The following is a 56721-nucleotide window of genomic DNA, read 5'->3' on the forward strand; positions in this document are numbered from 1 at the left end:
AATGGTTCTCGCTTTTGTGAATTGAACACCGATGCTGCGAAGCACAACGCGCGGCTCTGTTCCAAAGCGAGCTGCATCATACCGCCGGAGATGTCGATCCGGGCTTCACAATCTGGAGTCAGGCGCCTCCAGCGGGTCATCCATCCGAAGGCCCGCTCGACCGCCCGGGGCCGCGGCACGACCGTGAACCCCGGGTTCGGCGTCGGTTCGCCGGACCACCTCGACGGTGAAGTCGGCGATCGCGTCGCGGCCATCCCCCGAGACGAACGCGAACAGATCGGCGCGACTTTGGTGCAGAAGTCGGCCTGAAGGCGGGTTTTGCCCGGAAGCGATGGAGATCGGGTGGCCTTGCAGGAGGGCTCCAGCTCGCCAGCCTGACAACACCGGTCACGTCAGGAAGCTGTCAGATTTCGCCCACATACTGTCAGCAAGAGCCGCAATGCGCGGCATCAGCAAAATGACAGGCTGTGTTGGAGGAAACGATGAGCAGGACGTCGCAGACGGTCCGTCCCGCCCCTGTGGGTGCCGTTGGCGCCTCGGCCGATCCGGTGGCTGCCACTGTTCCGGCTGCCCCGCTGCTGGAGGTATCCGGCGTCACCTTGCAGTACAAGACCACGGATCATCTGGTGACCGCGACCTACCGGGTCGATTTCCAGGTCTTCAAATCCGACCGCTACGTCCTGCTTGGGCCCTCTGGCTGTGGAAAATCCACCCTGTTGAAAGCCATCGGCGGTTATCTGGAGCCGGTGGAGGGCGCCATCCGGCTGAACGGGCACGAAGTGACCAAGCCCGGTCCCGACCGCATGATGGTGTTCCAGGAATTCGACCAGCTGCTGCCCTGGAAGAGCGTGCGCGAGAATGTGCTGTTCGCGCTGACCACCAGCGGCCGTGCCAAGGGGGCGGAGGCGGCGGAGCGGACCGACCATTACATCAACAAGGTCGGTCTGGCGAAGTTCGCACACAGCTTCCCGCATACGCTGTCTGGCGGCATGAAGCAGCGCGTCGCCATCGCCCGCGGCATGGCGATGGAGCCCGACGTCCTGCTGATGGACGAGCCCTATGCCGCGCTCGACGCCCTGACCCGCCGCCGCATGCAGGACGAACTGCTGCGCCTGTGGGACGACACCAAATTCACCGTCCTGTTCGTGACCCACTCCATCGAGGAGGCGATCCGCGTCGGCACCCGCATCCTGCTGCTGTCGCCACATCCGGGACAGGTGAAGGCCGAACTGAACAGCATCCCGCCGGAGCAGCTCGGCACCGCCGCCCAGGCGGAGCTGGAAGCCCGCATCAACGACATGCTGTTCGTCCACTGAGGCCCGCCATGACCATGCAGTCCACCATGCAATCCATCCTCGTCGACCGTCCGGAGATCGTCCGCGACGTGTCCCGCTCGACCGTCATCGCCGATGTCGAAAAGCCCTTGAGCGCGTGGGAGCGGCTGTACCGCGTGCCGCTGCTGCGCAAGGGGCTGATCCTGCTGGCGCTCGCAGTGATCTGGGAGGTCTACGGCCGCTGGCTCGACAACCCGCTGCTGTTTCCGCCCTTCACGGCGATGCTGCAGGCCTTCGTCTCCGATCTCGGCAACGGCATCATCCCGGCGCGCACGCTGGTCTCGCTGCAGACGCTGGTGATCGGCTATGCCATGGGCATCCTGCTGGCGGCGCTGCTGACCACCGTCGCCATCGGCTCGCAGATCGGCACCGATTTGCTGGAGACGATGACTTCCATGCTGAACCCGCTGCCGGCCATCGCCCTGCTGCCGCTGGCGCTGATCTGGTTCGGGCTGGGTTCCGGCAGCGTGATCTTCGTGCTCGTCCATTCCGTGCTGTGGGCCATCGCGCTCAACACCCATGCCGGCTTCCGCTCCGTCTCCAACACGCTGCGCATGGTCGGCCGGAATTATGGGCTGAGCGGCCTGGGGCTGGTCCGCCACATCCTGATCCCGGCGGCCTTCCCGTCGATCCTGACCGGCCTGAAGGTGGGCTGGGCCTTTGCCTGGCGCACGCTGATCGCGGCGGAACTGGTGTTCGGCGTCAGCTCCGGCTCCGGCGGGCTCGGCTGGTACATCTTCGAGAACCGCAACCAGCTGGAAACGGCCAACGTCTTCGCCGGCCTGTTCACCGTGATCCTGATCGGTCTCGTCGTCGAGAACGGCGTCTTCGCCACCATCGAGCGGCGCACCATCCGCCGCTGGGGCATGCAGCACTGATCCCAACAGCAAGAATTCCTATGGGAGGACTCTTCATGACCGCATTCGCGACCCTGCGCCGGGCCGGCGTCCTGGCGACGGCGCTCGTCGCCCTGGCTTCGGGGGTGCTGGCGACCGGCCCGGCCCGCGCCGAAGCCCCGGAAGTCCACATCTCCAAGGGCTATGGCATCCTCTACCTGCCGATGATCGTCATGGAGCATGAAAAGCTCCTGGAGAAGCAGGCCAAGGCGGCCGGGCTCGGCGACGTCAAGGTCGGCTGGCTGGAGCTGGACGGCGGCAACGTCATCAACGACGCCATGATCTCCGGCAATCTGGACATCGCCGCCATCGGCGTGCCCGGCTTCCTGACGCTGTGGGCGAAGGTGAAGGGCAACACCAAGCTGGAGGTGTCGGGGCTGGCCGGGCTCAGCGCCACCTCGCTGTACCTCAACACCAACAACCCCACCATCAAGTCGCTGAAGGACTTCACCGCGAAGGACAAGATCGCCCTGCCGGGCATCAAGACCTCGCTGTCGGCGGTCGTGTTGCAGATGGCCGTCGCCAAGGAGTTCGGCGACGACAATTACGCCAAGCTCGATCCGATGACGGTCGGCCTGCCGCATCCGGAAGCCTACACGGCGCTCGTCTCGGGCAAGACCGAGGTGAACAGCCATCTCGGCTCGCCGCCCTATTCCTTCATGGAGCTGGAAAACCCGCAGGTGCATCGGGTGATGAACTCGGTCGACGTGCTCGGCAACATCTCGCTCGACCTCGTCTATGCGCCCAAGCGCTTCATCGACGCCAACCCGAAGCTGACCGCCGCCTTCCTCGCGGCGCTGGAGGAGGCCGACAAGCTGATCGTCGACGAGCCGGCACGCGCCGCGACGATCTATGTCCAGTCCGCCAAGGCCAAGCTGTCGGCCGAGGAGGTCGAACGGATGATCAAGGATCCGGACACCAAGTTCTCGACCACCCCCAACGGCGTCATGCAGTTCGCCAACTTCATGGGCCGCGTCGGCTCGATCAAGACCAGGCCGGCGAGCTGGCAGGATCTGTTCATCGCCAACGTCCATTCGCTGCCGGGAAGCTGACCGCCCGGCGGGTTCCGCATCGGCACGAACTGGCCCGGGTCGTCCCCGGGCCATTCTTTTGTTCCTGCCATCTGTTCGGCCTCACGGCTGATGCAGGAACGCCTTCCACTGCTGGAGGAAACGGGCGCGCTTCAGATGGTCCATGAAGACCAGCAGGGCGGGGCCGAGCCCGATCCGCTGCGTCGGGCCGCGCATCTCCTCCTGCAGATGGGTCGCCGACATCGGGCCGCCGACCGTCGGCTGGATCGAGTAGAAGGCGGTGCTGCCGGCGACCACCGACTGCCCGCGCTCCGACAGCAAATAATCGATGAAGCGCCCGGCCAATTCAGGAGCGCTCGCCCGCTGCGGGATGAGGGCGACGCGCGTCATGACCAGCGTGTAGTCGGACGGCAGGACGATCCCGATGTGGGCGCCATGGATCTGCCGCTCCCGCGCGTAGGAACCCAGCAGATTGTAGCCGATGTAGGTCTCGCCGCGCTCGATTGCGTCGACCATGTCCGATGTGCAGCACATCTGCCTGGCCTGATTTTCGCCGAGCGCGTCGGCGAGTTGCCAGAACTGGCTGGTCAGGACGGAGTCCTGCGTCGCGAACAGATAGCCGATGCCGCTCTCCTCGACATTGTAGGTCACCACCCGGCCGCGGTAACGCTCCTTGCGGTCGCGCAGCAGATGGATCAGATCCTCGCGGGAGCGCGGCACGTCCTCCGCAGGAACCAGATCGCGGTTGTAGACGATGGCCGCCGGTTCCTGGGTGAAGCCGAAGGCGGCGCTGCGCCAGTTCGCCCAGTCCGGAAGCGCCTGCGTCGCCGGGGAGCTGTAGCGGCGCGCGTGCCCGTCATTGACCAGCTTCACCTGCAGGCCGGAGGCGGAGCTGATGACGAGGTCCGGCACGTCGCCGGCGGCCCGCTTGACGACGGAATTGTACAGCTCGCCGGTGTTCATCTCCCGGAATTCGATGGTGACCGTCGGGTTCTCCCGCTGGAAATCCCGGATCAGCGGCTCGATCGCCGGCCGGTCGGTCGCCGCGTCGATGCGCAGGCGTTCGGTGCCGCCTGCGGGTGGCGGGCCTGAGGCTGCCGGATAAAGGACCGGCTCCAGCGCCCGGACCGGCCCGGCGACGCTCAGCGGCAAGGCCACCGCCAGCAGCAGGAGCAGGATCAGGGGAAGCAGGCGCCGCCCGGCCGGGACGCCGGTCGCGGCTCCCTCGCCGGGCTGGGCGGGAGCCGGGAATTCCAGCCGGACGACCAGCCCGCCGCCGGGGCGGTCGTGCAGCGACAGGGCCGCATGATGGGCCTCCGCCACCGCCGCGGCGATGGAAAGGCCGAGGCCGCTGCCGGCGATCCCCTTGGACTGCCGTCCGCGGTTGAAGCGCTCGAACACCTTGGATTTCTCCCCCTCCGGTATGCCGGGACCGCGGTCGGCGATCTCCACCAGCGGGCCGTAATCGCCGGTTCCCGGCCGCACGAGCACCTCGACGGGGTTGGCACCGCCGTATTTGACCGCATTGTCCAGCAGGTTGGTCAGGGCTTCCCGCAGGGTCACGGGGTCGCCGTGCAGCAGCGCGTCCCCCTCGGCCGGCTCGCGCGCCAGGGCGATGGGGGGCGCGTCGGGCCTGCCGGCCATCTGCTGGACGATCTGCCGGAGCAGCGCGTCCAGGTCCACCACCTGGGGCTGGACCGCCTCGGCGCGATGGACGACGGTCGCATGATTGAGCAGCTGTGTGGTCAGCTCGCTCGCCTCGACCGCATTGCGGTGGATGCGCTCGACGCGGTTCCGCAGCCGCTCGACATCCGCCTCGCGGCGCGCCAGTTCGGCCTGCGACCGCAGCGCCGCCAGGGGGGTGCGGATTCTGATGCGCCGCGTCGGCCAGGAAGGACTGGGTGGAATCCAGGTTGGCCTTGAAGCGGATCATCAGTTGGTTGATCGCGGCCAGCAGTTGCCCGACCTCGGTCGGCACCGGGGCGTCGATCGGGGAGAAATCCTGTGGAGGCCGGGCGCGGATCAGCGATTCAAGGAAGCCCAGGGGCACCAGCGCCTGACGGACGCCGAACCAGAGCAGAAGGGCGCCGACGACCACGGCGAAGGCGATGGGGGCGAAGGAGTTGGCGACCAGACGGGAGGCCAGCAGATCGCGCGCCTCGCGGGTCTGGGCGACCACCACCGTCACCCATCCCGACCGAGCCACGCCGCTGATGAAACGCCCTGTGACCGCGATCCGCACGGGGGCATCGCTGTAGACGGCGTTCTGGAACACCGGCGTGTCGTCGTGCACCGTGGCGCCGGGCAAATCCTCGTAGCCGGTGACGATCAGGCCGCCCGGCGCCATCACCTTGTAGAAGACGCGGTCGTGCCGGGCCGTGCCCAGAACGCTGAGCGAGGAATAGGGAAGATCGACCGTGATGGCGCCGTTCTCCACCCGCACGGCGTCGGCGATGGACAGGGCGGAGGCCGACAGGAGCTGGTCATAGGCGCTGTCCGCCGCCTCGCGCGCGTAAGTGCGAACGAACAGGAACAGGATCAGCGTTACGACGCCGAGAACCACGAACATCCGGGTCAGCAGGCGCCGCCGCAGCGAGCCTCCCGCCACGGCGCGACCCTCATTCGGCATTTTGCTTTTCACCCACATAGCCGACGCCGTGGACGGTGCGGATCACCACGGAGGCGCCCTCCAGCTTGCGCCGCAGCCGGGAAACCGACATCTCCACCGCGTTCGGGGTGACCGCCTGTTCCAGGTCGAAGAGCTGGTCGATGAGCGCGGTCCTGGTCAGCACGCGCCCCATGTTGCCAAGGAACAGCTCTAACAGCCTGAACTCCCGCGCGCTGAGGTCGAGGGGCCGGCCGTCGATGGAGACCGTCCGCCGCGCCGTGTCGAACGCCAGATTGCCGATGACGGTCTCAGACGAGGCCATCCCGTGCGACCGGCGCAGCAGGGCGCGGCACCGCGCCTCCAGTTCACGCAGGTCGAACGGCTTCACGATGTAATCGTCCGCGCCGAGATCGAGCATGTGGATCTTGGTGTCGATCTGCGACCGTGCCGTGGTGACCAGCACCGGCGTCCGATTCCCCCGGCGGCGCATCTGGCCCAGCAGTGCCTGCCCGTCCGGTCCCGGCAGCATCACGTCCAGTATAACCAGTTGATAGGTCTCGGTGCGGAGAAGATCCTCGGCCTGATGTCCGTCGGCCGCCCAATCGACGGCATGCCCGAGACCGCGCAGGCTGTCGACGACCGCGTCGGCCAAGTCCTCGGCATCCTCGATAACCAGTATGCGCATCGATGCTCTCTCACAAGCCGGGCACCGATCATACCGTGCGCGTCCGAAAGGAGCCATAAAGGGCTGACGCGGTTCGGCGGGAAGCGCCGGGCCTCCTCAGGCAAGCCCCAGCAGGCGGCGGGGGTTGCCGCCCAGGATCTCCGCGGGCACAGTCAAGTTGAGGCTGGCTCGCGGGAGTGCAGGTCGGTAAAGAGCAGCGATGACGATGTCCCGTGATCCCCGTTACGCCGGCTACCGGCATTGTCACGCCTACCTTGGCGGCGGCCGAGCGGTGAGGGTATGCTCCTCCGATGGCTCTGTTGCAAAGTTGGCCTGCACGCGGCGGAATGGCTGGACGCTGTTGGAAGCCAAGCCGTGTCGGACTTCAAGGGGCGCCACTTCGAGGGCGAGATCGTGCTCTGGGCGGTGCGCTGGTACTGCCGATATGGCATCAGCTATCGCGACATTGAGCAGATGATGGCCGAGCGCGGCGTTTCGGTCGATCACTCGACCATTTATCGCTGGGTCCAGAAGTACGCGCCGGAGATCGAGAAGCGGCTACGCTGGCAGTGGCGCTGCCCACGGTCAACCAGCTGGCGGGTCGACGAGACTGAACCGCACCGGGTTTCCTGGAGGCCCCATCATCTGAGAGAGTGGGGTCATCATGACGAAACAGGCATCACCCAACTACGTTCCTGAGGTCCGCGAGCGCGCGGTTCGGATGGTGTTCGAACACGAAGGCAAGCATGCCTCGCAGTGGGCGGCGATCAGCTCGACCGCGGCGAAGATCGGCTGCAATCCCAAGACGCTGCGGAACTGGGTTCGGCAGGCCGAGCGTGACCAGGGCAAGCGGCCCGGTCCGACGACGGCTGAGCAGGAGCGGATCAAGGCTCTGGAGCGCGAGAACCGCGAACTGCCTCAGGCGAACGAGATCTCAGCAGCAAGGCGTCGGCTTATTTCGCCCAGGCGGAACTCGACCGCCCGTTCAAGAAATGATCGCCTTCATCGACGAACACTGCGCTGTCCACGGGGTCGAGCCGATCTGCCGAGTGCTGTCGATCGCCCCGTCCACCCACTACGCCCATGCGGGAAACCCGGTGCGGTTCAGTCGTTATCGCGTGGTCGACCTGGAGGCGATCTCATCGGGCGATCACCAACGAGGCCCACCGGCGCAAATCGCAACTGTAATTTTAGGCCCTCTCTCCCCTGGGGAAAGTGAGGGGGCCGGCGCGCAAAGCGCGCCGCCAAGGGGCATGCTGCCCCTTGGCAATCCCCTGGCGCAGGCGTTCCGCCCGCGCTCCCCCTCACCCAACCCTCTCCCCGGGGGGAGAGGGCTTGTAGCTGCCCTGTCGCAGGGGTCCCTTCACGCCGGGATGGCGCCCCGCCCGAATAGCCCACCCCCCACAAACAGCCACCGCCACCCCGCCGCGATTGTTCGTCCCGGCTGAATTCTGTTCCCAGCCGCAGCGGCTTTATCCCACCCGGACGCTTGCACATTATCGCTCTTGCCGCATTGCAGGAGGGGCGCTGGTCGCCGGATCGGGATGGAACGTTCACGCACGTCGCTGACGGTGGAGGGTCGCAAGGTTCCGCTGTGCCTGTTCAGGCCGGCGGTTTCCGGGCCGCTGCCCGGACTGCTGTATTTCCATGGCGGCGGCTTCACCTCCGGCTCCGTCGAGGAGGTGGAGATCACAGCGACGGCGCTGGCGGAGAGCATTCCGGCGCTGGTGGTGGCGGTCGGTTATGCGCTGGCCCCCGCAAATCCCTTTCCCGCCGCCATCGAGGATGCCCATGCCGCCGCCGTTTGGCTGGCGGAGCGGGCCGGGCCGCTGGGCGTCGCCGGCCACGATGCCGGCGGGCATGTCGCGGTGTCGCTGACCCTGCTCGCCCGCGACCGCGGCGGGCCGGAGATCGCGGCGCAGGCGCTGTTCGGGCCGATGCTCGATCCCAGCCTCACGCGCGTCGGGGATGGCGAGAACAGCGTGACCGACTGCGCGCGCTGTTACCGCGCCTATCTGCCGGAGGCGGCGCTGCGGCTGCATCCCTATGCGGCTCCCTTGGAATCGCGCCGGCTCGGCCGGCTGCCGCCGATCCTGATCGCCACGGCGCAGAACGACGTGCTGCGGCCGGAGGCGGAAAGCTATGCCGCCCGGCTGATCGACGCCGGGGTGCCGACCGAGGTCACCCGCTTCGCCGGGGTCAGCCATGCCGGCCTCGCCCACCACCCGCCGGCGCTGGCCGCCGCGGCCGATTTCTTCCGGCGCCGCCTGACCGGCGCCCGTCTCCACCCTTCGAGCAACAGGTAAAGATCATGGCCCGCAAGACACTTTCCCTTCTGATCGCGGCCGGTGTTTCCGTGGCGGCGCTGACCGGCGCCGTCACCCTGCGAAGCCCGGCCGAAGCGCAAACCGCATCGCCCGCCCCGCCGCCGGCCGAGGTGGACGTCGCCACCGTGCTGGCCCGGCCGGTGACGGACTGGCAGTCCTATTCCGGCCGGCTGGAGGCGGTCGACCGCGTCGACATCCGGCCGCAGGTGCCGGGATCCATCGTCGCCGTGCATTTCCGCAACGGCGCCCTGGTGAAACAGGGCGACGTGCTGTTCACCATCGACCCCCGCCCCTATGAGGCGGAGGTGGCGCGGGCCGAGGCGCAGGTCGCGGCGGCGCAGGCGCGGGTGCGCTTCACCGTCGCCGACCTCGACCGCGCGCAGAAGCTGGTGCGCGACGACACCATCTCGCGCAGCACCATGGACCAGCGCGACAACGCCGCCCGGGAGGCGACCGCCAACCTGAAGGCGGCGCAGGCGGCGCTGGACATCGCGCGGCTCAATCTCGGCTACACGCGGGTGACGGCGCCGGTGTCGGGCCGGGTGTCGCGGGCGGAACGGACGGTCGGCAATGTGGTGGCCGCCGGTGCGGCCGCCGAGCCGCTGACAACGCTGGTGTCGGAATCGCCGATCTACGCCTCCTTCGACGTCGATGAGCAGACCTATCTGCGCCACATCGCGCCGATGCGCGATTCAGGGACGATCCCGGTCCGGCTCGGCCTTGCCAACGAGGAGGAGTATTCGCGGTCGGGCACGGTCGAGCATGTCGACAACCGGCTGGACAGCGTGTCCGGCACCATCCGCGTGCGCGCCCGCTTCGACAACGCCGACGGCACGCTGGTGCCGGGGCTCTATGCGCGGGTGAAGGTGGGGGGCACCAAACCCTATGACGCGCTGCTGGTCGACGACCGCGCCATCGGCACCGACCAGGACAAGAAGTTCGTCCTGGTGGTGACGGCGGAGAACAAGGTGGAATACCGGCCGGTGAAGCTCGGCGTCTTGCAGAACGGGCTGCGCGTGGTGACGGCGGGGCTGTCGGCCGGCGAGCAGGTGGTGGTCAACGGCATGCAGCACGCCCGGCCGGGCATGGCGGTGACGCCGAAGACGGTCGCCATGGGGACGGAGAAAACCCAGACGGCGGCCCGGTAAGACACGAACAAGTAGGGCATGCGCCTTTCCTAACCCTCCTCGCCCGGCCCTCTTCGGCTGGCGCGGGGAGGGATGGGGAGCGTGCACCCTGGGAGACCCCAGATGAACATCTCGAAATTCTTCATCGACAGGCCGATCTTTGCCGGCGTGCTGTCGGTGGCCCTGTTCCTGGCGGGGGCCATCGCGGTCTTCCGCCTGCCGATTTCCGAATATCCGGAGGTGGTGCCGCCATCCGTCGTGGTGCGCGCGCAGTTCCCCGGCGCCAACCCCAAGGTCATCGCCGAGACCGTCGCCTCTCCGCTGGAGGAGCAGATCAACGGCGTCGAAGGCATGCTCTACATGCAGTCGCAGGCCAACAGCGACGGCAACCTGGCGCTGACGGTGACCTTCAAGCTGGGCACCGACCCGGACAAGGCGCAGCAGCTGGTGCAGAACCGCGTGGCCCAGGCGATGCCGCGGCTGCCGGCCGACGTGCAGCGGCTGGGCGTCGCCACGGTGAAAAGCTCGCCGACGCTGACCATGGTCGTGCATCTGCTGTCGCCCAACGACCGCTATGACATGACGTACCTGCGCAACTACGCGGTGCTGAACGTCAAGGACCGACTGACCCGCATTTCCGGCGTCGGCGAGGTGCAGGTCTGGGGGGCGGGCGACTATGCCATGCGGGTGTGGCTCGACCCCGGCAAGGTGGCGCAGCGCGGGCTGACCGCGACCGACGTGGTCAATTCCATCCGCGAACAGAATGTCCAGGTGGCGGCCGGCGTGATCGGCGCCTCCCCCTCGCTGCCCGACGTGCCGATGCAGCTGTCGATCAACGCGCGCGGCCGGTTGAAGACCGCCGACGAGTTCGGCGACATCGTGCTGAAGACCGGCGGGGAGGGCGGCGTCACCCGCCTGCGCGACGTGGCGCGGGTGGAACTGGCCGCGGCACAGTATGGCCTGCGCTCGCTGCTCGACAACAAGCCGGCGGTGGCGCTCGGCATCACCCAGACGCCGGACGCCAACGCGCTCGCCATCTCCGACGAGGTGCGCAAGGTGATGGCGGAGCTGAAGGGCGACATGCCCGACGGCGTCGATTATTCCATCGTCTACGACCCGACGCAGTTCGTCCGCTCCTCCATCGAGGCGGTGGTGCACACGCTGCTGGAGGCGGTGGCGCTGGTCGTGCTGGTGGTGATCGTCTTCCTGCAAACCTGGCGGGCGTCGATCATCCCGCTGCTGGCGGTGCCGATCTCCATCGTCGGCACCTTCTCGCTGCTGCTGGCCTTCGGCTTCTCGATCAACGCGCTGTCGCTGTTCGGCATGGTGCTGGCCATCGGCATCGTCGTCGACGACGCCATCGTCGTGGTCGAGAATGTCGAGCGCAACATCGCGTCCGGCCTGTCGGCCCGCGACGCCACCATCCGCGCCATGCAGGAGGTCAGCGGCCCGATCATCGCCATCGCGCTGACGCTCGTCGCCGTCTTCGTGCCGCTGGCGGCGATGACCGGCCTGACCGGCGAGTTCTACAAGCAGTTCGCGATGACCATCGCGATCTCCACCGTGATCTCCGCCTTCAACTCGCTGACCCTGTCGCCGGCCCTGGCGGCGGTGCTGCTGCGCGGCCATGACGAGCCGCAGGACTGGCTGACCCGGGCGATGAACAAGGTGTTCGGCGGCTTCTTCCGGCTGTTCAACCGGGTGTTCCACCGGGCGTCGGAGGGCTACGGCCGCGGCGTCGGCGGGGTGGTGCGGCGCAAGGGCGTGATGCTGGCGGTCTATGCGCTGCTGATCGGCGCCACGGTGCTGCTCGGCCGCTCGGTACCGTCGGGCTTCGTGCCGATGCAGGACAAGGAGTATCTGATCAGCTTCGCCCAGCTTCCCAACGGCGCCTCGCTCGACCGGACGGAAGCGGTGATCCGCGAGATGACCGACATCGCGCTGAAGCGCCCCGGCGTGCAGAGCGCCGTCGCCTTCCCCGGCCTGTCGGTCAACGGCTTCACCAACTCGTCCAGCGCCGGCATCGTCTTCGTCACGCTGAAGCCCTTTGCCGAACGCAAGGATCCGTCGCTGTCGGCCGGCGCCATCGCCATGGATTTGCAGCAGCGCTATGCCGGGCTGAAGGAGGCCTTCGTCGCCATCTTCCCGCCGCCGCCGGTGATGGGGCTGGGGCAGCTGGGCGGCTTCAAGATGCAGCTGGAGGACCGCGGCAATCTGGGCTACGAGGCGCTGAGCGAGGCGGTGAACGCCTTCGTCAAGCGCGCGGCGCAGACGCCGGAGCTGGGGCCGACCTTCTCCGCCTACCAGATCAACGTGCCGCAGCTCGACGTCGATCTCGACCGGGTGAAGGCCAAGCAGCTGGGCGTGAATGTCGCCGACGTGTTCGACACCATGCAGATCTATCTGGGCTCGCTCTACGTCAACGACTTCAACGCCTTCGGCCGCGTCTACCAGGTGCGGGTGCAGGCCGACGCGCCCTTCCGCGACACCGCCGACGACATCGGCGTGCTGAAGACCCGCAACGCGGCGGGGACCATGGTGCCGCTGTCCTCGCTGGTCACGGTGCAGCCGGGCTACGGGCCGGAGATGGTGGTGCGCTACAACGGCTTCACCGCCGCCGACGTCAATGGCGGGCCGGCGCCCGGCTTCTCGTCGGGACAGGCGGAAGCGGCGGCGGAGCGCATCGCGGCCGAAGTGCTGCCGCGCGGCGTCAAGCTGGAATGGACCGACCTGACCTTCCAGAAGATCCTGGTCGGCAATGCGGGGCTGTGGGTGTTCCCGATCAGCGTGCTGCTGGTGTTCCTGGTGCTGGCGGCGCAGTACGAGAGCCTGACCCTGCCGCTCGCCATCCTGCTGATCGTGCCGATGAGCGTGCTGTCCGCCCTGTTCGGGGTGTGGCTGACCGGGGGCGACAACAACATCTTCACGCAGATCGGCTTCATGGTGCTGGTCGGGCTGTCGGCGAAGAACGCCATCCTGATCGTCGAGTTCGCCCGCGAGCTGGAGCATGAGGGACGCGGCGTGGTGCAGGCGGCCATCGAGGCCAGCCGGCTGCGGCTGCGGCCGATCCTGATGACCTCCATCGCCTTCATCATGGGCGTGGTGCCGCTGGTGACCTCCAGCGGGGCCGGTGCCGAGATGCGGCACGCCATGGGTGTGGCGGTGTTCGCCGGCATGATCGGCGTGACGCTGTTCGGTCTGGTGCTGACGCCGGTGTTCTACGTGCTGCTGCGCAAGCTGGCCGGAGCGGAGCGTCGGGTGGACGCGCCGGCGGAAGGCGGAGTGCCGCCGGCCGAGTGGAAGATGGGGTGAGATCTCCCTCTCCCGCCTGGGGCTACAGCATTCACACAACTCGGAACGCCATTAAGTTTTTGGAATAAAGGGAACTTTGCGTCATCCCCGCGAAGGCGGGGATCCAGGAAACTCCGCGATGAGGCTGCTGGAACGGCTGGATTCCCGCCTTCGCGGGAATGACGGCCGAGTAAAGGTTCTTATTCCAGTGGCTTACAGGCCCATGAGATTTGTGCATCCAGTAGCCCCCGGGAGTGAGGGGGATTCATTGCGGAGCGCCGGTGACAGTGCCGGCGCTCCGTTTTCTTTGAAAATCCTCGCTGTGCGTCCCCCTCACCCTAACCCTCTCCCCGGGGGGAGAGGGGATTTATCCGCTTCTCTCACTCATCCGGCAGCATGTTCTTCGGCAGGTTTTCGCGGAAGATCACTTCCGCCCGCGGGCTTTCCACCGCCTGCATGGGCGGCCGGCCGGCGCGCAGGTTGGTGAAGATGCCGACGCAGGCCGACAGGGTGTTGCGCGGGTCCTGGGTGATCACCGCGTCCAGCGCCCCGTCGATCAGCAGGCCGCGCGTCTCGGTGGTCAGGCCGTGGCCGATGAAGACCATCTCGCGCTCGCGTCGCGTCTCCTTCAGCGCGCGGGCCACGCCCTCCGCCCCGCCGCCGATGTTGTAGACCCCGGCAAGGTCGGGATGCAGGCCCAGCAGCATGCGGGTCTGGCGGTAGCTCTTCCCCTCGTCGTCATGGCCTTCGCGCAGGCCCACCACCTCGATGTCGGGGGCGATCTCCTTCAGGACATGGAGGAAGCCCATCTCGCGGTCCTCGTGCGCGCGGTAGCTGAGGCTGCCGGCGATCATCGCCACCTTGGCCGGGCGGTGTTTCAAAAAACGCGCGATCAGGTAGCCGGCGGTGCGGCCGGCCGCGCGGTTGTCCAGCCCGACATAGCCGGCGCGCCGGCAGTTCAGGATGTCGGAGATCAGCGTCACGCTCGGCACGTTGCGGTCGGCCAGCGCGTCCACCGCCTCGCGCACCGCCGGATGCTCCAGCGCCATGAAGGCGACGCCGTCGGCGCGACGGCCATGCTGGAACAGGCTGCGCGCCAGCAGTTCCGGATTGAAGCTCTTGATGAACTCCACCTGCGCCTTGACCCCGTGCGGGGCGAGCATGGCGTCGGCACGGCGGATCATCTCGCCCAGCCCGGTCAGGAAGCGGTTGTTGCCGGCGGGCAGCAGGAAGGACAGCCGCATCGGCTTCTGACCCGCCGCGGCATGGAGGTCGCCGTCGGGCAGATAGTCCAGCTCCGTCGCCGCCTTCAACACCCGCTGCACAGTGGCGGCGCGCACCCCCGGCCGGTTGTTCAGCACGCGGTCCACCGTGGCGGTGGACACGCCCGCCGCCTGGGCGATGTCGACCACCCGCGGCAGGCCGCGGACAGTTGCGCCGGCTTCCGGATCGTCCTTCACAGAGACCATCAAAAACCATCATCTTTGTCGTTTGACACTTATCGGCTCTAGACATACCGTCCATCCAACAATCATCAATTGACATCAGATCACATCAGAAACGCAAGGCCGGAAACAGCAACGTCGGCCGGTAATCCATGGGAGGTTTGAAATGACCAGTCTGAGCCGCCGCACGATGCTGAAGGCCATCGCCGCCACCCCCGCCGCCATTCCGGCGATCGGTGCCGCCGGCGCCGTGATCGGCATGCCGCACATCGCGCGCGCCGCCGAGTTCGAGCTGAAATACGGCAACAACCTGCCGCTGAGCCATCCGCTGAACGTCCGCGCCCAGCAGGCGGCGGAGCGGATCGCTAGAGAGTCGAACGGCAAGGTCGAGATCAAGATCTTCCCGAACAACCAGCTTGGCGGCGACACCGACATGCTGTCCCAGGTGCGCAGCGGCGGCCTGACCTTCTTCACGCCGTCGGCCCTGGTGATCGCCACGCTGGTTCCGGTCGCCGCGATCAACGCGGTCGGCTTCGCCTTCTCCGACTACGATCAGGTCTGGAAGGCGATGGACGGCAAGCTGGGCGCCCATGTCCGCGAGGCGATCTCCAAGGTCGGGCTCTATGCGTTCGACAAGATGTGGGACAACGGCTTCCGCCAGATGACCAGCGGCGACAAGGCGATCAATTCCGCCGCCGACATGAACGGGCTGAAGATCCGCGTTCCGGTCAGCCCGCTCAGCATCGCCATGTTCAAGGGGCTGGGCGCCGCCCCGGCCAGCCTGCAGTTCAGCGAGGTCTATTCGTCGCTGCAGACCCGGATCGTCGACGCGCAGGAGAACCCGCTGCCGATCATCCAGGTCGCCAAGCTGTACGAGGTGCAGAAGTTCTGCTCGCTGTCGAACCACATCTGGGACGGCTTCTGGTTCATCGCCAACGGCCGCGCCTGGAAGGGCCTGCCGGCGGACATGCAGACCATCGTCGCCAACGCCATCAACGACGCCGGCATGGCCCAGCGCGGCGACATCAAGGCGCTGAACCAGTCGGTCAAGGCCGATCTGGAATCGAAGGGGCTGACCTTCAACCAGCCCTCGCCCGACAGCTTCCGCGCCAAGCTGCGTGACGCCGGTTTCTACGGCGAATGGAAGGGCCGCTTCGGCGACGAGGCCTGGGGCCTGCTGGAAGAGGCGGTCGGCAAGCTCGCCTGACCGTCGCCCGCAGTCCATTCAGGTCTTCCCGCATGAAGGAACATCCCGCCATGTCCCACATGTCCGAGCCGGTCCACGGCTTCGCCGAGCCTCCCGGCACTCTGGGTGCCGGCGGCGGCGCCTCGCTGCTGCGCAGGATCGACCACGGCCTGTCCGTCGGGGTCGAGGTCGTGGCGGGCCTTCTGGTTCTGGTCGAGATCGTCGTCCTGCTGGCCGGCGTCACCGCCCGCTACCTGTTCCACACCCCGCTGGTGTGGTCGGACGAGCTGGCGTCGATCCTGTTCCTGTGGCTGTCGATGCTGGGTGCGGTGGTGGCGCTGCGCCGGGGCGAGCATATGCGGATGACCGGGCTGGTCAGCCGCGTCGGCCCGCAGGCGCGCAGCCTTTTGGAATGCATCGCCATCACCGCCCCCATCGCCTTCCTGACGCTGGTGCTCTACCACGCCGTCGATTACGCGATGGAGGAGCAGTTCATCACCACCCCGGCGATGGAGATTTCCAACGCCTGGAGGGCGTCCGCCCTGCCGGTCGGGCTGGGGCTGATGCTGGTGGCCGCGCTGTTCCGCCTGCTGCGCGTCGCCAAGCCCGTGACGGTGCTGGCGGCGGCGCTGGTGACCGGCGCCATCGTCGCCGGCTTCTGGGTCGCCGGGCCGATGCTGAAGCCGCTGGGGCAGTTGAACCTCATCATCTTCTTCGTCGGGCTGGTCGCCGCCAACGTCTTCGCCGGGGTGCCCATCGCCTTCTCCTTCGCGCTCGCCACCTTCTCCTATCTGGCGCTGACCACCTCGACGCCGCTGCTGGTGATGGTCGGCCGACTGGACGAGGGGATGAGCCACCTGATCCTGCTGGCGGTGCCGCTGTTCGTCTTCCTCGGCCTCTTGATCGAGATGACCGGCATGGCCCGCGCCATGATCCAGTTCCTCGCCAGCCTGCTCGGCCATGTGCGCGGCGGCCTGTCCTATGTGCTGATCGGCGCGATGTATCTGGTGTCGGGCATCTCCGGTTCGAAGATCGCCGACATGGCGGCCATCGCCCCGGTGCTGTTCCCGGAGATGAAGAAGCGCGGAGCCCCTCCGGGCGATCTGGTCGCGCTCCTGTCGGCGACCGGCGCGCAGACCGAGACCATCCCGCCCAGCATCGTGCTGATCACCATCGGCTCGGTCACCGGCGTGTCCATCGCCGCCCTGTTCACCGGCGGCATGCTGCCGGGCGTGGTGCTGGGCGCCTGCCTGTGCTTCGTGGTCTGGCGGCGCTACCGCACCGAGGATCTGAGCCACGTCGAGCGCACCGCCGGCCGCGAGATCGCCCGGCTCGCCATGGTGGCGCTGCCCGCCATCGCCCTGCCCTTCGTCATCCGCGCCGCGGTGGTCGAGGGCATCGCGACGGCGACCGAGGTGTCGACCATCGGCATCGCCTATTCCACCGTCGTCGGGCTGCTGATCTACCGCCAGTTCGACTGGCGGCGGCTGAAGCCGATGCTGATCGAGACGGCGTCGCTGACCGGGGCCATCATCTTCATCGTCGGCTGCGCCACCTCGATGGCCTGGGGCCTGACCCAGTCCGGCTTCTCGTCCGATCTGGCGCGCTTCATGGCCGGCATCCCCGGCGGCGCCTACGGCTTCCTCGCCATCTCCATCGTCGCCTTCATCATCCTGGGCAGCGTTCTGGAGGGCATCCCCGCCATCGTCCTGTTCGGACCGCTGCTTTTCCCCATCGCCCGCGCGGCCGGGGTGCACGAGGTCCACTATGCGATGGTCGTCATCTTCGCCATGGGCATCGGCCTGTTCGCCCCGCCCTTCGGCGTCGGTTACTACGGCGCCTGCGCCATCAGCAAGGTCAATCCCGACGACGGCCTGAAGCACATCTGGGGCTATGTCGGCGCCCTGCTGGTCGGGCTGGTGATCGTCGCCGCCATTCCCTGGATTTCGACCGGGTTCCTGGCCCGCTGACAAGCGGGTCTGGTTTCAGCGCCCGGTAAGGGCCACCGGTTTTATTCGATCCCCTCTTATCCGGAGTTCCCTCAATGAGCCGATTCTTCGGCCAGATCCGTCAGGCTGGCTACGTCGTGCGCGACATCGAAGCCGCCATGGACTATTGGAGCCGCACGCTCGGCATCGGCCCCTGGTTCTACAACGAGCGGGTTCCGATCCGGAACTACACCTACCGCGGCGAATCCTACGAGGTTCACAATTCGGTGGCGCTCGCCAACTCCGGCCCGTTGCAGATGGAGCTGATCCAGACCCGCAACGACGCGCCGTCGATGTACCGCGACTTCCTCCAGGCCGGGAACACCGGTTTGCAGCATGTCGCCTACTGGACCGAGGATTACGACGCCGATCTGGAGCGTCTGCTGGCGCAGGGCTTCAAGCCGGTGATGAGCGGCGAGGTCGGCGAGAAGGGCCGCTTCATCTATTTCGACACCGAATACCACCCCGGCACGGTGATCGAGCTGTCGGAGGTCGCCGGACCGAAGGGCAAGATGTTCGACCTGATCCGCGAGGCGTCGGTGGGCTGGGACGGCAGCGACCCGGTGCGGCCGTTCCCGGACCTGAGCAAGCTGTAAGGGGCGGCCATCATGCACGCCGACCGCATCGAAGCCACATACCTGATCGAAACCCCCCTCGCCCCGGCCAAGGTGGCCGAGGTGATGGCGGGGGAGCAGTCCTGCGGCACCTTCACCCGCGTCCATGGCGAGACCGACGATCTGCGGGCCCGCGCCCGCGCCATCGTCGAATCCGTCGAGAAGCTGGACGTCGCCGAGACCCCTGCCCTGCCCAACACCTGGCTGGAGCGGCAGCGCAATCCAGGGCCCTGGCAGCGGGCGCGCGTCACCATCTCCTTCCCGACCGCCAACATCGGCGCCAATCTGCCGACGCTGGCGGCGACGGTGGCGGGCAACCTCTATGACCTGGGCGAGGTGACGGGGCTGCGGCTGGAGAGCTTGCGCATCCCGCAGGCCTACCGCGCGCAGTTCGACCTGCCGCGCCACGGCGTCGCCGGCACAAGGCGGCTGACCGGGGTGGCGGACGGGCCGCTGGTCGGCTCGATCATCAAGCCGAATGTCGGGCTGTCGGCCGAAGAGACCGGCGCGCTGGTCGGCACGCTGTGCGCCGCCGGGCTGGACTTCATCAAGGACGACGAGATCTGCGCCGATCCGGCCCATGCGCCGCTGGCCCAGCGCATCCCGGCAGTGATGGACCGGGTGCGCCGCCACCAGGACCGCACCGGCAAGCATGTGATGGTCGCCTTCAACATCACCGACGAGACCGACGCCATGCGCCGCCACGCCGATCTGGTGGAGCGCGAGGGCGGGTCCTGCGTCATGGTCAGCCTGAACTGGTGCGGCTATTCCGCGGTGCAGACGCTGCGCCGGCACAGCGGGTTGGCGCTGCACGGCCACCGCAACGGCTTCGGCGCCCTGTCGCGCCATCCGCTGCTGGGCATCGGCTTCGACGCCTATCAGGCGCTGTGGCGGCTGGCCGGGGTGGACCACATGCATGTCCACGGGCTGAACGGCAAATTCGCCCAGCCCGACGCGGAGGTGATCGACGGGGCGCGGGCCTGTCTGGCGCCGCTGGCGGCGGATGCGGCGGACGGTTCCGACGCCGTGATGCCGGCCTTCTCCTCCGGGCAGTGGGCCGGCACGGTGCCGGTCACCTGGGAAGCGGTCGGCACGGCGGACCTGATGTTCATGTCCGGCGGCGGCATCATGGCCCATCCCGACGGGCCGGCGGCCGGCGTGCGGAGCATCCGGCAGGCCTGGGACGCCGTGCGGGCCGGGCGCACGCTGGATGACGCGGCGAAGGAGCAACCGGAGCTGCGGCGGTCGCTCGACTTCTTCGGAAAGAAGGGCTGAGGACGATGGCGGCGACTCCCCGACTGGGCTGGTACGGCGACGACTTCACCGGGGCGACCGACACGCTGGCAGCCTTGGCGAAGGCCGGGCAGCGGGCGCTGCTGTTCCTCGACGTGCCGGACGTCGCCCGGTTGGGGGAAGCCGGGCCGCTGGACGCCGTCGGCATCGCCGGGGCGGCGCGCAGCATGGCGCCGGACGCCATGCGGGCGGTGCTGGAGCCGGTCGGCCGCTTCTTCGCGGCACTCGGCGTGCCGGTGATGCATTACAAATGCTGCTCCACCTTCGACAGCGCAGCCCATGTCGGCAGCATCGGCGAGGCGGTGCGGACGCTCGCCCCGCATTTCCCGAACAGTTTCCGGCCGGTGGTGGGCGGCCAGCCGAACATCGGGCGCTATTGCCTGTTCAGCACCTTGTTCGCCGCGGCGGGCACCGGCGGGACGGTCCACCGCATCGACCGCCACCCGACGATGAGCGTCCATCCCGTCACCCCGATGGCGGAGGCCGACCTGCGCCGGCACCTCGCCGCACAGGGGCTGGAGGGGATGGCGGCGCTGCATCTCCCGGACTATGCACTGGGCGACGATGCGCTCGACCGGCTGATGGACCGGTTGCTGGCGGAACGGCCGTCGGCGATGCTGCTGGACGTGGCGCGCAGCGAGGATCTCGCCGCCATCGGCCGGCTGATCTGGGAGCGGGCCGAACGCAAGCCGTTGCTGGCGGTGGGGCCGAGCAGCGTGGCGCAGGCGCTGGTGGCGCATTGGAGCGTCGGTTCTTCCTACCGGATGGGGGAGGAGGTGCCGCTGGCTGCGGCGGACAGGCCGGTCTTCCTGATGGCGGGCAGCCTGTCGCCGGTGACGCGGCGGCAGATCGAGGCGGCGGGCTCCTACACGCGGATCCAGGCCGATGCGGCGGCACTGTGCGGCGATCCCGGCTATGCGGAAACGCTGTTGGGAGAGGTGGCGGCCTCGCTGGCGGCCGGACGCCACACGCTGGTGTGGACGGCACCGGCGGAATCCGGGACGGCGGACACCGCCCAGGCCGGGCGGGTCGCGGCGGCGACGGCGGATTTCGTCGCGGCGGTGCTGCGGCGGGTGGCTCTGCGCCGGGTCGGCATTGCCGGCGGCGATACCTCCAGCCTCGCGGTGCGGGCGCTGGGCTGCTGGGGCCTGTCCTACCGCTGCACGCTGGCGCCGGGCGTCACCGTCAGCCGCACCCATGCCGACGATCCGGCGGTCGATGGGCTGGAACTGATGCTGAAGGGCGGGCAGATGGGCGGCGAGGATCTGTTCGAACGCTTGCTGGGGTAAGCCCTGCTTCCCCTCTCCCCCCCGGGGAGAGGGTCGGGGTGAGGGGGATGCAGAGTGTGGATTTGGTGGGAGATTGCGGGTGCGCGATTCTTGAAGATTTTCGCCACGCGTCCCCCTCACCCTAACCCTCTCCCCGGGGGGAGAGGGGATCGGTCCGGGATTGCGTAGTCCTCACACGGCCGCGGTGACGACCACTTCGATCAGGATTTCCGGGGCGCCGAGATCGGCGACGCCGATGGTGGCGCGGGCCGGCAGGTCGTTGCCGTCCAGCCAGGACAGCCACGCGTCGTTCATCTCGTTCTTCAGGCTCATGTCGGTGATGAAGAGCTGGGCGGACAGCAGCTTGGTCTTGTCGCTGCCGGCCAGCGCCAGCACCTGGTCGAGCTTGCCGCAGATCTGCGTGACCTGGCCGCCCATGCCGACGCTGACGTCGTCGGCGATGATGCCGCCGAGATAGGCCGTGCCGTTGTTGACGACGACGCGGTGCATGATCTTGGTCTTCTCGATGCGCTTGATCACGGGGAACTGCTCCTTGGCTTTTAAAAAAGGACTCAGGGGGTGATGGAGAAATCGACGTAGCGGGCGGCGATGCGCGCCAGCGTGCCGTCCTGCACGACCGCGCGGATCGCCTCGTCGAAGGACTGCTTCAAGGCGGTGTCCTCCTTGCGCAGCCCGACGCCGATGCCGGGGCCGAACACCTCGGCGTCGATCACCGGCTGGCCGACCAGCTTGACCGACTTGCCGCCGTCGCCCTTCACCCAGTCGGACGCGGTGGCGCCGGTGGTGATGGCGGCGTCGAGCCGCCCGGCCTTCAGGTCGGCCAGCAGGTTGGAGGCGGTGTCGTAGGTCTTCAGCGTCGCGTCGCTGCCGAGATGCTTCTCGACATAACGGGAATGGGTGGTGGAGACCTGGGCGCCGATGGTCTTGCCGCGCAGGCTGGCCGGCGAGCCGTCGATGGCCGAGTTGGCCGGCGCCACGAAATAGGCCGGCACCACCATGTAGGGGGTGGAGAAGCCGATGGCCTTCGCCCGCTCCGGCGTGATGTTCATGGTCGCCATGATGGCGTCGTACTTCTTCGCCAGCAGGCCCGGAATGATGCCGTCCCAGTCCTGCGCCACGACGGTGCAGGGGCGCTTCATCCGCTCGCACAGGGCCTGCGCGAGGTCGACCTCCAGCCCCGCCACCTTGCCGTCGGGCTGGGTGAAGTTGAAGGGCGGATAGGCTCCTTCGGTGGCGATGCGGATCTCCTGCGCGGCGGCGACGCCGCCGGACGCAAGCAAGAGGAGGGCGGCAACGCCCGTGACGAGGCGCTTCATGGCAGGCTCCGGAAGTGGCGAAGGTGGGTTGGGTTAGAGGCCCGCGACGACCACGATCTCGACCAGGATCGACGGGTCGGCCAGGCGGGCCTCGACCGTCGCGCGGGCGGGCGGGTTGGCCTTGTCGACCCAGGCGTCCCAGGCGGCGTTCATCTCGGGGAAGGTGGCGATGTCGGCGAGATAGACCGTGGCGGTCAGGAGGTTGCTCTTCGACGTGCCGGCCTGGGCCAGCAGGGTGTCGATCTGGCGCAGCACGTCGCGGGTCTGCGCCTCGACCGTGGTGGAACCATCGTCGACGATCTGGCCGGCGAGATAGACGGTGTCCTTGTGGATGACCATGTCGCAGAGGCGCGGGGTCAGGTGGAAACGCTGGATCGTCACTGTTTCGATGCTCCAAAGGGTCAGGCGGCGAAGCGGCCGATGCTGAAAGGGGCGATGGGCAGGTCGGTGGACCCGCCCGTGATCAGGTCGGCGGTGATGCGCCCGACAATAGGGCCAAGCTGGAAGCCGTGCGCGGAGAAACCGAAGGAATGGTAGAGGCCCGGTTCGGTGCCGCTGGGGCCGATCACCGGGATCTGGTCCGGCATCCGCGCCTCGATCCCCGCCCAGGAGCGGACGATGGTGGCGCCGCGCATGCACGGGAACAGGTCCCACACCGTACGGGCGTTCACCGACACCTGCGAGAAGTCCAGCTCCGTCCGGTTCTCGTCGCGCACCGCCCGGCCGAGCAGACCGCCGCCGATCAGCACGGTGCCGTTGGGGAACTGCTTGAAGGACAGGGTGCGGCCGGTGGCGCCGACCACCGGCTTGATGAAGGGGGCGACGCGGGCGGTGATCATCAGCATCGGCGCGATCACCTCCAGCGGCACCGGCTCCCCCACCTGGGCGGCGATGCGGTCCGCCCAGGCGCCGGCAGCGTTCACCACCACTGGGGCCTCGAAGCGGACACCGTCGGCGGTTTCGACGGTCCACAGGCCACCCTGCCGGGTCAGCCGCGTCACCGCCCCGCCCTCCTGGAAACGGGCGCCGAGCGCGATGGCCTTGCGGCGGAAGGCGAAGGTGGTGCGGAAGGGGATCGCCGCCCCGTCGCCGCGCGACACCAGCGCGCCGACGCAATGGTCGGCGATGGCCGGCACCAGCGAGCGCAACTCGTCCTGCCCGACCACCTCCTCGTGGGTGAAGCCCAGCGCGTTGAGTTCGGCGACGCGGGCGTGCGAGGTCGCCAGCTCCGCCTCGCTCTCCGCCACCTTGATCTGGCCGTGGCTTTCGAAGCCGCAATCGTCGTCCACCAGATCCCGGATGCGGTGCCACAGCGCCATCGAGGCGACGGACAGCGGCACCTCGGCGACATGGCGGCCGAGCTGGCGCACGCCGCCCGCATTGACGCCGGAGGCGTGGCGGGCGACATGGTCCTTCTCCAGAACCAGGACGCGCACGCCGCGCATCGACAGGTGCAGCGCCGCGGAGCAGCCGTGGAGGCCGCCGCCGATGACGATGACGTCAGGACGGGTGGAGACGGTCGCGGTCATCGGGCGCCTCCGGTCAGTGCTTGAACACGGCGTCGATGTCGGCGTCGGTCTTCGGCAGGGCCGCCAGTTCGGCCAGCGTGATCGGCTTCACCGGCGGGCGCAGCCGGTAATAGCCGACCTCCGCCGGGGAGACGCCGCGCTCCGCCGCGATGACCTCGGTCACCGTCGGGCCGCAGAGCCGGCCCTGGCACGGACCCATGCCGCAGCGCAGGAAGCTCTTGGCCTGATTGGGACCGGAGCAGCCGAGCCGCACCGCCTCGCGCACCGCACCGGCGGTGATCTCCTCGCAGCGGCAGACGATGGTGTCGTCGGCCGGTGCGCGGAAGGCTTCCGCCGGGGTGTAGAGCGTGTCGAGGAAGGCGCGGCCGGTCAGCGCGCGGTCGAGCGCGGCGCGGAACGGAACGGCGGCCTGATCGCGCTGATCGCGCCCGATGCGGCCCAACCGGTGCAGGGCGTCGAGGGCGGCCAAGCGGCCGGCTTCCTCCGCCGCGCGGGCGCCGCCGATGCCGGCGCCGTCACCGGCCAGCGACACGCCTTCGACCGAGGTGGCGCCCCACTCGTCGGTGGTCGGACGCCAGCAGCGCTGCTGCTCGTCCCAGCGCTGGGCGCAGCCGGTGGCGTTGGCGAGGTTCAGGTTGGGAACGACGCCGTGATGCAGCAGGAGCGTGTCGGCGGGCAGCCGGTGCTCGGTGCCATTGCGGGTGTAGACGACGCTCTTCAGCGCGCTGTCCCCGCCGATGGCACCTTCCGCGCGCAGGGCGGTGACGTTGCCGATGACGGTCAGCTTGCGCCGCACCTCCAGCATCAGCTTCATGCCCTTGGCCCAATAGGGCGAGCGCAGGAAGCCGGGCAGCAGCGGCAGGGCGGCGCGCCAGTTCTCCTTCGGCGTGGTGTCGAGGATGGCGTCGATGCGGACGCCGGCCTGGAGATACTGCCAGGCCAGCAGCCAGAGCAGCGGGCCGCTGCCCGCCATCACCGTGGCGCCCGACGGCACGAGGCCGGAGGTCTTCAGCAGAACCTGCGCCGCACCGGCGCCCAGCACGCCCGGCAGGGTCCAGCCGGGGATCGGGAAGGGCCGCTCCAGGGCACCGGTCGCCAGGATGACGTGGCGCACGGTCAGCATCGCCGCCGAACCGTTGCGCGACAGGCCGATCTGGATCGGGCGGTGCCCGTCGCCCGCGTCCTCGCGCGGGCGGGCGACGCTCCACACGATGGTGCCCGGCCAGTGGACGGCACCGCTGTCGCGTAGCGGACCCAGCAGCTCGGCACCATGCCAGTAATCGGGGCCGAGCACCTTGCGGTCGCGAACCGGGGTTTCGGTGACGGCGCGGTAGATCTGGCCGCCCGGCTCCGCCTGCTCGTCGAGCAGGACGACCGACGCGCCCTTGGACGCGGCCAGCGCGGCGGCGGCGAGGCCGGCCGGACCGGAGCCGACGACGGCGATGTCGAAGTCGAACTTGGGGTTGGGGGCGCTCATCGCTCCACCTCGCGCTTGCCGTTCTGGGTTTCCACCGCCATGCCGGGGGCCACACGCACCTGACAGCCCTGGCGGTTGCCGGTGCCGTCGATGGTGACGAGGCAGTCGTAGCAGACGCCCATCATGCAGTAGGGACCGCGCGCCGCACCGCTCACGGCTGTGGTGCGGCAGGCGGTGACGCCGTTCGCCAGCAGGGCGGCGGTGACGCTGTCGCCTGCCCGCGCGCTGGCCGGACGGCCGTCGATGGTGAAGGAAACCGCCTGGGCAGCGGTCCCAATGGCGGTTTCGATCTCAGGCAGCCTGCGGAACATGGAACCTCCCGGCGCTGAAGGGCGTGAAGCTGTCGCCGAGGCCGCCGGCCGCGATCAGCGGCGCCAGCGTCAGCGCATGGTTGGCGGCAAGGGTGACGCCGCTGTGGCAGGTGGCGACGAAGGCGCCGGGCGCCGTCTTCGATTCCTCGTAGATCGGGAAGCCGTCCGGCGTCAGCACGCGCAGCGCCGCCCAGCTCCGCACCACGTTCAGCTTGCCCAGCAGTGGGAAGAAGCGGATGGCGCGCTGGGCGATGGCCGACGACACGCCGGGCTGGAGGGTGGTGTCGAAGCCGGCCTCCTCGAAGCTGTCGCCGATCATCACCCCGCCCTCGTCGGTCTGGCGGACATAGACGGTGGGATGGTGCAGGAAGGGGGCGGTCTTCTCGGTGACGATGACATGGCCGCGCTGCGGACGGACGGGGGCGGACAGCCCGACCATCGGCGCCAGCCGTGCGCTGTCATGGCCGGCGGCCAGCACGATCTTGCCGGCGCGGATTTCGCCGCCGGCAGTCGCCATGCGGAAGCCGCCGTCGCGATGCTCGATGCGCTCGACCCGGTGGTTGGGCCGGTACTCGACGCCCAGCAGGCCGATGCCCTTGTGCAGGGTGCGCAAGAGCCGCAGCGAGTTGCAATGGCCGTCCAGCGGGCAATAGGTGCCGCCGACCACGTCCGGCCCGATGAAGGGCAGTTCCTTGCGCAGCGTCTCGCGGTCCATCACCTCGTAGGGGTAGCGGATCATGTCGGGCTGGTTGTGCAGCCGCATCATGGTGTTGGCGCGGGCCTGCAAATCCTCTTCCGACAGCATCGGCATGAAGCCGCCGGGGCGGCGGTAGGCGACGTCCAGGCCGGTCTGCTCGCGCAGCAGGTCGGCGAAGCCGCTCCAGTCGTCGGAGGATTTCTTGGTCCAGCCGGCATATTCCGGCATGCCAAGGCCCTTGCCCTGCACCCAGACCAGGGCGAAATTGCCGCGCGACGGGCGCACGGCGATGTCGCCCTCGTCCAGCATGGCAACATTCTGGCCGGCACGGGCGAGACCCCAGGCCAGCGCCGATCCGACCAGCCCGCCGCCGATCACGGCGACGTCGTATTCTCCGCCCCGACTGGGCTGCGTCATCGTCTCCACTCCCGCCTTTTCAGTCCCGCTGACGGAATCGCACACTCCGTGCGCACCGGCCGCCGCCGTTATCGTATGACGCGCATCGCCGAATTCGGCACCCGTATACAGTGTCGAATATTTATCGATGCACCGTATATCTTTGAGATCGCGCCGGATCTGCCGGCGTTACACATGGATGTATTGCAAACTGCAGGGTTTTCTTTGCCGGGGCACCGCGGGATTCTGCCCAGCGATACCCGACCGTTCCCCCGAGTTCCCGTGATCCTTGCGACAGCATCGGCAGCCAACCTATAACTGTCAAATCAGATCGAAGGGGTGTTTCATGACTGAATGTTATGATTCGGTGAGGGGTGGTTGGTTTTTGGGGCTGCCTTTGCCGGTCATGTCCGTGAACGCCCTCTCCCGCCCCGGGAGAGGGAGGGGACCCGCCGAAGGCGGGGAGGGTGAGGGGTGGCCCAAGACTCAAGAACCGCATGGTTTCTTGGATCACCCCTCACCCTTCCCACCGCTACGCGGCGGGCCCCTTCCCTCTCCCGGGGCGGGAGAGGGAGCCATATGCGATCGCCTCGCTCCCCGGGGGGAGAGGGGATTAAGCCCGCGGTGCGAAGCGGGAGCGGCGCCATGATCAATCCGCGCCAGATCGAGGCCTTCCGCGCGGTGATGCTGACCGGCGGCATCACCGCGGCGGCGGAACTGCTGAACATCTCGCAGCCGGCGGTCAGCCGCCTGATCGGCGACCTGCAATATGCGCTGAAGCTGACCCTGTTCGAACGGCGCGGCCCCCGCATCGCGCCGACCAGCGAGGCGATCTCGCTGTATCAGGTGGTCGACCGCGCCTTCGTCGGGCTGGAACTGATCGAGCAGACGGCGCGCGACCTGACCGCGAGGCGCAGCGGGGCGCTGCGGGTGGCGGCGATGCCGGCGCTGGGGGTGGGGTTCCTGCCGCGCTATGTCGCGCGCTTCCTCAGCGACCGGCCGCGGGTGGACATCGCGCTGCGCGGCAGCACCTCGCCGATCATTCTCGACTGGGTGGCGACCGGCCAGTGCGAGTTGGGATTCGCCCACACCCCCATCGACCATGCGGCGGTGCTGACCGAGAAGATCCACGGGATTCCCGCCGTCGCCATCCTGCCGCCCGGCCATCCGCTGGCCGCCAGGGAGGTGCTGGAACCGAAGGATTTCGAGGGGGAGAGCTTCATTTCCACCAGCCCGCCGGCCCTGCTGCGCTCCCGCATCGACACCATCTTCGCCGATCATGACGTGTCGCGGCTGATGCGGGTGGAAACCCAGCTGACGATGAACGCCTGCGCCATGGTGGCGGCCGGCTACGGCATGTCGATCGTCGACCCCTTCACCGCCCAGGATTATGTCCCGCACGGGCTGGTCGTCCGCCCGTTCGAACCGCGCATCGGCTTCGACATCGCCATCCTGCGCTCCGCCCAGGTGCCGCTGTCGATGATCGCCGAGGACTTCCTGGCCGGCTTCCTGGAGGAGGCGACCCGCTTCCGCGACAGTTTTCTCGGGATCGGCGGCGGTGGAATCGCCGCTCAACTCGTTCGCAGCACGGAATTATAACATTTCCGGATGAATGATGGCGGGAATTCGATTTGACGGTTATGTGACTGCACCATCACCCTTGATCCATGTCCTGGCTGCGACCCTGCACGAAAAACAGCCCGCAAGAGGGCGGCCGGCAAGGTTACGGACGGTAAAAGCGGCGATCCGGCCTCGTGCAGACGATGCGGTCCGAAGATCAGCCCCAGATGAACCCCCAGGCCAGGAACAGGCTTCCATGGAACTGGGAACCCGATGAACAGGGACCCTGCCAACAGGGATCAAGGCTCTAGAGGAGAATGACGATGCGCTCGGTGATGTGCGGGTTGATGGCGACGGCGGCCCTGTGGTGCGGCATGGCCGCGGTGCAGACGGCCCAGGCCCAGGAAAAGACGCTCTATGTCGCCGCCTATGGCGGGTCGTTCGAGCAGACCATGCGCAAGGACATCATCCCGGCCTTCGAAAAGGCGATGGGCGTGAAGATCGAGTATGTCGCCGGCAACTCCACCGACAACCTCGCCAAGCTGCAGGCCCAGAGGGGCAACCAGCAGATCGACGTCGTCATCCTCGACGACGGCCCGATGTATCAGGCGGTGGCGCTGAACTTCTGCGCCGACCTGGAGAAGGCGCCGGTCTACGACCAGCTCTACGATCTGGCGAAGATGCCGTCGGGCAAGGCGATCAACTTCGGCGCGGTCGGCACCGGCATCCTCTACAACAAGGCCTGGTTCGACGAGAACAAGATCCCGGCTCCGACCTCGTGGAAGGATATCGAGGATCCGCGCTTCAAGAAGAAGCTGGCGATTCCGCCGATCAACAACAGCTACGGCCTGCACGCGCTGGTGATGATGGCCCGCCTGAACGGCGGCGGCGAGACCAACATCGAGCCGGGCTTCAAGGAGTTCAAGGACAAGATCAACCCGAACGTGCTGGCCTATGAGCCGTCGCCGGGCAAGATGACCGAGCTGTTCCAGAGCAACCAGGCCGTCATCGCCGTCTGGGGTTCGGGCCGCGCCAAGGCGCTGGCCGACACCGGCTTCCCCGCCACCTTCGTCTATCCCAAGGAAGGCGGCATCGTGCTGGGTTCCGCCGCCTGTCAGGTCGCCGGCAGCAAGAATGCGCCCGAAGCGCAGAAGTTCATCCAGCACATGCTGGGGGTCGAGGCGCAGACCGCTCTCGCCGTCAGCGCCGGCTTCGGCCCGGTGAACAAGACGGTCGAACTGCCCGCCGAGAAGCAGGCCGGCATCCCCTACGGTCCGGAACAGGTCGGCAAGCTGCTGGTGGTGGACTGGGACACCATCAACAAGAACCGCGAGATCTGGAACAAGCGCTGGACCCGCGAGATCGAGCGCTGAGGGTGTGACGCCCTCTCCCGTCCCGGGAGAGGGAGGGGACCCACGACGTGGGGAGGGTGAGGGGCTTTCCGGACATGGATTTCTGATCCTTGGATCACCCCTCACCCTTCCCGCCGCTTTGCGGCGGGCCCCTTCCCTCTCCCGGGGCGGGAGAGGGAGTTTAAGCGAGAGGGAGACGACGGCATGGCTTATCTGGTTCTCGACCAACTGACCAAGCGCTTCGGAAACTGGACGGCGGTCGACAACGTCTCGCTGACCGTTGAGAAGGGCGAGCTGATTTCGCTGCTGGGGCCGTCGGGCTGCGGCAAGACCACCACCTTGCAGATGATCGCCGGCTTCCTCGACGCCGACGGCGGGCGGGTGATGCTGGACGGCCAGGATTTGCTGGCGAAGAAGCCGAACGAGCGCGGGCTCGGCATCGTCTTCCAGAGCTATGCCCTGTTCCCGCATATGACCGCCGCGGAGAACGTCGCCTTCGGGCTGGAGATGCGCAAGATCGCTCGCGCCGACCGCGACCGCATGGTCGCCGACGCGCTGAAGCTGGTCGGGCTGGAGCAGTATGGCGACCGCCATCCACGCCGGATGTCGGGCGGCCAGCAGCAGCGCGTGGCGCTGGCGCGCGCGCTGGTGATCAAGCCGAGCCTGCTGCTGCTCGACGAGCCGCTGTCGAACCTGGACGCCAAGATGCGCGAGGAGATGCAGATCGAGCTGCGCCGCATCCAGCGCACCGTCGGCACCACCATGATCCTCGTCACCCACGACCAGTCGGAGGCGATGGCGCTGTCCGACCGCGTGGTGGTGATGAACAAGGGCCGCATCCAGCAGGTCGCCACCCCGCAGGACGCCTACGACCACCCGGCCAACGCCTTCGTCGCCAACTTCCTCGGCCGCACCAACCTGCTGCCGGGCATGGTCGGCGGCGGGTCGGCCGGGACCGTCATCACGGTGGCGGACAGCGTCTGGCCGGTGGCGCAGCCGATGGCGGCGGGTCCAGGGGCGCTGGCCGTGCGGCCAGAGAAGATCGGCTTCGTCGATGCGGGGGGCTTGAGCGGCACCGTGCTGGCCCGCGTCTTCCAGGGCACGCAGTGGCTGTTCGAGATCGAGACCGCCGCCGGCCGGCTGATGGTGATCCGCCAGCATGACGGCTCGCCCCTGCCGGCGGAGCGCGAGCGGGTGATGGTCGGCTGGCGGGCGGACGACATGTCGGTGATGCCCGCGGATCCGGATACGGTCTTCAATGCCCAGGAGGCGGCATGAGCATGGCGGCTTCCACCGATAACGCCACTGGCAGCCAAGTGCAGGCGAATGCCGCAAATCCCTCCACCCACGCACCGCCGCCGCGCCGGCCGCGCCGCTGGCCCTGGACGCCCTATCTGCTGAGCGCGCCGGGTCTGGCCCTGTTCGCGGTGCTGCTGCTGGTGCCGCTGGCGATGACCTTCCTGTTGTCGCTGAACAGCTTCAGCTTCTATGGCGGCATCGAGAATGTCTGGCAGCTCGGCAACTATGCCGACATCGCCGCCGACAGCTATTTCCACGAGGTCTTCCTGCGCACCTTCCGCATCGCCGCGGTGGTGACGATCCTCTGCGCGGTGTTCGGCGCGCCGGAGGCCTACATCCTGCGCCGGATGAAGTCGCCGTGGCGCGGGCTTTGCCTGCTGATCGTGCTGGGGCCGCTGCTGATCTCGGTGGTGTCGCGCACGCTGGGCTGGGCGCTGCTGTTCGGCTCGACCGGGCTGGTCAACCAGGGGCTGATGGCGCTGGGGCTGATCGCGACGCCCATCGAGTTCATGTACACGGAAACCGGCGTCGTCATCGCACTGACCCATGTGCTGGTGCCCTTCATGGTGCTGTCGGTGTGGGCCTCGCTCCAGCGGCTCGACCCGCAGGTGGAGAATGCGGCGCTGTCGCTGGGCGCCGGGCCGCTGACGGTGATGCGCCGGGTGGTGCTGCCGCAGATCGTGCCGGGCATCCTGTCGGGGTCGATCATCGTCTTCGCGCTGGCGGCCAGCGCCTTCGCCACCCCGGCGATCATCGGCGGACGGCGGCTGAAGGTGGCGGCGACTCTCGCCTATGACGAGTTCCTGAACACGCTGAACTGGCCGTTGGGCGCCACGGTGGCGGTGCTGCTGCTGATCGCCAACGTCGTCATCATCGTCGGCTGCAACCGGCTGGTCGAACGTCGCTACAAACAGGTGTTCGAATGAACCGCAACGGCCCGATCGCGCTGATCTTCCACGTCCTGTTCTTAGGCTTCCTGCTGGCGCCGATCCTGATCGTCTGCGCCGTCGCCTTCACCTCGCAGGGCTATCTGTCGCTGCCGACCGAGGGGCTGTCGCTGCGCTGGTTCCGCGCCATCGGCGACAATCCGGAATTCATCCGCGCCTTCAAGGACAGTTTGCTGCTGGGGGCGGTGTCGTCCACGCTCGCGATCCTGGTGGCGGTGCCGGCGGCGCTCGCCATCGCGCGCCATCAGTTCTTCGGACGCGAGGCGATCCAGGCGCTGTTCCTGTCGCCGCTGATGGTGCCGCACATCGTGCTCGGCATCGCCTTCCTGCGCTTCTTCACCATGATCGGGCTGGGCGGCACCTTCGCCGGGCTGGTGCTGAGCCATGTCATCATCATCCTGCCCTTCGCGCTGCGGCTGATCCTGGCGGCGTCGACCGGCATGGACCGGGCGGTGGAGAACGCCGCCGCGTCGCTCGGCGCATCGTCCTGGACCTGCTTCCGCCGGGTGACGCTGCCGCTGATCCTGCCGGGTGTCGCCAGCGGCTGGGTGCTGGCCTTCATCAACAGCTTCGACGAGGTGACGATGACCGTCTTCATCGCCTCGCCGGAGACCACCACCCTGCCCGTCCGCCTGTTCCTCTACATCCAGGACAACATCGACCCGCTGGTCGCCGCGGTGTCGGCGGTGCTGATCTTCCTGACGGTGGCGGCCATGCTGGTGCTCGACCGCGTCTATGGGCTGGAACGGTTGCTGGTCGGCAAGGGCCGCGACTGACACGGCAAAGCGTCTTCCGGTTTCCTCCCTGAACTGCCCCGCACCTCCCCGGTGCGGGGTATTTTTTTGGCCAAGCGGCAGGGGTCGGTTATGCCGATGGTTCAGAATGCAAATGATTCGTTTGCACCATTTTCGGTGTTGACCGCAGGGGGCATGCGGACGTACTTTTAACCAGCCGGTTAAAACATAGCGACCGCCACACAGGTCGCCCCGAGCCCGCCGGCCGGAGGAGACGCATGGAACCCCGCTCTCGCTCGGGCGCAGCGTTGCGCCTGCTCAATTCCGACTGGGTCCGCCCCATCCTGCTGATGGTCATCCTGCTGGTTCTGTGGGATCTGTCGGTCCGGGTGTTCGGCGTTCCAGCATATCTCGTGCCGAAGCCCGGCGACGTCGTGCTGGCGATGATCGACGAATGGCCGCGCCTGCTGGCCGAATCCGTCCCGACCTTCACGGCCACGCTCGGCGGCTTCGCGCTGTCGGTGCTGTTCGGCATTCCCATCGCGATGCTGATCGCCGGATCGCGCGTGGTCGAGGCCTATGTCTACCCGCTGCTGGTCTTCTCGCAGTCGATCCCCAAGGTCGCCATCGCGCCGCTGTTCGTGGTGTGGTTCGGCTTCGGCCTGATGCCGAAGGTGATCGCCGCCTTCCTGCTGGGCTTCTTCCCGGTCGTGGTGTCGGCGGTGCAGGGCTTCAAGTCGGTCGACAACGAGATGATGGATCTCGCCCGCTCGATGAAGGCGTCGCGCCTCCAGACCTTCCAGATGGTCAGCCTGCCGCACGCGCTGCCGGCGATCTTCGCCGGGCTGAAGGTCTCGATCACGCTGGCCGTGGTCGGGGCGGTGGTCGGCGAATTCGTCGGCTCCAACTCCGGCATCGGCTTCGTCCTGCAACGCTCCATCGGCAACTTCGAGCTGCCCTTGATGTTCGCGGCGCTGACCGTGCTGGCGCTGATGGGCGTCGTGCTGTTCTGGGTCATCGACGTGGTCGAGCGCTTCTCCATTCCCTGGCACTCCAGCCAGCGCCACAAGGCCAATCTCGGCGCCTGACGGCACTTCGAACCCTCGGTTCATCGACAAGAACCCCGACGCCGCACAACGCAGGCCGACGGGGCGATCCACCACCCATGGGAGGTCACCGGTCGTGATGAAGAAAACCATCGTCGCAGCGCTCTGCGCCTTCGCCGCCTCCACCTTGCCGGCGCAGGCCGCCGACAAGGTGACGCTGATGCTGAACTGGTACGTCTATGGCGAGCATGCGCCCTTCTATTACGGCAAGGACAAGGGGCTGTACGAGGCCGAGGGCATCGACCTGGAAATCCAGGAAGGCCGCGGATCGGCGGTGACGACGCAGCTGGTCGCCAGCAAGGGCGTCACCTTCGGCTATGTCGACGTGCCGACCATGATCAAGGCCGCCATGAAGGGCGCGCCGGTGACCTCGCCGGGCGTTCTGCTGCAGACCAGTCCGATGTCGGCGATGGGCTTCACCGAGAAGAACATCCGCAAGCCGGAGGACATCAAGAACCGCATCGTCGCCATGACGCCGGGCGACAGCATGTCCCAGATCTGGCCGCTGTTCCTGAAGAAGACCGGCCTGAAGGAGCGTGACTTCGAGGTGGTGTCGGGCGACGCCCAGACCAAGCTGAACGCCGTCATCAACGGACAGGCCGACCTGCTGCTGGGCTATGTCATGGACCAGAGCATGAAGATCAAGGACGCCACCGGCAAGTCGGTGACGCCGATCCGTTTCGCCGATTACGGCGTCAACATGGTCTCGTCGGGCATCATCGCCAACACCGACGTGATGAAGAGCAACCCGGACCTCGTCCGCCGCTTCATGGCCGCCACCACCAAGGCGGTGGAAGAGGCGGAGAAGGCGCCGAAGGACGCCGCCGCCGCCATCCTGAAGGCCAACCCGAAGGGCGGCAAGCCGGACACCCTGCAGGAAGGCTTCGAGCTGACCATCCCGCTCTACCGCACCAAGGAGACGGAGAAGCTGCGGCCCTTCCAGGTCACCGACGCCAACATGAAGGAGACGGTCGATCTGCTGGTCGAGTATGGCGGGCTGGACGCGGCGGCCAAGGAGAACCCCAAGCGCTTCTACACCCGCGAGTTCCTGCCGCCCGACCCGGCAGCCGCCGCGGTGAACGCAGCAGCGAAGTGACCGGCCCAAAGTGACTGGCCCAAAATGACCGACCGGCCCACCGCCCGACCCACCGAAGGGAGCGACGAGGAGAGCATGGCACAGCCTCAGTTGAAACTGGTCGGCGACGCGGCGACGCAGCGCCTGTCCGGCGAGCCGCTGATCCGCATCGACGGCGTGACCAAGACCTACCGCACCCGCGACGGGGAGGTGCCGTCGCTCCGCCCCATCACCTTCGACGTGCGGCCGGGCGAGTTCCTGGTGGTGGTCGGTCCGTCCGGCTGCGGCAAGTCCACCCTGCTGAAGATGCTGGCCGGCCTGCTGCCGGTCAGCAGCGGCACCATCAAGATCGAAGGCGACACGGTCACCGAGCCGCACGACGACACCGGCATCGTCTTCCAGAGCCCGACCCTGCTGGCCTGGCGGTCGGTGCTGCGCAACATCATGCTGCCGGTGGAAATCCGCCGCCTGCCGCGCGAGCGCTATCTGGAACGCGCCCACAAGCTGGTCGAGATGACCGGGCTGAAGGGGTTCGAGAACAAGTATCCCTGGCAGCTGTCGGGCGGCATGCAGCAGCGCGCCGCCCTGTGCCGGGCACTGGTGCACGACCCGAAGATCCTGCTGATGGACGAGCCGTTCGGCGCGCTCGACGCCATGACGCGGGAACGGATGAATGTCGAGCTGCAGCGCATCCAGCATGAGACCGGCAAGACGGTGATCCTGATCACCCATTCCATCCCCGAGGCGGTGTTCCTGGCCGACCGGGTGATGGTGATGTCGGAACGGCCCGGCACCATCGCCGCCACCTACGAGGTCCCGCTGCCGCGCCCGCGGACGCTGGACGTGATGGGCGACCCGGTCTTCATCCAGCTGACCCAGACCATCCGCAAGCATTTCGCGGCGCAGGGGCATCTCGACTAAGGCTGCCGCGCCGCGATTGCTCCCTACCCTGCCCCTTCCCCGTACTGGGGAAGGGAACGGCCCCGTGCGCCATCTGAAAGACACTCGCCATGTCCGCCCCCCGTCTCCGCATCCGCGCCATCGAGCTGTACGAACGGCCCGTCCGTTTCGTGAAGCCGTTCCGCTTCGGCGCGGTGACGGTGGAGGCCGCCCCGCAATCCTTCGTCCGCGCCCTGGTCGCGGTCGAGGGACAGAGGGAGGCCTGGGGGGCGACGGCCGAGATGATGATGCCGAAATGGTTCGACAAGCGCCCGGACCGCAGCCCGGCCCAGACGGTGGACGGGCTGCGCCGCTCGCTGATCGAAGCGCGCGACGTCTATCTGTCCGACGGCCGGCTCGACACCGCCTTCGGCCATCACGCCGCCTACAGCCCGGCGTTGGAGCCGAAGCTGGCCGCCGCCTTCGGGCCGGCGCAGATCGACAAGGCGGTGTTCGACGGGCTGCTGCGGGCGTTGGGCCTGAATGCGTTCGACGGGCTGGGCGGCAATGTCGCCGGGCTGGACGCGCGGCTGGCCCCCGATCTCGCCGGCTTCGAGCTTGACGGGTTTTTGCGCGGGCTGACCCCGCTCGGCGAGGTCGAGCTGCGCCACACCGTCGGCCTGCTCGACAAGGCCGAAGACCTGCACGCCCTGCTGGAGCAGGCGACGCTGCGCTGGTTCAAGATCAAGCTGGGCGGCGATGCCGCCGCCGACGCCGAACGGCTGGCGGAGCTGGCCAGCGTGCTGGAAACCGCCGCCCCCGGCTACCGCGCCACGCTGGACGGCAACGAGCAGTATCGCGACGCCGCCCATGTCGCGGAGCTGCTCGACCGCATCGACGCCTCCCCGGCGCTCACCGGCTTCCGCAGGGCGCTGGCCTATCTGGAACAGCCGATCGCGCGGGAGGCGGCGCTCGCCCGGCCGCTGGGCGCGGTGGCGGAGCGGGTGCCGGTGATCATCGACGAGTCCGACGACGGCTACGACGCCTTCCCGCGCGCCCGCGCCATGGGCTATCGCGGCGTGTCGTCGAAATCCTGCAAGGGCCTGTACAAGGCGATGGTCAACCGCGCCCGCTGCGCGGCCTGGGGGCCGCCGCACTTCATCTCCGCCGAGGATTTGACCTGCCAGGCCGGGCTGTCGGTGCAGCAGGACACCGCCCTGGTCGCCTTCCTCGGCATCCCGCATGCCGAGCGCAACGGGCACCAGTATGGCGAGGGCTTCGGCAGCGCCGCCGAGGCCGAGGCCTTCCTCGCCGCCCATCCCGGTTTCTACGACCGCCGCGCCGACGGCACGGTCAGGCTCGCCACCGGCTCCGGCCGGCTGCCGACCGCCGCGCTGCGCGGTCCCGGCTTCGCGTCTTCAGCGGGTCCCGACCGGGCCACGCTTTCCCCCCTTTCAAACCCGACATCAGCGTTTTCCGAAGGAGTCCACCCATGAGCACCAAGCGCCTTGGCCTCATCATGCACGGTGTCACCGGGCGGATGGGCATGAACCAGCATTTGATCCGCTCGATCCTGGCGATCCGCGCCCAGGGCGGCGTCACCCTGTCGGACGGCTCGCGCGTCATGCCCGACCCGATCATCGTCGGCCGCAACGCCGAGAAGATGCAGGAGCTGGCCCGCCGCCACGGCATCGAGCGGTGGAGCGACAATCTCGACGCCGCGCTGGAAAACCCGGACGACGTGATCTTCTTCGACGCCGGCACCACCCAGATGCGCCCGACGCTGCTGGAGAAGGCGATCCGCGCCGGCAAGCATGTCTATTGCGAGAAGCCCATCGCCACCAATCTGGACGAGGCGTTGCGCGTCGTCCGGCTGGCCGCCGAGGCCGGGGTGAAGAACGGCACGGTGCAGGACAAGCTGTTCCTGCCGGGCCTGGAGAAGCTGCGCATGCTGCGCGACAGCGGTTTCTTCGGCCGCATGCTGTCGGTGCGCGGCGAGTTCGGTTACTGGGTGTTCGAGGGCGACTGGCAGCCGGCACAGCGCCCGTCCTGGAACTACCGCGAGGAGGACGGCGGCGGCATCATCCTCGACATGATCTGCCACTGGCGCTATGTGCTCGACAACCTGTTCGGCACGGTGAAGAGCATTTCCTGCCTGGGCGCCACCCACATCCCGGAACGCTGGGACGAGAAGGGCAAGCCCTACAAGGCGACCGCCGACGACGCCGCCTATGCGATGTTCGAGCTTGAGGGCGGGGTGATCGCCACCATCAACTCGTCCTGGTGCACCCGCGTCTACCGCGACGATCTGGTGACCTTCCACGTCGACGGCACCAACGGCTCGGCGGTCGCAGGATTGACCGACTGCGTGATCCAGCCGCGCCAGGGCACGCCGCGTCCGGTGTGGAACCCCGACCAGAAGCAGACCATCGACTTCTACGACACCTGGCAGCCGGTGCCCGACAACGCCGTGTTCGACAACGGCTTCAAGGTGCAGTGGGAGTCCTTCATCCGCCATGTGGTCGAGGACACCCCCTACAATCACGGCCTGATCGAAGGCGCCAAGGGCGTCCAGCTGGTGGAATGCGCGATGCAGAGCTGGCGCGAACGCCGCTGGGTCGACGTGCCGGCCATCGAGGGCTGAGGCGTTCGCCGGGGAGGGGTGCGGACCGCCCCCTCCCCCGCCCCTCCGCTGCGACTTATCCAGGAATACCGCCCATGCCGACCATCCGCCTCCCCCGCGCCGACCGCAGCATCGAAAGCTACACGCTGGCCCCGCCGCGCGGCTTTCCCGCCCGCACAGACCGGCCGCTGACCCGCATCGCGTTCGCCGCCGCCCATATGGTCGCCGACCCGCTGGCGGACTGCGATCCGTGGCTGGCCCCGGCCATCGACTGGGACCGCACCATCGCCTTCCGCGAGCATCTGTGGGACCTCGGGCTCGGCGTCGCCGAGGCGATGGACACGGCGCAGCGCGGCATGGGGCTGGACTGGCCGACCTCGCTGGAACTGATCCGGCGGTCGCAGTCGGCGGCCAAGGCGCGCGGCGGGGTGATCGCCTGCGGCGCCGGCACCGACCATCTGCCGCCGGAGAACGCCCGCAGCGTCGACGACGTCATCCGCGCCTATGAGGAGCAGATCGAGGCCATCGAGGCGCTCGACGGCCGCATCATCCTGATGGCGTCGCGCGCGCTGGCCCGCGTCGCCACGGGGCCGGAGGATTACGTCCGCGTCTATGGCCGCATCCTGTCGCAGGTGAAACAGCCGGTGATCCTGCACTGGCTGGGCGACATGTTCGACCCGGCGCTGGCCGGCTATTGGGGCACGGCCGACGTCGATGCGGCGATGGACACCGCGCTGTCGATCATCGGCGATTTCGCCGCCAAGGTGGACGGCATCAAGATCTCGCTGCTCGACAAGGACAAGGAGATCGTCATGCGGCGGCGCCTGCCTGAGGGCGTGCGCATGTACACCGGCGACGACTTCAATTACGCCGAGCTGATCGCCGGCGACGGGCAGCTGCATTCCGACGCGCTGCTCGGCATCTTCGACGCCATCGCGCCGGCCGCCGCCGCGGCGCTGGCCCATCTGGCCGAGGGCGACGAGGCGGGGTTCCACGACATCCTGGCACCGACCGTGCCGCTGTCGCGCCACATCTTCAAGGCGCCGACCCGCTTCTACAAGACCGGCGTCGTCTTCATGGCCTATCTGAACGGCCATCAGGACCATTTCACCATGGTCGGCGGGCAGGAGAGCACGCGCTCCACCCTGCATCTGGCCGAGCTGTTCCGGCTGGCCGACAAGGCCGGGCTGCTGTCCGATCCGGACCGCGCCGCCCAGCGGATGGCGGCGGTGCTGGCAGTAAGAGGGATTTCGTGATGCGCGATTTTTCCGGCGACCATCGCTGGCTGTCGATCAACACCGCCACGGTGCGCAAGCAGGGCAATCTGGTGGAGATCCTCGACGCCTGCGCCCGCCGCGGCATCCGCGCCGTCGCGCCCTGGCGCGATCAGGTGGCAGCGGTCGGGCTCGACGCCGCGGTGCAGGCGGTGCGCAGCGGCGAACTGGCGCTGTCCGGCTATTGCCGCGGCGGCATGTTCCCGGCCGACCCGTCCAAGGCGGCGGAGGTGCGCGACGACAACCGCCGCGCGGTGGACGAGGCGGCGGCGCTGGGTGCCGCCTGCCTCGTGCTGGTGGTCGGCGGACTGCCGCAATATTCCCGGCCCGGCTCGGCCGCCAGCAAGGACATCGCGCTGGCCCGCTCGCAGGTCGAGGACGGCATCGCCGAGCTGCTGGACCATGCCCGCAAAGTGGGGATGCCGCTGGCCATCGAGCCGCTGCACCCGATGTATGCCGCCGACCGCGCCTGCGTGAACACGATGGCCCATGCGCTCGACCTCTGCGACCGGCTGGATCCGGAGAAGTCGGGGGCGCTGGGGGTGGCGGTCGACGTCTATCATGTCTGGTGGGATCCGGATCTGGAGGCGCAGATCGCCCGAGCCGGCAAGGAGCGGCTGCTGGCCTTCCATGTCTGCGACTGGCTGGTTCCGACAACCGACCTGCTGCTCGACCGCGGCATGATGGGCGACGGCGTCATCGACATTCCGCGCATCCGCGGCTGGGTCGAGGCCAACGGCTTCGCCGGCTACTCGGAGGTGGAGATCTTCTCGCAGGCCAACTGGTGGGAGAAGCCGATGGGCGAGGTGCTGGACACCTGCATCGAGCGGCACCGCAGCGCGGTTTGAAATCGTTGGCCGAGGCTTCTACCATGGGGGGAAGACCCCTTCCCTCCCCCGGACCGCAGGAGCCGGCTTCCCGCATGGACAGCCTGACCGACACCCCCGACCCGGCGCCGCACGCCCCCGCAATCGCTGCGGCGCCGGCCAAGGTGACCCGCGACCCGGAGGGCACACGGGCCCGCATCATGGCCGCGGCGACGGAGGAGTTCGCCCGCTACGGCCTGGGCGGCGCCCGCGTCGACCGCATCGCCGAGCAGGCCGGCACCAACAAGCGCATGCTCTATTACCATGTCGGCAACAAGGAGGAGCTGTATCTGGCGGTGCTGGAGGATGCCTATGCCCACATCCGCGAAACCGAACGCACGCTGAATTTGGACAAGCTGGCCCCGCCCGAGGCCATCGCGCGGCTGATCGGCTTCACCTGGCAGTATTTCATCGACCATCCCGAATTCATGGCCCTGCTGAACATCGAGAACCTGCACAGGGCCGAACTGCTGAAGACCTCGGGGCAGGTGCAGTCGATGCACTCCCCCTTCGTGCAGATGATCGGCGACGTGCTGGCGCGCGGGGTGAAGCAGGGGGTGTTCCGCGCCGGGGTCGATGCGGTGCAGCTCTACATCTCCATCGCCGGGCTGTCCTACTTCTATTTGTCCAACGTCCACACCCTGTCGGTCATCTTCGGCCGCGACCTGCTGGCCGACCCGGCGCGGAAGGAGCGGCTGGACCATATGGTGGAGCTGGTGCTCCAGTCGCTGCGGCCGTGAGGGGGTGAGGGGGGTGGTCGGAGTCTGACCACCCCTGTCGTTTCGGCGCTTCTACTGTTTCGGGGCTTCTACTGTTTCGGCGCCGGACGCAGCAGGGCGATCAGCAGCAGGCCGCCGACGATGAACCAGGCGATGACGACGAAGCCGTCGATGTAGGCCAGCACATAGGCCTGCTTTCGCACCGCCGCCGCCAGCAGCGACAGGGCGCGGTCCGTCGTCTCCTCAGGCCCGGTGGAGCGGGCGGCGAGCCGCGCCATGCCGCCGGCCAGCCGGTGGACGGTGTCGGTGCCGCCGGACACCACGTCGGACACCAGCCGGAAGCTGTGGAACTGCTCGCGCACGCGGACGAAGGTCTGCATGAAGGCGGCGCCCAGCTCGCCGCCCAGCAGGCGCGAGGTCTGCAACAGGGCGCCCAGCGCCAGGATGTGGGCCTGGGACAGATTCTTGATGTTGAAGTAGATCAGCGAGGTCATGGCGAAGGACTGGCCGAAGGCCTGGAGCATCTGCGACGGCAGGAAATCGGCACCGACCCAGTCGGCCGTCAAATGCGAGGCGAGCCAGCAGGCGAGCCCCACCGCGGCGAAGCCGGCCGCCATCACCACCCGCGGATCGGCATGGCGCAGCAGCGTGCCGACCAGCGGCGCCAGCAGGAACTGCGGCAAGGCGATCAGCAGCAGCGTGTCCCCGACCTCCAGCGCGCGGTAATTGTTCACCGTGATCATGAACTGCGGCACCAGATAGGCGGTGGACAGCATGACCAGCCGCAGCAGCACCAGCAGCAGGCACAGCAGCGGGATGTTGCCGCGGAAGAGCGCGCTGAAGGTGATCCAGGGTTTGGGGCAGGTCAGCTCCTGCACGACGAAGGCGCCGACCAGCAGGCCGCCGGACAGGAACAGCCCGGTGATCAGGCCGGAATTGAACCAGTCCAGCCGGTTGCCCTGGTCCAGCCCGGCATAGAGCAGGGCGAAGCCGAGGCTGGCATAGGCGATGCCCCACCAGTCGCCGTCCTTCAGCAGGTCGCGGCGCACCGGCTCGGCCGGCATGCCGAAATGGACGCACAGCGCCATCAGCGGCGCCAGCAGGGCGGTGTCCCAGAACAGCCAGCGCCAGTCGAGATGCTCGATCACCCAGCCCTCGACCGAGGCGGCGAAGTTCAGCGACAGCTCGACGTTCATCGCATAGACGGCGATGCCGTAGACGACATAGCGTGGCGGCAGGTTGCGGACGATGAAGCCGATGGTCAGCGGGATGAAGGTGCCCGACGACAGCCCGGCCAGCAGCTGGAAGGTCAGCACCCCGGTCAGCGTGCCGGTCAGCGGCAGGGCCAGCATCGCCAGCCCGTAGGTGAGCGAGGAGACCAGCAGGACGCGGCGCGGCCCGAACACCACGCCGAGGAAGGCGGCGGCCGGGGCGACCAGCATCTGCGCCACCGTGTAGGCGGTGGTGATCCAGGCCCCCTCGTCGAAGCCGGCGCCGATGGCGCCGCGGATGTCGGCCAGCCCGAAGGTGGTGATGCGCGAGGTCAGGGTGGAGATCAGCGCCCCCAGCATGACGCCGAGCAGGCCGACGATCGGATGGTGGGTCAGGATCGGCTGGGCCGGACGGAGCAGGAGCCGGGACAGCCGCCCGCCGGCCAGACCGACGCTCACGATCCGCCCTCCTGGCCGCTCTCCCGAACCTCTCCATCCGTATCGATGGTGACGACGACGGACATGCCGGGGCGCAGCCGGTCCTGCAACGGGTGGGGGCCGTCGAGGACGATCTTCACCGGGATGCGCTGGACGATCTTGGTGAAATTGCCGGTGGCGTTGTCGGGGGGAAGCAGGGCGAACTGGCTGCCGCTGGCGGGCGACTGGGCGGCGACCCGGCCGGTCAGCGTCACGTCGGGGAAGCTGTCGATGCGGACCGTCGCCGGCAGGCCGGACCGGATCCGCGTCATCTGGGTTTCCTTGTAGTTGGCGATCACCCACACCGCCGGCAGCGGCACCAGCGTGACGATCTGGCTGCCTTGCCCGACATACTGGCCGGGGCGGACCTGCCGCTGGCCGACCATGCCGTCGGCCGGGGCGCGGATCGTCGTGCGGTCGAGCGTGATGCGGGCGAGGTCGAGATCGGCCTGCCGTTGCAGCCGGGTCGCCCGGGCTTGGCGCACCTGCACGTCGATGCCGTCGAGCGCCGCCTTCTGCTGGTCGACCTGGGCCTGTCCCGCCTCCAGCGCCGCCTGGGCCCGGCGGGAGGTCGCCTGCGCCTGTTGCAGCGCCTGGAGCGTGCCGGCGACGCCCTGTTCGGTCAGGGAGCGCTGGCGCGCCTCCTCCAGCCGCGCCCGCCACGCCTCGGCCTCCAGCCCATGGACGTTCGCCTCGGCCTGATCGACCAGGGCGCGCTGGGTGCGCTTCTGGATGTCGAGCTGGGCGATGGCGGCGTCGGCGGCCTCCAGCGCCGCCTCCGCCTGCTGCACGCGGGCGCGGTAGTCGTCGTCGACGATGGTCGCCACCGGATCGCCGGCCTTCACCCGCTGGAAGTCGCCGACCGGCATGTCGCGGACGACGCCCGCCACCTGGGACGACAGCGGGGTGATGTCGGCCTGGAGATAGGCGTCGTTGGTGGTCTGGCGCGCGGCGGAGCCGAGCCAGCGGTCCCAGCGCGTGGCGAAGGCCACCAGCAGCACAACCGCCAGCCCCAGCACCGCCAGCCGCACCAGCCAGGGGCTCCAGGCCACCGGCGGCGGGGCGGCCGGAGGGGGTTGCTGAGCCGCTTGCTGGGGTGGTGCTGCGGCATCGCTCATGCGGGACTCTCCATCGGCCTGTCGGAACGGTCCGGCCGACCCTACGCGATGGCCTGCGGAAAAGCGCCTTGCACCAAGGTGTAGCCCCGCTTGGGACCGGTCAGGACAGGACGATGCCGCCGTCGACGTTCAGCGTCTGGCCGGTGACGAAGGCGCTGTCGTCGGAGCAGAAGAAGGCCACCGGGCCGGCAACATCCTCCGGCGCGCCGATGCGGGCCATGGCGGTCTTGGCCTTCCAGCCGTCGCGGATCGCCGGATCGTCGAGGTTCACCCGGCCCATGTCGGTCAGGATGATGCCGGGGCACACACAGTTGGCAGTGATGCCGAGCGGCCCGACCTCCTGCGCCAGCACGCGGGTGAAGCCCATCACCGCGGCCTTGGAGGCGGAATAATGCGCCTGTTCCGGCGCGCCGTGCTTGCCGCCGATGGAGGCGATGTTGCAGATGCGGCCGTAGCCCTGCGCCTTCATCAGCGGCAGCACCGCCTGGGTGACGAGGAAGGTGCCCTTGGCGTTCACGTCCATCACCTGATCCCAGGCGGTTTCCGGACAGTCCTCCACCGTCGCGGCGATCAGGATGCCGGCGTTGTTGACCAGCGCATGGATGGTGCCGAGTTCCGCGACCGCGCGGTCGACCATCGCCTGCACCTCGTCCTTCGCCGACACGTCGGCGTGCAGTTCGACCACCCGGACGCCTTGCGCCCGCGCCTCCCCCGCCGTCTCGGCCAGCGCGCCGGCCTGCCGGGCGATGTCGTTCAGCGCGAGGTCGAAGCCGCGCTCCGCCAGTCCGAGAGCGATGGCGCGGCCGATGCCGCGGCTGGCGCCGGTGACCAGCGCGATCTTCCCCTGTGCCATATCGGTGTTCTCCTTCAAAGAGCGGTGTAGCCGCCATCGACGGCCAGGACGGTTCCTGTGATGAAGCTTGCCGCGTCGGAGGCGAGGAAGGCGACGGCCAGCGCGATCTCGCGCGGTTCGCCCAGCCGGCCCATCGGCGTGGCGGCCAGCCAGCGCTCGAACCATTCGGGGCGGGAGCGACCGGCCAGCGTCAGTTCGGTGGCGGTGTAGCCGGGAGCCACGGCGTTCACCCGCACCCGGCCGGCCCATTCCACCGCCAGCGACTTGGTCAGCAGGTTGACCCCCGCCTTGGCGGCGTTGTAGGCGGCCTGGGGCTGCGGATGGACGACGATCTCGCCGCACATCGAGCCGATGTTGACGACCGATCCCCTGCCCGCCTCGACCATCGGGCGGCCGAAGGCGCGGGCGATGTGGAAGACGCCGTGCAGGTTGACGTCGATCACCCGGCGCCAGTCGGCCAGATCGACCTCAAGCGCCCGCCCGTTGTGGACGATGCCGGCATTGTTCACGAGGATGTGCGGCACGCCGGCCTCGGCGACCAGACGGGCGGCGGTCTCCTCGGCCGCTTGCGCGTCGGTGACGTCGAGGGTGTAGGCGAGACCGCCGATCTCGTCCGCCAGCCGGCGGGCGGCCTCGCCGTCGCGGTCGAGGATGGCGACGCGCGCGCCGGCCTCGGTCAGGACGCGGGCAATCGACTGGCCGATGCCGGCGGCCCCGCCGGTGACGACGGCGAGCCGGCCACCGAGGTCGAACTCCTTCATGCCGCCGTCTCCTTGACCGGGGCCGGAACCGGCCCGTTCAGCACGCCCTTCAGCGCCGGGTAGAGGGCGAGGTAGCGCTGATAGATCTCCTGGTAGAGGGCGGATTCGCGCGGGCGCGGCTCGATGCTGGTGCCGGGGCGGACCATCGCGGCGATGCCCTCGTCGATGCTGGCGAAGCGGCCGGCGCCATGGGCGGCCAGCACCGCCGAACCGGTGGACGGCGCGTCGGCCGAGGCCGGGATGCGCACCGGCAGGCCGGCGGTGTCGGCGTGGATCTGCATCCACAGCTGCGAGGCGGTGGCGCCGCCGCCGACCGTGATCTCGGTGGAGCTGTAGCCGCCGGCGCGGAAGGCGTCGAGGATGGCGCGGGTGCCGAAGCCGATGCCCTCGACGATGGCGCGGAAGACGTGGTGCGGTTCATGGGCCAGCGTCAGCCCGACGATGGCGCCGCGGCTGAGCGGATCGGTGTAGGGGGTGCGGTTGCCCTGGAAATGGTCGAGCACCAGCAGCCCGTCCGATCCCGGTTCCAGCGCCGCCGCCTTGGCGTTCAGCGCGGCGAGGTCGAGCGTGCCGCCGCTGAAGCGGCGCAGCCAGTTGACGATGGAACCGGTGGAGGTCTGGCCGCCCTCGACGATCCAGCGGCCGGGATAGACGATGTCGGGATAGCTGCCCCAGACGCCGGGGGCATGCAGCGGCGCCTCGGTGACGCCGAATTGCAGGTGCGAGGATCCGGTGATCAGCGCCAGTTGGCCCGGCTGGGCGACGCCGAGCCCGATCATGCCGATCAGCGCATCCGCCCCACCCTGCACCAGCCTGACCGACGGCCGCAGACCGAGGGTGGCGGCGGCCTCGGTCGTCAGCGTGCCGACCACCGCGCCGGGGGCCAGCACGCGGGCCGGCCATTTGCCCTCAAGCTCCTCGAGGTCGAGCGCCTTGAGGATGCCGCGCGCCCAGCCGCCGTCGCGGCTGGAGTAGTGCCAGCGCAGGCCGGCATTGTCGAGGCTGGCCACCCGTTCGCCGGTCAGGCGCAGGGTGAGGAAATCCTGGTATTCGCAGATGGTGTGGGCGGCGGCGAAGGTCGCCGGCTCGTTCCGCTTCAGCCACAGCGCCTTGGGGATCATCCATTCTGCGGAAACCGGACCGCGCCCGGCCCCGTTGATCTTCAGCGCCGGGTCGCCGGTGGCGAGCACCGCCTCCGCCTCGGCATGAGCGCGCACGTCCATCCACAGCAAAGCCGGGCGCAGCGCGCGGCCGTCGGCGTCGAGCGCCACGACGGTGCAGCAGGTGGTGGCGAAGCACATCGCCTCGATCTCCGCCGCGTCGATGCCGGCATCGGCGATGGCGCCGCGGGTGGCGTCGGCCAGCGCCCGCCACCAGTCCTCCGGGTCCTGCTCCGCCCTGGCACCCGGTCCGAACTGCGTGTCGTAGGCGACGGCCTTCTGGCCGAGGCAGCGTCCGGTCAGGTCGTAGATGCGCGCCCGCAGGCTTTCGGTGCCGCCGTCGGCGGTCAGGTAATACATTCCCTTATCCTCCCTGAAGACACGCAGCCCTTTGCGGACCGCCTTATGATTGCGAGGATCCCCTCTCCCCCCTGGGGAGAGGGTTAGGGTGAGGGGGGCGCGTGGCGAGGATTTTCAAGCATTGCAGACTCCTCGGTCCTGACTTGATCCACCCTGTGCATCCCCCTCACCCCGACCCTCTCCCCGGGGGGGAGAGGGGGAAGTGCCGGGGGGAGAGGGGGAAAGCTCCCCTCAGCCGAGCGAGCGGAACGCCGCCAGCGCCTTGCCGGCATACATCACGGCGGGACCGCCGCCCATCTCGACCGCGACCTCCAGCGCCTCGACAAGCTCGGCTTCGCCAGCGCCGTGCCGGCGGGCGCCGTCGACATGGTAGAGGATGCAGTCCTCGCAGCGGGTGGCGACGGAGATCGCCACCGCCATCAGCTCCTTCTGCGCGGGCGTGAAGGAGCCGGCGGCGCTGGCCGTGCGGCTGACCTCGGCGAAGCCCTTCATCAGGGCGGGGGACGCCTTGGCGAAGGCGCCGAGCCGCGCCTTCGCCGTCGCCAGACCGGTCTTTGCGTCATCCATGCTGGGTCTCCTCCTCGATCAGGGCCGCGACCTCGTGCGGCGCGTCCCACTGCGGCATGTGGCCGGACGGCAGGAAATGGGCCGCCACGCGCGGCGGCAAATTGAGCGCGTCGGTCGGCGACACGATGCGGTCGTCCAGGCCGAAGATTGCGCGGACGGGGATGCGCTCGGCCAGTTCCGCCAGCGGGCGCAGCAGGTCGATGCGCTGGCGTCCGTCGGCGGTGGCGAGCGCCGTGGCCAGCGTGCGCAGGCGTCCCCGGCCCATCTCACGCGCCATGGCGGCGAGCGCGGCGTCGGACAGCTGGCCGCCGCGCGGTCCCAGCAGGCGCAGCAGATGCGACACCTCTCCCGTGGTCTCCGCCGCCGCCATGCCATGGACGAAGTCGGCGCCGATCCGGGGCCCGCAGCCGGCGGGGGTGAGCAGGACGAGGCGCGCCACCCGGCCGCCGAGCCGGCGGGCGGCGTGAACGGCGGCGGCGGCGCCCAGCGAATGGCCGACCAGAACCAGTGGTCCGGGCAGGCTCTCCGCCAGCGCCGTCACCGCGGCGGCGAGCCCGTCCACGTCAGACGCCTCGATGGCGGTGGCGCCATGGCCGGGGAGATCCGGCATCACCACGCGCTTGCCCGAGCGGGCGAGACCGGAGGCCAGATTGGCCCAGGCGGTGCGGTCTCCGGCAAAGCCATGGACCAGCAGATGCACCGGCCCCGTGCTTCCGGCCTGTGCATAGGCGAGCCGGCCGGCCGAGGTGTCGAGCCAGCGCAGGTCGGCCGGCGCCGGGCCGGTCGAACCGGCGGCGCGCTCGACATCGGCACGCTCGATCCGGCCACGACGCCCGCTGCCGTGGAGCGTTTCCAGCGCGACGCCCTGCTGGCGGGCCAGCCGCCTTGCGGTTGGAGTGGCGCGCAGCCGGTCGTCGGAGCGGCGTTCCGCAGCCGGCGTGGCGGCGCTGTCCGGGGGGGCGTCGGCCTCCGCCGGCACCTGCTCCGTCGGGGCGGCGGGTTCGGCGCTGTCGGGCAGCGCTGCGGCCCATTCGTCGGCCGACAGGACCGCGACGCGGGCAATCGGGGCGCCGACCGGCACGCGGTCGCCGGCCGACACCAGCGTCCCGTCGAGACGGCCGTCGCCAAGGGCGGGATATTCGACGACGGTCTTGTCGGTTTCCAGCTCCAGAATGGCGTCGCCGCGGCGGAACTGCTGCCCCGGCTCGACCAGCCAGCCGACGATGACGCCCTCCTCCATCGTCTCGCCAAGCCGGGGCATGGTCAGCGTGAGGGTCGTGGTCCTTACGGTCGTCATGCTTTGAGATGTCATGCCGGCACCCGTCCGGCCAGCATCCGGAGAGCGGTGTCGGCGATCAGCCGCGGGCCGGGCACCGATCCGGCTTCCAGCGCGGTGGACACCGAAATCGGGATGTCCTCGCCGGCGACGCGGACCACCGGATCCTCGAGGAAGTCGAAGCATTCCTCGGTGATCCGCGCCGACAGTTCGGCGGCGACGCCGGCGGTCATCACACCCTCGCTGACCACCATGGCGCGGCCGGTGCGCTCGACATGGGCGCGGATGGTGTCGAAATCGAGCGGGTTCAGCGTGCGGATGTCGATCACCGTCGCCTCGACGCCCTGGGCCGACAGCTGGCGCGCCGCCTCCAGGCAATAGTGAAGCTGGCGGGAATAGGTGACGATGACCAGATCGCGCCCCTCGCGCCGCACAGCCGCCTTGCCCCAGGCCAGCGGTTCGGCGTCGAGGTCCACGCTCTCCTTCATGGTGTAGAGCGCCTTGTGCTCGATGAAGACGACCGGGTCGGGCTTGGTCAGCGCCATGCGCAGCAGGTGATAGGCGTCGGCCACCGTGGCGGGCATCGCCAGCCGCAGGCCCGGCGTGTGCATCACATAGGCTTCCAGACTCTGGCTGTGCTGGGCGCCGGCCGAACGCCCGGTGCCGCCCTGGGTGCGCAGAACCATCGGCACGCCGATCTGGCCGCCGAACATGTAGCGGATCTTGGCGGCCTGATTGGCGAGCTGGTCCATGGTCATGCCGATGAAATCGACATACATCAGCTCCGCCACCGGGCGCAGGCCGGTCATCGCCGCGCCGACCGCGGCGCCGACGATGGCCGGTTCGGAGATCGGCGTGTCGATCACCCGCTCCGCCCCGAACTCCTTGATCAGATCCTTGGTGACGCCATAGGCGCCGCCATAGCGGCCGACCTCCTCGCCGAGGATCACCACGTCCGGGTTTTCGGTCATCGCGTCGGCCAGCGCCTTGCGCAGGGCATCGCGATAGGTCAGTTCCTGAAGTGCCATCTTCGGTCTCCTCAGTCCCGCGCCAGAACGCGGTCGATGCGGGCGCGCACCGGTTCGGGTTCGGGTTCCTCGGGCGCATAGACATCGCGGAACATCGAGGCGAGCGGCGGTTCCGTCTGCGCCACGGTGAAATCGATGGTCGCGTCCATCTCGGCACCGATCTCGCTGTCGAGCCGGTCCAGTTCGCTCTCCGACTCCAGCCCGCGGTCGATCAATGCTGCGCGGGCGAAGGCGACCGGGTCCTGCCGGCGGCCGGCCTCTTCCTCCGCCGGGTCACGGTAGGGCGACTTGTCCTTGCGGGCATGGCCGTAAAAGCGGTAGCAGGACACCGCCAGAAAGGCGGGCTTGCCGGCCCGCGCCCCTTCGACCAGCCGTTCGGCGGCCTCGGCCACCGCCTCGACGTCGAGGCCGTCCACCGTCTCCGCCGCGAGGCCGAAGGCGGCGGCGCGTTCGTGCAGGTTGGGGTTGGCGGTCGCCTGGGCGATGTTGGTGCCCATGCCGTACTGGTTGTTGATGCAGACGAAGACGCAGGGCAGGCCCCACAGGGCGGCCATGTTCATGCTCTCGTAGAGGATGCCCTGGCCGGTGGCGCCGTCGCCGAAGAAGGCGACGCTGACGGCGCCGGTCTTGTGGTGGCGGGCGGAGAGGCCGGCGCCGACCACCGCCGGGATGCCGCCGCCGACGATGGCGTTGGCGCCGAGATGGCCCAGCCCCATGTCGGCGATGTGCATCGACCCGCCCTTGCCGTGGCAATAGCCGGCTTCCTTGCCGCCGATCTCCGCCATCATGCGGGCCGGGTCGGCGCCGCGGGCGAGGAAGATGCCATGGCCGCGGTGGTGGGTGGTGAAGCTGTCGCCGTCGCGCAAGTTCGCGCAGACACCGGCGGCGGCACTCTCCTCGCCGATGGACAGGTGCAGCATGGAACCGGCCGACTGGCCGCGGACGAACAGCTCGCCCACGCGCTCCTCGAAGGTGCGGAATCCGGCGCATCGTCCGGTAGAGTTCGGGAAGGCGCGTGTTGGCGCCCGCCCCGACCCGGCCCACCGCAGTGCGGCCGGCCGTAGCCCGGAGGTCAGCCTCGTACATCGAAGACTCCGATTTCAAAGAAGGTTGAGCTTGGTGCTGCGCGAGACGACGGCGACGGCGGCAAGGATGATGACGCCCTTCACGATCGCCTGGATGTAGGTGTCCATCCCCATCAGGTTGAGGCCGTTGTTGATGACCCCGATGAAGAGCGCACCGAAGAAGGTGCCGGGCACGGTGGCCGTACCCGGCCGGAACATGGTCATGCCGATGAAGACCGTCGCCAGCCCGTCGAGCAGGTAGCGTTCGCCGGCGTTCGGCTGGCCGGAGCCGAGCCGGGCGGCGAGCAGCGTGCCGGCCATCACCGCGAAGAGGGAGCAGACGACCAGGGCGGCGGCGCGATACTTGCGCACCCGGATGCCTGACAGCTCGGCCGCCTTCTGGTTGCCGCCGACGGCGTAGATGTAGCGGCCGAAGATCGTCCGCTCCATGACGAACCAGGCCACCAGCACCGCGGCCAGCATGAAGAAGGCGAGGACCGGGATGCCGGCGACGCGCCCCTGGCCGAGCCAGAGATAGACCTCGTCCAGCCCGCCATAGATCGCCCGGCCGCCGGTCATCAGGAAGTTGATGCCGTAGAGGATGGAGCCGACGGCCAGCGTCGCGATCAGCGACGGGATGCCGACCAGCGTGACGAGGAGGGCGTTGACGGCCCCGACCGCCAGACCGGCGCCGAGCCCGGCCAGCAGGGCGAGCGGCAGCGGCACGCCCTTGACCAGCAGCAGCGGCACCAGCACGCCGGCAAGGCCGACGGTGTAGCCGACCGACAAATCCATCTCGCGGGCGGCGAAACCGAAGGTCAGGCCGGCGCCGACGATGGTCAGCATCGAGATCTGCTGCGCGATGTTCAGCAGGTTCTGTCCGGTCAGGAAGCGGTCGACGCCGAGCGAGAAGACCAGGAACATGGCGACCAGCACGACCAGCGTGCTGTAGCGCTGGACATGCTCCTTGCGCAGCCCGAACAGCCGGTCGTGGCTGGGGAGGGGATCCGGTGGCGGTGTCGGTCATGCTGGGATTCCTGAAGTGGCAGCCGCCGGGGCGGCTCCGGAGATGGCGGCGATGAACGCGCTCTCGGAAAAGCCGGTGCCGGGGATTTCCGGGCCGGGCCGCAGGTGATGGAAGGGGATGACCCGGTGCGCCAGCGCCTCGATCTCCAGCAGGTCGGAGGATGCGATGACGATCCCCACGCCGGTGGCGGCGAGGCGCCGCATCTCGGCATAGATCTCGGCCTTGGCGCCGATGTCGACGCCCTCGGTCGGCTCGATGAAGATCATCACGCGATAGCGGCCCTCAGCCCCGTAGAGCCATTTGCCGATGGAGATCTTCTGCTTGTTGCCGCCCGACAGCGTGCGCAGAAGCTGGCCGGAGGAATGGGCCTTCACGTTGAGAAGACGCATGATGCGGCGGGATTCCGCCTCCTCCCGGCCGGGTGACAGGATGCCGGCGGCGATGGCGCCATGGCCGGGATGGACCATCGCCAGATTCTCGCGCAGGGTCCACTCGCCGATCAGCGCGTATTCCATGCGGTGGTCGGGGACCAGCGCGATGCCGGCCGCCTGCATGTGGGCGGGCGGTCCCGGCTTGACCGGGCGGCCGCCGACCGCCAGCCCGGCGCAGCGCACGCCGGACGGGCTGTGCAGCGAGCGGGCGAAGCCGAAATGGCCGGCGCCGGTCAGGCCGATCAGCCCGACGATCTCGCCGGCATGCAGGGTGAAGCGCGGCACATGCAGCCGCCCGACCCGCCAGTCGCAGATGTCGAGCACGACCTCGCCGCGGCCGGCCCGCGCCGCCTCTTCGGACTTGCGCTGCGGGCCGGAGCCGCTGCGGCGCAGCATCATGTCCACCAGCATCTGCTCGTCGAGCGCGTCGGCGGATTCCGTGCAGATGCGCCGGCCGTCGCGCAGCACGGTGATGCGGTGAGACAGCGCCTTGATCTCCGACAGGAAATGGCTGATCAGCACCACGCCGACGCCGCGCCCAGGCAGCGTGCGGATGATCGCCCACAGCTGCTCCTTCTCGCGGGCGGGCAGCGTCGCCGTCGGCTCGTCGAGGATGACGATGCGGGCGGAGCCGCGGAGCGCGCGGACGATCTCGATGACCTTGCGGTCGGCCATCGGCAGCTCGGCCACCGGACAGCCGAGGTCGATGTCGACCTGCGGAAACCATGTGGCGAGCAGCGCCGAGGCCTGGGCCTTCAGGGCGGAGGCGCGGATCATGCCGCCGATGCGGCGCGGCTCGACGCCGAGCAGGATGTTCTCCGCCCCGGTCAGGCCGGGGACGAGGCTGCCCTCCTGGCTGACATGGGCGATGCCCTGGGACAGCGCGTCCTGCGGCGAGCCGAAGCGGACGGCGCGCCCGTCGACGGCGATGGTGCCGCCGCTGGGCTGAAGGCTGCCGCCCAGGATGCTGACCAGCGTCGATTTGCCGGCGCCGTTCTCGCCGATCAGGCCATGCACCTCGTCGCTGCGGAAGACGACGTCCACGCCGTCCAGCGCCCGCGTTCCCGGAAACTGCATGGCGATGTCGGCCAGATGGATTTCCATGGCGACCTCCAAGGAATGAAGCCTGCCGCCGCCGGCCCGGGTGCGGAGGGATCCGCCACTCCGGGCCGGCGGCCTCCGGTCACATGAACTGCTTGCAGTTCTGCTTGGTGATCAGCGGCGCGTCGAGATAGACGGTCTTGGTCGGGATCACCTCGGCGGCGGGCTTGCCCTTCACCACCACGTCGTCGAGCCACTGGCCGACGGTCTTGCCCATCTCCTCGAAGGGCTGGCGCACGGTGGCGATCATCGGGCTGTCGGGCTTGCAGACCTCGGCGACCGCCTGCGGGTGGCCGTCGATGCCGATCACCTTGACGTTCTTCAGGCCGGCGCCCTTGATGACGTTGACGGCGGCCTGCGCCGGCTCGTCCCACGGCGCCCAGACGGCGGTGATGGTGTTGCCGAAGCGCGCGACGTAATCCTCCATCGTGCGGTTGGTGTCCTCGAAGAAGGCGGTGTAGTTGATGTTGTGCTCCGCCAGCACCTTCACGCCCGAATATTCCTTCAGCACCGTCGCCATCACGTCGCCGCGCTTGCGGGTGCCGTGGTGCTCCGCCATGCGCAGGAAGACGAGGTTGCCCTGCCCGCCCATCTGGTCGAGCAGATAGACCGAGACGTTGGCCGACATCGCCCAGTTGTTGGTGGTCACGTCGACCAGAACCCCGTCGACATAGCCGGAATCGACGGCGAAGACCGGAATCTTGGCGGCCTTGGCGGCGTCGAGCGCGGCGCGGCTGGCGCGCAGGTCGGCCATGGTGATGACGATGGCCTTCACGCCGCGGTTGGCGGCGTCCTGGATGTTGGAGGCGGTCGCCTCGCCCGAGCCGCCGCTGTCGAGAACGCTGATCTTCCAGTCGGTCTTGCCGCTCTGCTTGGTCCAGGCGTCGAAGCCGGCCTTCACCCGCTGTTCGGACTGCGCGGCGGCGTTGGCATGGACCCAGGCGATGTCGAGGGCCTGCGCCGCACCCGCGGCGGTCATCATCGCGACCATCGAGACAGCCGCAAGCATTCCGGAAAGCCGGTTTTTCATTTCCATTCTCCTCCCATTGCCAGCTATCTGGCTGGCGAATTCTCGATGCCGGTCTTGCGCCGGCGACGATGAGCTTGTGGTGGGGCGTGACAAATGTCAACACAAGATACATTTGTCACCTGATAGGGGTAGAGGGGGAAGCGCGCGATGCGGAACGGGACCAGCGAGGGGCCGGAGGACGAGGTGCTGATGGCGCGGGCGGCCTGGCTGTACTATGTCGGCGGCCTGAACCAGGAGGCGGCGGCGCGGCGGCTGGGCGTCACCCGGGCGCGGGTCAACAAGCTGCTGTCCGACGCCCGCGACAGCGGCATGGTCAGCATCACCATCAACTCCGCCAATGTCGGGCTGCTGCCGGTGGAGGAGGCGATCCGCGAGCGCTATGGGCTCGATGTCTGCATCTGCACGCCGGCGCTGACCCAGGATGCCGGCGGCGACCGCGACGACGCGCTGCTCGCCCCCTTCGCCTTCCGGGCGGTGGGGGCCGCCGCCGCCGCCCATCTGCGCCGCCATCTGGCCGAGACGGAGGAGGCGGTGGTCGGCACCGGCTGGGGCCGGACGCTGGAGCAGATGACCCTGCAGATGGCGGGGGTCAGCGCGCCGCGGGCGAAATTCATCAGCCTGATGGGGTCGCTGACCGCGCGCTCGGCCTACAACCCATTCGACGTGGTGCATGCGCTGGCACGGACCACCGGGGCTGAGGGTTATTTCCTGCCGGTGCCCTTCATCGCCGACAGCCTGGAGGCGCGCGACGTGCTGCTGTCGCAGCAGTCGGTGCAGACGGCGCTCCAGCTCGCGCGGTCGACGACGGTGGCCTACATCTCCATCGGCGAGCTGCGCGAGGCGTCGCTCCTGCGGACGCAGGGCATGATCAGCGCCACCGAACTGGCGGAGCTGCGGGCGGCCGGGGCGGTCGGCGACACCAACGGGCTGTTCTTCGACCGGGACGGCAAGGCGGTCGATCATCCGCTGAACCACCGCACGCTGGCGCTCGGTCTCGACGGGCTGAAGCAGACCTACACGGTGGCGCTGGTGGCAGGCCGGACCAAGCTCCAGGCCGCCCGCGCCTTCCTCGCCAGCGGGGTGGCGCGCGGGCTGATCGTCGACGGCGACACCGCGCTGGAACTGGTGAAATGAGCGGGCGCCCGCGCTGCCGCACGGTGGAAAGGGCCGTCCTGCTCCCTTGACAGCGGCCGTCAGGTTGCGGAATGGTGACGCGGTCGGCCGATCCCGGTCGGCGATATAAGCTTGTTCTCAGGGCAGGGTGAAACTCCCGACCGGCGGTATCCCTTCGACAGAAGGGGAGCCCGCGAGCGCTCACCGGTTTTTGGCGGTGAGGTCAGCAGACCCGGTGTGAGGCCGGGGCCGACGGTTACAGTCCGGATGGAAGAGAATGAGCAGACCGCGCCGGTGGCTTGCCGCGAGCAAGCCCGCCGTCGCCGGTTCGCGCCATCGCGTCGGGTTCCGGTCCGGCGCGCTGGAGGTCTCTTTGCGCCCTGATTCAGGCTCACCCTTCAGTGGATGTGAGAACCATGAATCAGATTTATCGTCAGAACGACCTGCTCGCCCGCTTCGGCACGCCGGGCGAACGCGTCGCCCGCGCCCTCGACAGCCTTCGGCAGGGGGAAGGAGTGATCGTCGTCGATGACGACGACCGCGAGAATGAAGGCGACATCATCTACCCGGCCGACAGCATCACCGTCGAGCAGATGGCGCTGCTGATCCGCGCGTGCAGCGGCATCGTCTGCCTGATCCTGCCCGACGAGCATCTTCAACGGCTGGAACTGCCGGCGATGGTGCCGGCCAACAGCTCGCGCTTCGGAACGGCCTTCACCGTGTCCATCGAGGCGCGCGAGGGCGTCACCACCGGCGTCTCGGCGGCCGACCGGGTGACGACGATCCGCACCGCCATCGCCGACGACTGCCGTCCGGAGGATCTGGCGCGGCCGGGCCATGTCTTCCCGATCCGCGCCCATCCGCAAGGGCTGGCGGCCCGCCGCGGCCACA

Annotated in this window: 49 protein-coding genes, 3 pseudogenes, 1 riboswitch and 1 other annotated feature (1 of these 54 running past the window's edge); of the genes and pseudogenes, 29 read left to right on the forward strand and 23 right to left on the reverse strand. The window is 68.7% G+C overall.

What is annotated here, in order from left to right; all coding sequences use genetic code 11:
• Nucleotides 1-21: 21 nt before the first annotated feature.
• The 4 genes from ABNQ40_RS04140 (at nucleotide 22) to ABNQ40_RS04155 (ending at nucleotide 3282) form a co-directional block, all read left to right on the forward strand.
• Nucleotides 22-309 carry a hypothetical protein gene (locus ABNQ40_RS04140; protein WP_109050814.1) on the forward strand — a complete coding sequence of 96 codons (288 nt, stop codon included), beginning with the start codon at nucleotides 22-24 and terminating at the stop codon, nucleotides 307-309.
• A 173-nt stretch (nucleotides 310-482) separates the two neighbouring features.
• Nucleotides 483-1316 (forward strand): ABC transporter ATP-binding protein, encoded by an 834-nt coding sequence (locus ABNQ40_RS04145; protein WP_109050815.1) that lies wholly within the window; start codon nucleotides 483-485, stop codon nucleotides 1314-1316.
• 8 nt (nucleotides 1317-1324) lie between these two features.
• Nucleotides 1325-2212, forward strand: a complete 888-nt coding sequence (locus tag ABNQ40_RS04150; protein WP_247879906.1) for an ABC transporter permease — start codon at nucleotides 1325-1327, stop codon at nucleotides 2210-2212.
• A gap of 35 nt (nucleotides 2213-2247) precedes the next feature.
• Nucleotides 2248-3282, forward strand: coding sequence for an ABC transporter substrate-binding protein (locus tag ABNQ40_RS04155; protein WP_109050816.1), 1035 nt, complete (start codon nucleotides 2248-2250; stop codon nucleotides 3280-3282).
• Nucleotides 3283-3363: 81 nt separating this feature from the next.
• On the opposite strand, the gene ABNQ40_RS04160 is transcribed toward ABNQ40_RS04155, so the two are convergent.
• The 3 genes and pseudogenes from ABNQ40_RS04160 to ABNQ40_RS04170 all read right to left on the reverse strand — a co-directional run bounded on the left by ABNQ40_RS04160 (nucleotide 3364) and on the right by ABNQ40_RS04170 (nucleotide 6554).
• Complete coding sequence (locus ABNQ40_RS04160; RefSeq protein ID WP_391345589.1) at nucleotides 3364-4947, reverse strand: extracellular solute-binding protein; 1584 nt, start codon at nucleotides 4945-4947, stop codon at nucleotides 3364-3366.
• Between the two features lie 508 nt (nucleotides 4948-5455).
• Nucleotides 5456-5908: pseudogene (locus ABNQ40_RS04165) on the reverse strand (sensor histidine kinase N-terminal domain-containing protein); the annotation flags it as partial.
• Complete coding sequence (locus ABNQ40_RS04170; RefSeq protein ID WP_109050818.1) at nucleotides 5880-6554, reverse strand: response regulator transcription factor; 675 nt, start codon at nucleotides 6552-6554, stop codon at nucleotides 5880-5882. The pseudogene ABNQ40_RS04165 and the gene ABNQ40_RS04170, both read right to left, overlap by 29 nt.
• Before the next feature lie 354 nt (nucleotides 6555-6908).
• Between ABNQ40_RS04170 and ABNQ40_RS04175 the strand changes: the two are divergent.
• From ABNQ40_RS04175 to ABNQ40_RS04195, 5 genes and pseudogenes are all read left to right on the forward strand, one after another.
• Nucleotides 6909-7145 (forward strand): annotated as a pseudogene (locus ABNQ40_RS04175) (IS6 family transposase); the annotation flags it as partial.
• Between the two features lie 52 nt (nucleotides 7146-7197).
• Nucleotides 7198-7618: pseudogene (locus tag ABNQ40_RS04180) on the forward strand (transposase); the annotation flags it as partial.
• Nucleotides 7484-7600: a sequence feature (AL1L pseudoknot), on the forward strand. It overlaps the preceding pseudogene by 117 nt.
• 459 nt (nucleotides 7619-8077) lie before the next feature.
• Complete coding sequence (locus ABNQ40_RS04185; RefSeq protein ID WP_109049652.1) at nucleotides 8078-8839, forward strand: alpha/beta hydrolase; 762 nt, start codon at nucleotides 8078-8080, stop codon at nucleotides 8837-8839.
• Nucleotides 8840-8844: 5 nt separating this feature from the next.
• The gene (locus tag ABNQ40_RS04190; protein ID WP_109049653.1) at nucleotides 8845-10008 is read left to right on the forward strand and encodes an efflux RND transporter periplasmic adaptor subunit; all 1164 of its coding nucleotides are present in this window, start codon (nucleotides 8845-8847) and stop codon (nucleotides 10006-10008) included.
• A 102-nt stretch (nucleotides 10009-10110) separates the two neighbouring features.
• Nucleotides 10111-13299 (forward strand): efflux RND transporter permease subunit, encoded by a 3189-nt coding sequence (locus tag ABNQ40_RS04195; RefSeq protein WP_109049654.1) that lies wholly within the window; start codon nucleotides 10111-10113, stop codon nucleotides 13297-13299.
• 359 nt (nucleotides 13300-13658) lie between these two features.
• Here the strand turns inward: ABNQ40_RS04195 and ABNQ40_RS04200 are convergent, their stop codons facing one another.
• Entirely contained in the window at nucleotides 13659-14747 is a 1089-nt protein-coding gene (locus ABNQ40_RS04200; RefSeq protein WP_109049656.1) for a LacI family DNA-binding transcriptional regulator, read from the reverse strand.
• A 142-nt stretch (nucleotides 14748-14889) separates the two neighbouring features.
• Between ABNQ40_RS04200 and ABNQ40_RS04205 the strand changes: the two genes are divergently transcribed.
• The 5 genes from ABNQ40_RS04205 (at nucleotide 14890) to ABNQ40_RS04225 (ending at nucleotide 21093) form a co-directional block, all read left to right on the forward strand.
• Nucleotides 14890-15930 (forward strand): TRAP transporter substrate-binding protein, encoded by a 1041-nt coding sequence (locus tag ABNQ40_RS04205; protein ID WP_109049657.1) that lies wholly within the window; start codon nucleotides 14890-14892, stop codon nucleotides 15928-15930.
• Between the two features lie 59 nt (nucleotides 15931-15989).
• A complete protein-coding gene (locus tag ABNQ40_RS04210) occupies nucleotides 15990-17879 on the forward strand; it encodes a TRAP transporter large permease subunit (RefSeq protein ID WP_109490911.1) in 1890 nt (629 codons plus the stop codon).
• Nucleotides 17880-17953: 74 nt separating this feature from the next.
• Complete coding sequence (locus tag ABNQ40_RS04215) at nucleotides 17954-18493, forward strand: VOC family protein (RefSeq protein WP_109049658.1); 540 nt, start codon at nucleotides 17954-17956, stop codon at nucleotides 18491-18493.
• A gap of 12 nt (nucleotides 18494-18505) precedes the next feature.
• Entirely contained in the window at nucleotides 18506-19786 is a 1281-nt protein-coding gene (locus ABNQ40_RS04220) for a ribulose-bisphosphate carboxylase large subunit family protein (RefSeq protein ID WP_109049659.1), read from the forward strand.
• A gap of 5 nt (nucleotides 19787-19791) precedes the next feature.
• On the forward strand, nucleotides 19792-21093 hold the full coding sequence (locus ABNQ40_RS04225) for a four-carbon acid sugar kinase family protein (RefSeq protein WP_109049660.1): 1302 nt from the start codon (nucleotides 19792-19794) through the stop codon (nucleotides 21091-21093).
• 171 nt (nucleotides 21094-21264) lie between these two features.
• Here ABNQ40_RS04225 and ABNQ40_RS04230 read toward each other — a convergent pair whose 3' ends face one another.
• The 7 genes from ABNQ40_RS04230 to ABNQ40_RS04260 are packed head-to-tail and all read right to left on the reverse strand — an operon-like array spanning nucleotide 21265 to nucleotide 26840.
• Nucleotides 21265-21612 (reverse strand): RidA family protein, encoded by a 348-nt coding sequence (locus ABNQ40_RS04230; protein ID WP_109049661.1) that lies wholly within the window; start codon nucleotides 21610-21612, stop codon nucleotides 21265-21267.
• Between the two features lie 32 nt (nucleotides 21613-21644).
• Entirely contained in the window at nucleotides 21645-22409 is a 765-nt protein-coding gene (locus tag ABNQ40_RS04235) for a transporter substrate-binding domain-containing protein (RefSeq protein ID WP_109049662.1), read from the reverse strand.
• 33 nt (nucleotides 22410-22442) lie between these two features.
• Nucleotides 22443-22790, reverse strand: coding sequence for a RidA family protein (locus ABNQ40_RS04240; protein ID WP_109049663.1), 348 nt, complete (start codon nucleotides 22788-22790; stop codon nucleotides 22443-22445).
• Between the two features lie 20 nt (nucleotides 22791-22810).
• Nucleotides 22811-23938: an FAD-binding oxidoreductase gene (locus tag ABNQ40_RS04245; RefSeq protein WP_109049664.1), complete on the reverse strand. Its 1128-nt coding sequence runs from the start codon at nucleotides 23936-23938 to the stop codon at nucleotides 22811-22813.
• A 13-nt stretch (nucleotides 23939-23951) separates the two neighbouring features.
• A complete protein-coding gene (locus ABNQ40_RS04250) occupies nucleotides 23952-25415 on the reverse strand; it encodes an NAD(P)/FAD-dependent oxidoreductase (RefSeq protein WP_109049665.1) in 1464 nt (487 codons plus the stop codon).
• Entirely contained in the window at nucleotides 25412-25726 is a 315-nt protein-coding gene (locus tag ABNQ40_RS04255; protein ID WP_109049666.1) for a (2Fe-2S)-binding protein, read from the reverse strand. Before ABNQ40_RS04255 ends, ABNQ40_RS04250 begins: the two co-directional genes overlap by 4 nt.
• Nucleotides 25707-26840 carry an FAD-binding oxidoreductase gene (locus tag ABNQ40_RS04260; protein WP_109490912.1) on the reverse strand — a complete coding sequence of 378 codons (1134 nt, stop codon included), beginning with the start codon at nucleotides 26838-26840 and terminating at the stop codon, nucleotides 25707-25709. Before ABNQ40_RS04260 ends, ABNQ40_RS04255 begins: the two co-directional genes overlap by 20 nt.
• A gap of 624 nt (nucleotides 26841-27464) precedes the next feature.
• On the opposite strand from ABNQ40_RS04260, the gene ABNQ40_RS04265 reads away from it, so the two are divergent.
• From ABNQ40_RS04265 to ABNQ40_RS04325, 13 genes are all read left to right on the forward strand, one after another.
• Complete coding sequence (locus tag ABNQ40_RS04265; RefSeq protein WP_109049667.1) at nucleotides 27465-28418, forward strand: LysR substrate-binding domain-containing protein; 954 nt, start codon at nucleotides 27465-27467, stop codon at nucleotides 28416-28418.
• A gap of 284 nt (nucleotides 28419-28702) precedes the next feature.
• The gene (locus ABNQ40_RS04270) at nucleotides 28703-29752 is read left to right on the forward strand and encodes an ABC transporter substrate-binding protein (protein ID WP_109049668.1); all 1050 of its coding nucleotides are present in this window, start codon (nucleotides 28703-28705) and stop codon (nucleotides 29750-29752) included.
• A gap of 183 nt (nucleotides 29753-29935) precedes the next feature.
• Nucleotides 29936-31009: an ABC transporter ATP-binding protein gene (locus ABNQ40_RS04275; protein ID WP_109049669.1), complete on the forward strand. Its 1074-nt coding sequence runs from the start codon at nucleotides 29936-29938 to the stop codon at nucleotides 31007-31009.
• Nucleotides 31006-31956 carry an ABC transporter permease gene (locus ABNQ40_RS04280; RefSeq protein ID WP_109049670.1) on the forward strand — a complete coding sequence of 317 codons (951 nt, stop codon included), beginning with the start codon at nucleotides 31006-31008 and terminating at the stop codon, nucleotides 31954-31956. Before ABNQ40_RS04275 ends, ABNQ40_RS04280 begins: the two co-directional genes overlap by 4 nt.
• Entirely contained in the window at nucleotides 31953-32753 is an 801-nt protein-coding gene (locus tag ABNQ40_RS04285) for an ABC transporter permease (protein WP_109049671.1), read from the forward strand. Before ABNQ40_RS04280 ends, ABNQ40_RS04285 begins: the two co-directional genes overlap by 4 nt.
• A gap of 236 nt (nucleotides 32754-32989) precedes the next feature.
• On the forward strand, nucleotides 32990-33799 hold the full coding sequence (locus ABNQ40_RS04290; RefSeq protein ID WP_098736847.1) for an ABC transporter permease: 810 nt from the start codon (nucleotides 32990-32992) through the stop codon (nucleotides 33797-33799).
• Between the two features lie 97 nt (nucleotides 33800-33896).
• Nucleotides 33897-34913, forward strand: coding sequence for an ABC transporter substrate-binding protein (locus ABNQ40_RS04295; RefSeq protein WP_109049672.1), 1017 nt, complete (start codon nucleotides 33897-33899; stop codon nucleotides 34911-34913).
• Between the two features lie 75 nt (nucleotides 34914-34988).
• Nucleotides 34989-35813: an ABC transporter ATP-binding protein gene (locus ABNQ40_RS04300; protein WP_109490913.1), complete on the forward strand. Its 825-nt coding sequence runs from the start codon at nucleotides 34989-34991 to the stop codon at nucleotides 35811-35813.
• A gap of 89 nt (nucleotides 35814-35902) precedes the next feature.
• Entirely contained in the window at nucleotides 35903-37267 is a 1365-nt protein-coding gene (locus tag ABNQ40_RS04305; protein WP_109049673.1) for an enolase C-terminal domain-like protein, read from the forward strand.
• Nucleotides 37264-38415, forward strand: coding sequence for a Gfo/Idh/MocA family protein (locus ABNQ40_RS04310; protein ID WP_109049674.1), 1152 nt, complete (start codon nucleotides 37264-37266; stop codon nucleotides 38413-38415). Before ABNQ40_RS04305 ends, ABNQ40_RS04310 begins: the two co-directional genes overlap by 4 nt.
• A 74-nt stretch (nucleotides 38416-38489) precedes the next feature.
• The gene (locus ABNQ40_RS04315) at nucleotides 38490-39650 is read left to right on the forward strand and encodes a dihydrodipicolinate synthase family protein (protein ID WP_391345598.1); all 1161 of its coding nucleotides are present in this window, start codon (nucleotides 38490-38492) and stop codon (nucleotides 39648-39650) included.
• On the forward strand, nucleotides 39650-40516 hold the full coding sequence (locus tag ABNQ40_RS04320) for a sugar phosphate isomerase/epimerase (protein WP_109049750.1): 867 nt from the start codon (nucleotides 39650-39652) through the stop codon (nucleotides 40514-40516). The genes ABNQ40_RS04315 and ABNQ40_RS04320 overlap by 1 nt, the downstream gene beginning before the upstream one ends.
• Before the next feature lie 74 nt (nucleotides 40517-40590).
• Nucleotides 40591-41274, forward strand: coding sequence for a TetR family transcriptional regulator (locus ABNQ40_RS04325; RefSeq protein ID WP_109049751.1), 684 nt, complete (start codon nucleotides 40591-40593; stop codon nucleotides 41272-41274).
• A 68-nt stretch (nucleotides 41275-41342) separates the two neighbouring features.
• On the opposite strand, the gene ABNQ40_RS04330 is transcribed toward ABNQ40_RS04325, so the two are convergent.
• The 12 genes from ABNQ40_RS04330 to ABNQ40_RS04385 form a co-directional block, all read right to left on the reverse strand.
• Entirely contained in the window at nucleotides 41343-42923 is a 1581-nt protein-coding gene (locus ABNQ40_RS04330; protein ID WP_109049752.1) for an MFS transporter, read from the reverse strand.
• Nucleotides 42920-44059 (reverse strand): HlyD family secretion protein, encoded by a 1140-nt coding sequence (locus ABNQ40_RS04335; protein WP_109049753.1) that lies wholly within the window; start codon nucleotides 44057-44059, stop codon nucleotides 42920-42922. The genes ABNQ40_RS04330 and ABNQ40_RS04335 overlap by 4 nt, the downstream gene beginning before the upstream one ends.
• A gap of 100 nt (nucleotides 44060-44159) precedes the next feature.
• Entirely contained in the window at nucleotides 44160-44912 is a 753-nt protein-coding gene (locus tag ABNQ40_RS04340; protein WP_109049754.1) for an SDR family NAD(P)-dependent oxidoreductase, read from the reverse strand.
• Nucleotides 44913-44926: 14 nt separating this feature from the next.
• Complete coding sequence (locus ABNQ40_RS04345) at nucleotides 44927-45673, reverse strand: SDR family NAD(P)-dependent oxidoreductase (RefSeq protein ID WP_391345601.1); 747 nt, start codon at nucleotides 45671-45673, stop codon at nucleotides 44927-44929.
• Nucleotides 45670-47193, reverse strand: a complete 1524-nt coding sequence (locus ABNQ40_RS04350; protein ID WP_391345602.1) for a ribulokinase — start codon at nucleotides 47191-47193, stop codon at nucleotides 45670-45672. Before ABNQ40_RS04350 ends, ABNQ40_RS04345 begins: the two co-directional genes overlap by 4 nt.
• Nucleotides 47194-47424: 231 nt before the next feature.
• Nucleotides 47425-47760, reverse strand: coding sequence for a carboxymuconolactone decarboxylase family protein (locus tag ABNQ40_RS04355; protein ID WP_391345603.1), 336 nt, complete (start codon nucleotides 47758-47760; stop codon nucleotides 47425-47427).
• Nucleotides 47753-49057 (reverse strand): acetoin dehydrogenase dihydrolipoyllysine-residue acetyltransferase subunit, encoded by a 1305-nt coding sequence (locus tag ABNQ40_RS04360; protein ID WP_391345605.1) that lies wholly within the window; start codon nucleotides 49055-49057, stop codon nucleotides 47753-47755. The genes ABNQ40_RS04355 and ABNQ40_RS04360 overlap by 8 nt, the downstream gene beginning before the upstream one ends.
• 11 nt (nucleotides 49058-49068) lie before the next feature.
• Complete coding sequence (locus ABNQ40_RS04365; protein WP_109049758.1) at nucleotides 49069-50064, reverse strand: alpha-ketoacid dehydrogenase subunit beta; 996 nt, start codon at nucleotides 50062-50064, stop codon at nucleotides 49069-49071.
• A gap of 11 nt (nucleotides 50065-50075) precedes the next feature.
• Nucleotides 50076-51023 (reverse strand): thiamine pyrophosphate-dependent dehydrogenase E1 component subunit alpha, encoded by a 948-nt coding sequence (locus tag ABNQ40_RS04370; protein WP_391345606.1) that lies wholly within the window; start codon nucleotides 51021-51023, stop codon nucleotides 50076-50078.
• 141 nt (nucleotides 51024-51164) lie between these two features.
• Nucleotides 51165-52064 carry an ABC transporter permease gene (locus ABNQ40_RS04375; RefSeq protein ID WP_391345608.1) on the reverse strand — a complete coding sequence of 300 codons (900 nt, stop codon included), beginning with the start codon at nucleotides 52062-52064 and terminating at the stop codon, nucleotides 51165-51167.
• A gap of 87 nt (nucleotides 52065-52151) precedes the next feature.
• The gene (locus ABNQ40_RS04380; RefSeq protein WP_391345610.1) at nucleotides 52152-53690 is read right to left on the reverse strand and encodes a sugar ABC transporter ATP-binding protein; all 1539 of its coding nucleotides are present in this window, start codon (nucleotides 53688-53690) and stop codon (nucleotides 52152-52154) included.
• Nucleotides 53691-53769: 79 nt separating this feature from the next.
• On the reverse strand, nucleotides 53770-54717 hold the full coding sequence (locus tag ABNQ40_RS04385; protein ID WP_199235320.1) for a substrate-binding domain-containing protein: 948 nt from the start codon (nucleotides 54715-54717) through the stop codon (nucleotides 53770-53772).
• A 147-nt stretch (nucleotides 54718-54864) separates the two neighbouring features.
• Between ABNQ40_RS04385 and ABNQ40_RS04390 the strand changes: the two genes are divergently transcribed.
• Together ABNQ40_RS04390 and ribB are read left to right on the forward strand one after the other, a co-directional pair.
• Nucleotides 54865-55851, forward strand: a complete 987-nt coding sequence (locus ABNQ40_RS04390) for a sugar-binding transcriptional regulator (RefSeq protein ID WP_199235321.1) — start codon at nucleotides 54865-54867, stop codon at nucleotides 55849-55851.
• A gap of 109 nt (nucleotides 55852-55960) precedes the next feature.
• Nucleotides 55961-56113: riboswitch (FMN riboswitch) on the forward strand.
• Between the two features lie 133 nt (nucleotides 56114-56246).
• A protein-coding gene (ribB, locus tag ABNQ40_RS04395) for a 3,4-dihydroxy-2-butanone-4-phosphate synthase (protein ID WP_109049761.1) crosses the window boundary here: on the forward strand, nucleotides 56247-56721 show its 5' portion. Its footprint extends 188 nt past the window's final position; only the first 475 of its 663 coding nucleotides appear in the window; it begins with the start codon at nucleotides 56247-56249; the stop codon falls past the right edge of the window.

Origin of the sequence: Azospirillum sp. A23 (genome assembly GCF_042938965.1) — a bacterium.
GTDB classification, from domain to species: domain Bacteria; phylum Pseudomonadota; class Alphaproteobacteria; order Azospirillales; family Azospirillaceae; genus Azospirillum; species Azospirillum melinis.

Bases quoted from the DNA above. Each gene is read 5' to 3' on its own strand.
- ABNQ40_RS04170 (WP_109050818.1), bottom strand. From the start codon at position 6,554: ATGCGCATACTGGTTATCGAGGATGCCGAGGACTTGGCCGACGCGGTC.
- ABNQ40_RS04250 (WP_109049665.1), bottom strand. From the start codon at position 25,415: ATGAGCGCCCCCAACCCCAAGTTCGACTTCGACATCGCCGTCGTCGGC.
- ABNQ40_RS04335 (WP_109049753.1), bottom strand. From the start codon at position 44,059: ATGAGCGATGCCGCAGCACCACCCCAGCAAGCGGCTCAGCAACCCCCT.
- ABNQ40_RS04200 (WP_109049656.1), bottom strand. From the start codon at position 14,747: ATGGTCTCTGTGAAGGACGATCCGGAAGCCGGCGCAACTGTCCGCGGC.
- ABNQ40_RS04290 (WP_098736847.1), top strand. From the start codon at position 32,990: ATGGAACCCCGCTCTCGCTCGGGCGCAGCGTTGCGCCTGCTCAATTCC.
- ABNQ40_RS04300 (WP_109490913.1), top strand. From the start codon at position 34,989: ATGGCACAGCCTCAGTTGAAACTGGTCGGCGACGCGGCGACGCAGCGC.
- ABNQ40_RS04310 (WP_109049674.1), top strand. From the start codon at position 37,264: ATGAGCACCAAGCGCCTTGGCCTCATCATGCACGGTGTCACCGGGCGG.
- ABNQ40_RS04355 (WP_391345603.1), bottom strand. From the start codon at position 47,760: ATGGATGACGCAAAGACCGGTCTGGCGACGGCGAAGGCGCGGCTCGGC.
- ABNQ40_RS04285 (WP_109049671.1), top strand. From the start codon at position 31,953: ATGAACCGCAACGGCCCGATCGCGCTGATCTTCCACGTCCTGTTCTTA.
- ABNQ40_RS04220 (WP_109049659.1), top strand. From the start codon at position 18,506: ATGCACGCCGACCGCATCGAAGCCACATACCTGATCGAAACCCCCCTC.
- ABNQ40_RS04215 (WP_109049658.1), top strand. From the start codon at position 17,954: ATGAGCCGATTCTTCGGCCAGATCCGTCAGGCTGGCTACGTCGTGCGC.
- ABNQ40_RS04345 (WP_391345601.1), bottom strand. From the start codon at position 45,673: ATGAAGGAGTTCGACCTCGGTGGCCGGCTCGCCGTCGTCACCGGCGGG.
- ABNQ40_RS04325 (WP_109049751.1), top strand. From the start codon at position 40,591: ATGGACAGCCTGACCGACACCCCCGACCCGGCGCCGCACGCCCCCGCA.
- ABNQ40_RS04145 (WP_109050815.1), top strand. From the start codon at position 483: ATGAGCAGGACGTCGCAGACGGTCCGTCCCGCCCCTGTGGGTGCCGTT.
- ABNQ40_RS04210 (WP_109490911.1), top strand. From the start codon at position 15,990: ATGTCCGAGCCGGTCCACGGCTTCGCCGAGCCTCCCGGCACTCTGGGT.
- ABNQ40_RS04245 (WP_109049664.1), bottom strand. From the start codon at position 23,938: ATGACCGCGACCGTCTCCACCCGTCCTGACGTCATCGTCATCGGCGGC.
- ABNQ40_RS04150 (WP_247879906.1), top strand. From the start codon at position 1,325: ATGACCATGCAGTCCACCATGCAATCCATCCTCGTCGACCGTCCGGAG.
- ABNQ40_RS04195 (WP_109049654.1), top strand. From the start codon at position 10,111: ATGAACATCTCGAAATTCTTCATCGACAGGCCGATCTTTGCCGGCGTG.
- ABNQ40_RS04380 (WP_391345610.1), bottom strand. From the start codon at position 53,690: ATGGAAATCCATCTGGCCGACATCGCCATGCAGTTTCCGGGAACGCGG.
- ABNQ40_RS04275 (WP_109049669.1), top strand. From the start codon at position 29,936: ATGGCTTATCTGGTTCTCGACCAACTGACCAAGCGCTTCGGAAACTGG.
- ABNQ40_RS04255 (WP_109049666.1), bottom strand. From the start codon at position 25,726: ATGTTCCGCAGGCTGCCTGAGATCGAAACCGCCATTGGGACCGCTGCC.
- ABNQ40_RS04315 (WP_391345598.1), top strand. From the start codon at position 38,490: ATGCCGACCATCCGCCTCCCCCGCGCCGACCGCAGCATCGAAAGCTAC.
- ABNQ40_RS04260 (WP_109490912.1), bottom strand. From the start codon at position 26,840: ATGACGCAGCCCAGTCGGGGCGGAGAATACGACGTCGCCGTGATCGGC.
- ABNQ40_RS04320 (WP_109049750.1), top strand. From the start codon at position 39,650: ATGCGCGATTTTTCCGGCGACCATCGCTGGCTGTCGATCAACACCGCC.
- ABNQ40_RS04390 (WP_199235321.1), top strand. From the start codon at position 54,865: ATGCGGAACGGGACCAGCGAGGGGCCGGAGGACGAGGTGCTGATGGCG.
- ABNQ40_RS04265 (WP_109049667.1), top strand. From the start codon at position 27,465: ATGATCAATCCGCGCCAGATCGAGGCCTTCCGCGCGGTGATGCTGACC.
- ABNQ40_RS04225 (WP_109049660.1), top strand. From the start codon at position 19,792: ATGGCGGCGACTCCCCGACTGGGCTGGTACGGCGACGACTTCACCGGG.
- ABNQ40_RS04235 (WP_109049662.1), bottom strand. From the start codon at position 22,409: ATGAAGCGCCTCGTCACGGGCGTTGCCGCCCTCCTCTTGCTTGCGTCC.
- ABNQ40_RS04155 (WP_109050816.1), top strand. From the start codon at position 2,248: ATGACCGCATTCGCGACCCTGCGCCGGGCCGGCGTCCTGGCGACGGCG.
- ABNQ40_RS04295 (WP_109049672.1), top strand. From the start codon at position 33,897: ATGAAGAAAACCATCGTCGCAGCGCTCTGCGCCTTCGCCGCCTCCACC.
- ABNQ40_RS04270 (WP_109049668.1), top strand. From the start codon at position 28,703: ATGCGCTCGGTGATGTGCGGGTTGATGGCGACGGCGGCCCTGTGGTGC.
- ABNQ40_RS04185 (WP_109049652.1), top strand. From the start codon at position 8,078: ATGGAACGTTCACGCACGTCGCTGACGGTGGAGGGTCGCAAGGTTCCG.
- ABNQ40_RS04205 (WP_109049657.1), top strand. From the start codon at position 14,890: ATGACCAGTCTGAGCCGCCGCACGATGCTGAAGGCCATCGCCGCCACC.
- ABNQ40_RS04280 (WP_109049670.1), top strand. From the start codon at position 31,006: ATGAGCATGGCGGCTTCCACCGATAACGCCACTGGCAGCCAAGTGCAG.
- ABNQ40_RS04340 (WP_109049754.1), bottom strand. From the start codon at position 44,912: ATGGCACAGGGGAAGATCGCGCTGGTCACCGGCGCCAGCCGCGGCATC.
- ABNQ40_RS04190 (WP_109049653.1), top strand. From the start codon at position 8,845: ATGGCCCGCAAGACACTTTCCCTTCTGATCGCGGCCGGTGTTTCCGTG.
- ABNQ40_RS04360 (WP_391345605.1), bottom strand. From the start codon at position 49,057: ATGACGACCGTAAGGACCACGACCCTCACGCTGACCATGCCCCGGCTT.
- ABNQ40_RS04385 (WP_199235320.1), bottom strand. From the start codon at position 54,717: ATGAAAAACCGGCTTTCCGGAATGCTTGCGGCTGTCTCGATGGTCGCG.
- ABNQ40_RS04305 (WP_109049673.1), top strand. From the start codon at position 35,903: ATGTCCGCCCCCCGTCTCCGCATCCGCGCCATCGAGCTGTACGAACGG.
- ABNQ40_RS04350 (WP_391345602.1), bottom strand. From the start codon at position 47,193: ATGTATTACCTGACCGCCGACGGCGGCACCGAAAGCCTGCGGGCGCGC.
- ABNQ40_RS04365 (WP_109049758.1), bottom strand. From the start codon at position 50,064: ATGGCACTTCAGGAACTGACCTATCGCGATGCCCTGCGCAAGGCGCTG.